Raw genomic sequence first — 41,736 nt, forward strand, 5'->3', positions numbered from 1 at the left:
CTTGCGGGCGAGCATGCGGACGGCCACGGCCACCTGCTCCGCGTAGCCGCCGTGCTCGGCGCTGTCCTTGCGGATGTAGCCGAACACCTCGTCGCCCGGCGCGAACTCGGTGGAGTCGAGGCCGTTGCGCTCGACGACGCCGGCGACGTCCCAGCCGGGGATCAGCGGGAAGTGACTGACCATGATCGGGTCGAGCCCGCCGGCGGCCATCTTCCAGTCGACCGGGTTGACGCCCGCGGCCCTGACCCGCACGAGCACCTCGCCGGGCGCGACCTTGGGCTCGGGCAGCTCCATGAGGGCGAGCCGCTCGGGGCCTCCGTACTCCGGCACGGCCATCGCCTTCACGGCGTCATCCCTCCGTCTCGCGGGCGTGGATGTGCTCGGGCTCCGGTTCGTCGGGCTCGGGCTGCGCGACGGCCTGGGCCCGGCGCCCGACGACGGCCGCGGCGGCCAGCGCCGTCCCGAAGAAGGCGGCGGCGACCACCCAGGGCTGGTCCACCACGTGTCCGGTGGCGTGGTCGAGGGAGTAGCGGCCGGCGCCGGTGACGCCGATGGCGGCGGCGGTGAAGCCGAGGAAGGCCGGGTACTCGTAGCCGCCGCTCATCGCGAAGAAGCCGGCGGGCGCGTGCACGGCGACCGCGCCGGCCATGGCGCCCGCGGCGGCGGCGCCGGCGGCCGGGGTGGCGAGACCGAGGGCGAGCAGCGCGCCGCCGCCCGCCTCGCCGAGCCCGGCGGCGACGGCGCTCGGCCGGCCCGGCGTGAAGCCCATGGCCTCCATCGCCTGGGTGGTGCCCTCGATGCCGCCGCCGCCGAACCAGCCGAACAGCTTCTGGGCACCGTGCGCGGCGAGCACGGCGCCGGTGCCGACGCGCAGGACGAGCAGGCCGAGGTCACGGCGGTTGAGAGCGGTCATGGGCTTCTCCCGGTCGGGACGCGGGCGCGGCGGATGCGCGCGCCCTCCACGTTCCTCTCCACTGTGCGCCGCCCCGCCCGTTCACCTCGTGCGTTACTCGTCCATCCAGGTCATGTTTTGCGGCTTTCGTCCGCTGTTGCTTAAGTGAGAGCGCCGGTGACGGGCGCCGGCCGGAGAGAGCGGGAGAAGTCATGGCTCAGACGCACGCGAGCCCGCAGCACGAGGGGCCGGGGCGGACGGACCTGCCGCCGGGGCCGCTCGGGATGCTGGCGGGCTGGGCCTGGAAGGCCCTGCTGGTGGCCGGGATCGTCGCCATGATCCTGGGCGTCCTCGTACTGGTGTGGCCGGGTCAGTCGCTGCTGGTCGCCGGTGTCCTGTTCGGCCTCTATCTGCTCGTCAGCGGCATCCTCCACCTGGTCGCGGCGTTCGGTACGCACGGGCAGACGGCGCTGCGGGTGATGGCCTTCATCAGCGGCGCCCTGTCGATCCTGCTGGGTCTGTTCTGCTTCAAGGACACCCTGCGGTCGGCCGTGCTGCTCGCGTTGTGGATCGGCATCGGCTGGCTGTTCCACGGCATCACGCAGACCGTGGCCGCGGCCTCCGATCCGCTGATGCCGGCCCGTGGCTGGCAGATCTTCCTGGGCGTCGTCAGCGCGCTCGCCGGCGTCGTGCTCATCGTCTCGCCGCTGGAGTCGGCGGCGGTGCTCACCCTGCTCGGCGGGATCTGGCTGGTGGCCGTCGGCGTGGCCGAGATCGTGACCGCCGTGCAGGTGCGCTCGCGTGCCAAGGACCTTCCGCCGGGCGCCTGAAGCCGCCCTGCGCGAGGCCCCGCGGGGCCGCCCGGCCCCGGCCGCGCGGCCCTGCGCTACATTTTGCCGGTCCTTGACCACGATCGTTCGCGATCACTTCACTCCGGAGCCGGCACCTTCATGAGCGACATCGTCAACGGCCTGGGCCGGACCGCAGCGTACGGCGCCCTCGGCGTCGTCCTGCTGATCCTCGGCATCGTCCTGGTCGACCTCCTGACTCCCGGCAAGCTGGGCCGGCAGATCTGGGAGGACCGCAACCGCAACGCGGCGGTCCTGCTGAGCTCCGCGCTGCTCGGCATAGGCGGCATCGTCTTCACCTCGATCTGGACGACGTACGAGGACTTCGCCAAGGGCCTCGTCTCCACGGCCGCGTTCGGGCTGCTCGGGCTGGCGATGATGGCGGTGGCGTTCTGGGTGGTGGACCTCGTCACGCCGGGCAAGCTGGGCAGGACGCTGGTGGACCCGGAGCCGCACCCGGCGGTGTGGGTGACGGCGTCCTGCAACCTCGCGGTGGCCGCCGTCATGTCCGCGTCGATCGCCTGACGCCGGCTCAGGACGATCACCGCAATATCGGAGAAGCGCGGAGCCCGTCCGGCTTCCTAGCGTGGGACACGTGAACAACGGTCCCACGACGGAAGAGAGCACCATGGACGCCCACCAGGCCCACGACGCGCACGAGGCGGACGCGCCGCACGAGGCGGACAGCACGGCCCTGCGGGTCGCCCTGTGGCGGGCCCTGCACCTGCGGGCCGACGCGCCGCCGCACGTCCTGGAGGACGACACCGGCCTGCGCCTGGCCGCGCCGGACGCCGGCTGGACCGCGCGGCCGGACATGGACCCGCGCGCCACCGGCCGTATGCGGGCGTCCATCGTGGCCCGCGCCCGTTTCGTGGAGGACCTGGTCGAGGAGCGGGCCCGGGAGGGAGTCACGCAGTACGTCGTGCTGGGCGCCGGCCTGGACACCTTCGCCCAGCGCCGGCCGGACGTCGCCGACGGGCTGCGGGTGTTCGAGGTCGACCGGCCCGGGCCGCAGGCCTGGAAGCGCCGCCGGCTGACCGAACTCGGCCTCGACGTCGGCGAGGACCGGCTCCGCTTCGTCCCGGTCGACTTCGAGGCGGGCGACTCCTGGTGGGAGCACCTGGTGAAGGCCGGCTTCGATCCGGCCCGGCCGGCCGTCGTCGCCTCCGCCGGTGTCTCCCTCTACCTCACGCGGGAGGCCAACGCGGCCACCCTGCGCCAGATCGCCGCGCTGGCGCCCGGCTCCACGCTCGCGATGACCTTCATGCGGCCGCTCGACCAGGTGGCCCCGGAGGAGCAGCCCGGGATGCGGGCCACCCTGGACGCGGCGCGGGCCGCCGGGACGCCGTTCGTCTCCTTCTTCTCTCCGGCCGAGTTGGTGTCGCTGGCCGTCGAGGCCGGCTTCCGCGAGGCCCGGCACGTCTCCTCCGACGCTCTCGCCGACCGCTACTTCGCCGGCCGCCCGGACGGCCTACGGCCCTCCACTGCCGAGGAGGTCCTGGTCGCCACGACCTGAGGCGCCGCCACGGCCTGAGGGCCGCCACGACCTGCGGCGGCGAGGACATCTCCGCTCATCCGGTCATCCGGCCGGACCGGCCGGTTCGACCTCCAGGCGGCGACGGCCGCGGGGGCCGCGGTAGAGGAGGGCCTCCCAGCCGAGGCGGGTGAGGGCGGCGGCGCAGGCGGTCAGGGCCGCGTCGGCCTCGTGGGAGGCGCCCGAGCCGGGCGGCCCGAGCCATTCGACGACGGCGGTGCCGGGGCGCTCGCCCGCCGTGACGCGATAGCCGGTGGCGACCCGGTCGCCGGTGGCGGCGTCGACCGCGGACGGCGGCCGCTTGGCGGCCTCCAGGGCCAGGGCCACCGCCCGTACCGGCTGCCGGCGTTCCCATTCGGCGGGCAGGGCGGCCGGATCGCTGCCCTGCCGGTTGGTCATACGCCGGATCTGGAGCAATCCTTCGAAGGCGGCCCGCACCTCCCGCGAGCGCTGTTCGGCCGCGCTCCCGCCGGGCGGCGGCGGCCCGTCGCCGGTGGCCGCGGCGAAGGCCCCGTCGCTCACAGCAGCCTCCGGATGTCGCCGCGGACGCGGTAGAAGCCGCCGGACGCGGCGTGCAGGGAGTCGACGACGTAGCGGGCGCCGGGCTCGCGGATGGCGCGCGGGAACTGCACGTTCCATCCGCGCTCGTAGCCCTCGGTCACCACGTGGACGCGGGTCCTGCCGCCTTCCTGGACGCATTCGACGACGATCGAGCCGGCCGGGGCGGCGCGGACCGCGTCGACGGCGGCGACCGTGGTCGCGGGAGCGTACGCGGGCAGCGCGGCGGCGAGTTTGATGTCCTGGGCGACCGGGACGGTGCCCTGCTGGGCGGCGGTGACGGCCGCCTCGCTCGCGTCGACGCACAGCAGCGAGCCGTCCGTCGTCACCAGATACAGCCGCTCGTCGCGGTACTGCATGGAGAGCGCGGAGCCCGCGCCGGTGCCCAGCTTCCACAGCCGGGTGCCGTCCTCGGCGAAGCAGTAGACCGAGGAGGCGTTGTCGCCGGCGAAGACGAACCGGCCGCCGGGCGAGGTGGCGCAGGAGTACACCACGCCGTCGCAGCGGTAGACCGCCTCCGTCCGGCCGTCCTTCTTGGCGAGGCGCTGCACCTTCCGGCGCCCGGTGCCGGCGTAGACGGCGGTGTCCTCCTGCCAGCCGAAGAGCACGCCGCCCTCGGTGGCGGTGTGCCAGAGCTCGCGGCCGCCGTCCGGGGCATGGGCGGTGACGCCGTGGCTGTCGCCGTAGTAGACGGCGTCGGAGTCGGCGCGGACCATCCAGGCGTGCTCACCGCGGCCGCCGCGGGACCACTGGTGCTCGTCCTCGTGGTCGATGACGGTGAGCCGGCCGGAGCGGTCCGCCACGTTCAGGACGCCCTCGTGGATGTCGAGCCAGAAGATGTCGACGTCGGAGGCGATGTCGTACGCGGCGAACGGCAGCTTCGCGGACAGGTCGTAGACCCGGCCGTCGTCGCAGCCCGCGTAGATCCAGAAGTCGTCCGCGACCAGGCACTTGACGCCGTCGGGCAGGCTGTAGCGGGCCAGGATCTCGCCGGTGTGGGCGAGCGTGAAGACCTCGCCCGCCTGGTTGCCGACCCAGCAGCGCTCGTCGTCGACGTGGATGCCGAAGGCGGCGGAGCCGGTGCGCAGGCGCCACAGGACGGGAGCGGTCGCGCGGGCGGTGGAGGGCGCGGACGCGACGGCCCGACGGCTGACGGCGCGGGGCGCGCGCTGTCCGCGCACGGCCGGCGCGTATCCCTTGCGGACCTTCTCGCCTATCTTCCGGGCCGCCGCCGCCTTGGCCTTCTCGGCCGTCGGGAACGTCGAGGTCTGGGTCTGCCCGGCCGCGCCGATCCGCCCGTAACGGACCGACACCACCGTGCCCTGGACCGTCACTTCGTAGAACTTGTGCGCGCCGCCGCCGTCCTGCGACAGCTCCAGATAGGTCTTCGTCGTCATGTCCGAAACGGTAGGGGCGACCACTGACAACGGCCCGGCGTGGGCGGCGTACGGGTAGCCGCGCGGGGCCGGGGACGGGACCGGGGACGGGGTCAGCCGCCGTACGTGAGCGGGTCGGCCAGGACGTCGCGGAGGACCAGCGCCGCCGCGCCGCGGGCGGCGTCGGCGGTGCTGGAGGCTGCGCGCAGGCGGCCCTTGGCGGGCGCCCAGAGGCCGGAGACGACACGACGGGCCAGTTCGGCGTCGGCCGCCGGGGCGAGCCAGGCCATCAGGCGCGGGTAGATGCCGCCGAGGACGACGGCCTGCGGGTCGAGCAGGTTCACCGCGCCCGCGAGCGCGACGCCGAGCATCCGGCCCGCCTCGTCGAGCGCGGCCAGCGCCCGCGGCTCCCGGTCCCGCGCGCGCCGTACGAGGCCGTCGACGTCGCGGGCCCCGGCGGACCGCAGCAGCGCCGTCTGGCCCGCGTACCGTTCGAGGCAGCCGCTGGACCCGCAGCGACAGCGCGGGCCGTCCGGGACGACGGTGACATGGCCGATCTCGCCGGCGAAGCCGTGGGCGCCGCGCAGGAGTTCGCCGTCGAGGACGATCGCGCCGCCGACGCCGATCTCGCCGGTGACGTGGAGGAAGCTGCGGACACCGCCCTGGTCTCCGAGGTCGCCGAGGTGTCCGAACCACAGCTCGGCGAGGGCGGCGACATTGGCCTCGTTGTCGGAGGCGACGGGCAGCGCGGGAGCGCCGGCCGGGCGGGCGGCGACCAGCGCGCGGGCGAACAGGGCGTCGGCGTCGACCCGGTTCCAGCCGAGGTTGGGTGCCTGGTGCACGGTGCCGCCGGAGACCAGGCCGGGAAGCGCGAGGCGTACGCCGGTGGGCCGCAGGTCCTGCCGCGCCGCCTCCGCGAGGACCTCGGCGGTGACGGCGGCGGCCCGGCGCAGGACCTCGACCGGGGCGAGGGCGCGGTTGTCGAGGGCGAGGGTGCGCCGGACGCGGTCGGCGCCGGTGAGGTCGGCGACGCACACGCTCACGTAGTCGACGTTGAGTTCGACGCCGAGGCCGGCGGGCCCGGTGGGCGCGGGCTTGAGGACGGTGCCGGGGCGTCCGGCCTGGCCGCTGAAGGTCTTGCCCGACTCGACGAGGAGCCCGCGCTCGAGGAGCTGCTCGACCAGCGAGGAGACGGCCGCGCGGGTGAGGCCCACGCGGGCCGCGACCGCCGCGCGGGTCGTCTCGCCGGCCTCGTGCACGGTGCGCAGCACGAGGCTCAGGTTGTGCCGTCGTACGCCCGCCTTGTCGGCCTTGGGCTCCGGGTCCTTGGGGCTGTTCATCGTGCGCAGAGCCTAACCGGCGGGCGGCGGAACGGCGCTCACGCCAACTGATGGTTCAGTCACCGAACTCTTTGGGATAGGGTCTGTGCATGACACTTCCGCGCGACTACGGCGGGCAGACCTGTGCCCTGTCCCGTTCGATGGAGATCGTCGGCGAGCGCTGGACGCTGCTGATCGTGCGGGACGCGTTCTACGGGGTGCGCCGCTTCGGCGAGTTCGCCGCGCACCTCTCGGTGCCCCGCGCCGTCCTGACCGACCGGCTCGCCACGCTCACCGGGGCCGGCGTCCTCGAACGCCGCCCGGACACCGGCCGGCGCGAGGTGTACGTGCTCACCGACAAGGGCCTCGCCCTGTGGCCGGCCGTTCGCGCGCTCAGCGAGTGGGGCGACCTGTTCTATCCCTCCGCGGGCGGTCCGCGGCGCGTCCATCTGCACGCCGCCGACGACGCCCCGGTCGGCGACGACGGCCGCTGCTCCGGCTGCGGCGCCGAGGTGCCCGTCGGCGACCTGGTCGTCGCGCCCGGTCCGGGGCTGGCCCCCGCCGGGCCGGACGCCGATCCGGTGACGGCGGCGCTCGGCCGCCCGCACCGGCTGCTCACCCCGCTCCTTCCCCGTCACTCCCCACGAGAGGTCGTAGAACGATGAGGATCCTGGTCGTCGGCGCCGGTGCCACCGGTGGCTACTTCGGCGCCATGCTCGCCCGCACCGGGCAGGACGTCACCTTCCTCGTACGGCCGGAGCGCGCCGCCGCGCTGCGCCGGCGCGGGCTTCGGGTGGTGGGCCGGGACGAGGTGTGGGAGCTCGACCCGGTGCTGCTCACCGCGGCCGAGCTGGCCGCCGCGCCCGTCCCGTACGACGTCGTGCTGCTCTCGGTGAAGGCGACCGCGCTCGCGCCGGCCATGGCCGACTTCGCCCCGGCGGTCGGCCCGGACACGGCCGTCGTGCCACAGCTCAACGGCCTCGCCCACCTGGAGGTGCTCACCGGGCGCTTCGGGGCGGAGCGGGTGCTCGGCGGGGTGTCGAAGGTGGTGACGACGCTCGACGCGCAGGGCGACATCCTGCGGCTCGCGCCGCTGGCGCAGCTGGCCGTCGGCGAGCTGGACGGCACCGTGTCGGCGCGGGTGGAGGAGATCCGCAAGGTCTTCACCGACGCGGGCATCGACACGCGCGTGCCCGAGGACGTGATCACCGCGATGTGGCACAAGTGGGTCTTCATCACCACCTTCGGCGCGCTCACCGCCCTGATGCGCGGCACGGTCGGCGAGGTCAACGCGGCGCCGGGCGGCACGGAGCTGGCGACGGGCCTGCTCGACGAGGCCTCCGCCGTGGCCGCCGCCGCGGGCCGTCCCGTACCGGAGTCGGAGCGGCGGGCCGCCCTGGACGTGGTGACGGCCACCGGCTCGCCCATGGTGCCCTCGCTCTACCGCGACCTCACGGCCGGCCGTGCCACCGAGGTGGAGCACCTCTTCGGCGACCTGGTCTCCCGCGCCCGCGCCCTGGGCGTGCCGACGCCGCTCCTCGACCTGGCGACCCTGCACCTGCGGGTCCACCAGGCGCGGGTGGAGCAGCCGGCCTAGCCCGGCCTAAGGCGCCACGAAGAGGCGCGGGAAGCGGGGGCCGAGCCAGGGTTTGCGGCCCCAGGCGAGGGCGCGGCCGGTCGCCATGACCGGGGCCGGGTCGATGCGGCCGAGGGCCAGGAGGAGGAAGGCGACCGGTTCGGTCAGGAGGGTGCAGTCGGGGCGGTCCGGCGCGCCGTGGCTGGTCGTGACCGTCCCGTCGGTGACGGTCACGCCGAACTGGGCGCCGCCCCACAGCCGTACGCGGTAGCGCGCGGTGAGTCCGGCGACGGCGGCCGGGTGGGCGACCCGGGGCATCGCGGCGACCATGAACGGCAGGGTCAGCTCGACCCGGGTGCGGTCCAGCATGTGCGGGCGGCCGAGGGCCCGGGCCAGGTCGTAGCCGTGGCCGAGCATGTGGGTGAGCAGGTAGGCGCCGAGGCGGGCCGGGTCGAGCGGGCCCATCGGGGTCTCGACGGTCTCGTCGGGCGCGCGCTCCTCGACGGCGTCGAGGAAGGCCAGGGCCTGGTCGTGGATGAGGTCGGCGAGCGGACCCGCGGCCCGTTCGGGGAAGGCCGCCAGGGCCTCCTCGTTGGCGGCGGCGATGCCCTGTGCGGTGCCGTCGGCGTACGGGCGGTGGTGCCCGGCGGCGAGTTCGGCCATCAGCAGGTTGGCCTGGCCCAGGTGGGCCGCGGTCTCGCCGACGGTCCACGTCAGCCGGGGCACCGGCAGCCCGGTGTCGGGCGCGCGCCGCAGCACGTCGGCGATGTCCCGCGCGGTGCCGCGTATCGCCTCGTCGAGCCCTTCCGGCAGCACACCCATGGCTTCCCCCGCTTCTCGCGCCCCGACGGATCAGGGCGCAAGAGTAGGCGGCGGGCCGGGTCGGTGACCAGGGGTAACCCCCGACGGGTCAGGCGCGGGCCAGCCGCAGCGTCAGCAGCTGGAAGGGGCGCAGCTCGACGATCACCTCGTCGCCCTCCACCCGTGCCTCCTCGTCGCGGGGACGCTCCAGCAGGTCGCACCGCCGCGCCCCGGCGAGGGCGAAGCCGGCGGTGAGGCGGGTGGCGGCCCGGCCGCCGCGGGCCTCGTAGAGCCGGACCACGACGTCGCCGCTCTCGTCGTCGGCCAGCTTCACGGCGCTCACCACCACGGCCGGGTCGGCCACGCTCACCAGCGGCGCCACGTCGGCGCCGCCCGGCACCCGCCGCTCGGGCAGGTTGATCAGATAGCCCTCGCGGACGGCGTCGCCGATCTCCGCGCCCGGCACGAGGGCGTGCCGGAAGCGGTGCAGGCCCTGGTCGGTGTGCGGGTCGGGGAAGCGGGGCGCGCGCAGCAGCGAGGCCCGGACGGTGGTGGTGGTGCCGTGGTCGGCGGGCCGGACCTTACGGGTGACGTCGTGGCCGTACGTCGAGGCGGTGACGAGCGCGACGCCGAAGCCGGGCTCCTCGAGGTGCACGAACCGGTGGTTGCAGGCCTCGAACTTGGCTGCCTCCCAGCTGGTGTTGGTGTGGGTGGGCCGGTGCAGGTGGCCGAACTGGGTCTCGGCGGCGTAGCGGTCGGTGTGCAGGTCGAGCGGGAAGGCGGCCTTGAGGAACTTCTCGGTCTCGTGCCAGTCGACCTCGGTGTCGAGGTCGAGCCGCCGGGCGCCGGCGGTGAGGGTGAGGGTCTGGACGGCCGTGGAGGAGCCGAAGGAGCGGGTGACGCGGACGGTCACGGCGTCGGGCCCGTCGGCGGCGAGGGTGAGGGCGTCGTGGTCGGTGAGGTCGGTGACGGTGTTGCGGTAGAAGCGGTCGACGTCCCAGGCGTCCCACATGTTGGGGAAGTCGGGGTGGATCTGGAGGAGGTTCGCGGCGGCGCCGGGAGCGACGCTCTCGCGTCCGGTGGCGAGGTCGACGAGGGACACGAGCAGTCCGCGGCCGTCGACGGTGGCCCGCAGCAGCCCGTTGTCGAGGACGTAGCCGCCGTCGCCTCGCGCCTCGGCCGTGCAGCGTACGGCCGGGGCGGGCAGGACGTCGGCGCGCCGGGCGCCACCGGCGGGGACACCGGCGCGGGCGTGCGGTGCGCCGTTGAAGACGACCTCCGTGTCACCCTGCCCGGCCAGGGCGCGCTGGGCCCGGTCGACGAGGGCGCCGAGCTCCTCGGCGACGGCGGCGTAGGTGCGCTCGGCCTCCCGGTGCACCCAGGCGATGGAGGAGCCCGGCAGGATGTCGTGGAACTGGTGCAGCAGCACCGTCTTCCAGATCCGGTCCAGTGCCTCGTACGGGTAGGGCAGCCCGGTGCGTACGGCGGCGGTGGCGGACCACAGCTCGGCCTCGCGCAGCAGGTTCTCGCTCGCCCGGTTGCCCTGCTTGGTGCGGGCCTGGCTGGTGAGCGTGGCCCGGTGCAGCTCCAGGTACAACTCGCCCACCCACACGGGCGGATCGGGATACTCGGCCTGCGCCTTGGCGAAGAACTCGGCGGGCCGCTCCCAGCGGACCCGGGCCGAGCCCTCCAGGTCGCGCAGTCGCGCCGCCTTGGCGATCATCTCGCGGGTGGTGCCGCCGCCTCCGTCGCCCCAGCCGGTGGGCGCAAGGGAGTGCGAGGCGCGGCCCTTGTCCTTGAAGTTGCGTACGGCGTGGGCGATCTCCTTGCCCTGCATGGAGCAGTTGTAGGTGTCGACCGGCGGGAAGTGGGTGAAGATCCGGGTGCCGTCGATGCCCTCCCACCAGAAGGTGTGGTGCGGGAAGGAGTTGACCTGGCTCCAGGAGATCTTCTGGGTGAGCAGCCACTTCGAGCCGGCCTCCTTGATGATCTGCGGGAGTCCGCCGGCGAAGCCGAAGGTGTCGGGCAGCCAGGCCTCGTGGTTCTCGACGCCGAACTCGTCCATGAAGAAGCGCTTGCCGTGCACGAACTGACGGGCCATCGCCTCGGAGGAGGGCATGTTGGTGTCGGACTCGACCCACATGCCGCCGGCCGGCACGAACCGGCCCTCGGCGACCGCCTTCTTGACGCGGGCGTAGACCTCGGGCCGGTGCTCCTTGATCCACGCGTACTGCTGGGCCTGCGACATGGTGTAGACGAAGTCCGGCTCGTCCTCCAGGAGCGCGGTCATGTTGGCGGTGGTGCGCGCCACCTTCCGTACGGTCTCGCGCAGCGGCCAGAGCCAGGCCGAGTCGATGTGGGCGTGGCCGACGGCGCTGATGCGGTGGGCGGAGGGCTCGGCGGGCGTGCCGAGGACGCCGGCCAGCTCGGCGCGGGCCGCGGCGGCGGTGCCGTTGACGTCCTGGAGGTCGATGGCGTCGAGGGCGCGTTCGACGGCGCGCAGCAGGTCCCAGCGGCGGGCGCCCTCGACGGGCAGTTCGGCCATGAGCTCGCCGAGGACCTCCAGGTCGGCGACGAGCTCCCACACGGTCTCGTCGAGGACGGCGAGGTCCATGCGGGCGATCCGGTACTGCGGCCGGTCGCCGGCGGTCTCCTTGTCGCCGAGGTCCGTCGGCAGGAAGGGGTGGTAGTCGAGGATGACCGGGTTGGAGGCGGCCTCGACGTGCAGCAGCACCTCCTCGCCGCCGGCGGCCGGGGCGGCGATCCGCACCCACTGGTTGCGTGGGTTGAGGCCCTTCACCGGGCTGCCGTCGGGGCGGTAGACCAGGCCCTCGCACTGGAAACCGGGCATGTTGGCGTCGAAGCCGAGGTCGATCAGGGCCTCGACGGTGCGGCCGGCCCATTCCTTCGGCACGGTGCCGGAGACGGTCAGCCAGCTGGTGCCCCAGGGCGCGCCCCAGGCGTCGCCGACGGCGATCGGGGTGCGGGGCGCGGCAAGGCCCTCGGCGACCGGGACGGGCTCGCCGGGCGCGGTCCAGATGCCGGCCTGGAGCGGCACGGACAGGGGATGGATCGCCGGTCGGATGCGTTCGTCGAGGACCCGCTTGAGGCGGGACTCGACGAGGCTGCGGTCGTCATGCATGCGAAGGGCTCCCTGGGGCGGGTGACACGGCTAGTGGGTGGCGCGTGGGACGCGGTCAGGCGCGCGGTGCGGGGTCGGGCAGGCAGTACGGAGCCGGGCGCGCGGCACGGAGTCGGGCGGCGCGGTACGGCCCCCGGCGCGTAGGGCGCGGTCAGGCGCGCGGGGCGGCGCCGAGGTCGTCGGGGGTGACGAGCTCGGCGATGCCGCGGGCGGCCAGGTGGGCGGAGTCGTGGGCGCGGGAGGCGAGGACCACGGCCGGGCGGCGGCCGTCCCCGGCGAGCCGCATGAACGCCTCGAAGTACGGCCCGCCGGGGCCGCAGTCGGCGCGCCCCGCCGCGTGCTCCGGAAGGTCGACGACGAGGGCGGTGCTCCGGGGCGCCGGGTTCGGGCGCACGCCCCGGGCCTCGGCGACGGCGTCCGCGAGCGCCCGGCCGGCCGGCTTGACCTTCCGGTCGTTGGTCAACAGACCCAGGCTGTACTCGAGTTCGGGAAAGTCGGCGAGCGAGCGGTCGACGTCGTGGGAGCACCACCACGTGATACCCCACAGATCGGGGCAGTCGAGCGCGGCGGCGACGGTCGTCCGGGTGAATTCGGCCGCCTGGTCGGCGGGTACGTGCGGGGCGGGAGCGCCGACCTCCTGGAGCCAGACCGGGCGGCGCGGGTCCTCGGCCCAGGCCTTGGACAGCTCGATCAGGTAGGCGGCGTGCTGGCCGACCGCGACGGAGCCGGCGCCGTGGCGCTGCGCGGTGCCGTTGAAGACCCAGGAGTGGACGGCGGTGGCGGCGCCGAGACGGGCGGCGTGGGCGGGTGTGAAGGGATGGTCGTCCAGGTACCAGGTCGCGTCGTACGGGGCGTGCAGGTGGAGGCGGCCGGGCGCGCCCTCCTCGCAGGCGGCGAGCATCCGGCGCAGCCAGCGTTCGGCCTGCTCGGGTGTGACGCGGTCGGGGTCGGGGTGCGGGTCGCCGGAGAACTGGTTGATCTCGTTGCCGACGGTCATGCCGAGGAAGTTTGGCCGGTCGGCGAGGGCGGTGGCGAGGGCGCGCAGGTAGGTGCTCTGGCCGTCGAGGACCTCGGGGTCGGTGAAGAGGTTGCGGCGGTGCCAGGTCCGGGTCCAGGAGGGCAGGAAGTCGAAGCTGGAGAGGTGGCCCTGGAGGCCGTCGACGGCGACGTCGAGGCCGCGTTCGCCGGCCGCGTCGACGAGCCGGCCGAGCTGGTCGAGGGCCCGGGGCCGGACGAGGGCGCGGTTGGGCTGGAAGAGCGGCCAGAGCGGGAAGACGCGGACGTGGTCGAGGCCGAGGGCGGCGACGGAGTCGAGGTCGGCGCGGACGGCGTCGAGGTCGAAGTCGAGCCAGTGGTGGAACCAGCCCTGGCTGGGTGTGTAGTTGACCCCGAAGCGCGGACCGGTGCGGTGGTGACGGTTCGTCATGCGCGTTGCGGATCCTTCGTGGAGGCGGACGGCGGGGAACGGTCTCGTCGGTCAGCCCTTGATCGCGCCCTCCTCGACCCCTCGGAAGAAGAAGCGCTGGAGCACCGCGAACACGGCGACGACCGGCAGGAAGGCGATCATGGTGCCGGCGGCGATGAGGCGGGGATTGGCGCTGAAGGTGCCGTCGAGGTACTGCAGTCCGACCGTGAGGGTGTAGCGCCCGGGGTCGTTGAGCACGATCAGCGGCCACAGGAAGTCGTCCCAGGCGCCGATGAAGGTGAAGATCACGACGACGCTCAGCATGCCCCGGACGTTGGGCAGGCCCACGTGCCGGAGCCGCTGCCAGGCGTTGGCGCCGTCGACGAGGGCGGCGGCGTCGAGTTCGGGAGGTATGGCGCGGAAGGCGGTGTACATCAGGAGCACGTTGAGCATGGCGACGGCGCCGGGCAGGGCGACGCCGAGGAGGGTGTCGGTCAGGCCGAGGCTGCGGACGGTCACGTACTGGGAGACGATCGTGACCTCGCCGGGCAGCACCAGGGTGGCCATGAACAGGCCGAGGGCGAGCCGGGCGCCGCGGAAGCGCAGCCGGGCGAGCGCGAAACCGGCGAGGGTGGCGCCGACGACGTTCCCGAGGACGGCGATCGCGGCCACGATCACCGAGTTCGCGGCGTAGGTCCACACCGGGACGGTGTCGGCGACGCGGGCGTAGTTGGCCAGGGTCGGGGCGTCGGGCAGGAAGTCGGGCGTGCGGGACCAGACGTCCTCGCCCGGTCCCTTGAGCGAGGTGGACAGCTGCCACAGGAAGGGGCCGATGGTGAGGAGCAGGACGAGGACGAGGAGGAGGTAGCGCACCGCCTTCTCGGCGGCGGACGGGGCGCGGCCCGGTGTCATGCCGTCATGCCGCCTTCCGGTTGAGCCGGGCGAGCAGGAGCATCGGCCCGACAGTGAGGACGAAGAGCAGCACGCTGAGGGCGGAGGCGTAGCCGATGTGCCCGGTGAAGCCGCGGCTGTACATCTGGATGAGCATGACGACGGACATGTCGCGCCCGCCCGGTCCGCCGGTGCCGTTGGACAGCACGTACAGCTCGGAGAAGATCCGCAGCGCGGAGACGGAGATGAGGACGGAGATCAGCAGCATGGCGGGGCGGACGCCGGGCAGCGTGACGTGCCAGAACCTGCGGGCGGCGGAGGCGCCGTCGACGGCCGCGGCCTCGTGGAGTTCGCGGCCGACGTTCCCGAGCGCGGAGAGGTAGATGACCATGTAGTAGCCGAGTCCCTTCCACACCGTGAGTCCGATGGCGCTGAGCAGCAGCAGCCAGCGGTCGGTGAGGAAGGAGACGGGCCGGTCGGTGAGGCCGAGCTGGTGGAGCAGGCCGTTGAGCAGGCCGCGCTCGTCGAGGAGCCAGCCCCAGACGATGCCGACGACGACGGCCGAGGCGACGACCGGGGTGTAGAACGCGGTGCGGAAGAAGGTGATGCCGGGCAGCTTCTTCTCCACGAGGAGCGCGAGCAGCAGCGGCAGCAGGGTGAGCAGGGGCAGACAGACGAGGAGGTAGAGCACGCTGTTGACGAGCGCGTCGGTCAACTGGTCGTCGTTCAGGGCGCGTCGGTAGTTGGCGAGTCCGGTGAAGTTTCCTCCGCCGAGCGGTTTGGCGTTGGTGAAGGACAGGATCACGGTGTTGACCGCGGGCCAGAGGTTGAAGACGGCGAGCCAGACCAGTGCGGGACCGGCGAGCAGCCAGGGCGTGAACCAGCGCCGGTGCGTCATGGGATGCCTTCCGTGCCTTCGATGGAGCCGGTCAGTTCCTCAGGAGCTGGTCAGTCCTTCAGGAGCTGGTCAGTCCTTCAGGAGCCGGTCAGTCCTTGAGGAGCTGGTTGGCGCGGGCGACCGCCGTGTCGAGGGCTTCCTTGGAGCCGCTCTGGCCACTGACGGCGAGCGCGATCTGCTGGTTGATCAGGGTCTTGATCGCCTCGTTGGCCTGGACGGGTTCGAGGACGCGGGCGGAGGCGAGCGAGCGGAAGGCGATGACCTTGGCGTCGCCGGCGTTGCTGCCGTCGCTGCGGCTGAAGAACGGATCGGCGGAGGAGGCGGTGGTGGAGGGGAAGATGCTGGTCTCGTGGGCGAACTTCGCCTGGTTCTCGGCGTTGGTCACCCAGCGGGCGAGGGCGAGCGCGGCGGTGGGGTTCTTGGTGTTCCTCGCCACGGACAGGCCCTGGACGTAGAGCGGCGGGGTGCCCATGGCGGCCGAGGGGACGACCTTGGGAGCGAGGCTCGGGTTGTCGGTGGCGAGGCTGGTGATGTAGTTGGCGCCGGCGGTGGTCCAGGCGGCGGCGGCGGAGCTGAAGAGCTTGGTGTTGCCCGCGTAGGTCTCGGTGAGGACGTCCTTGGGCAGCAGACCCTCCTGGTAGGCCGCGCGGTAGGTGTCGAGGACGGCGGCGGCCTCGGGCGTGTTGAAGGTGAAGGACGTGCCGTCCTCGGAGACGATCGGCACGCCGGCGTTGGCCAGGTCGATGAGGTTGGGCTGGCGGCTCATCAGGTAGGTCTTGCCGCCGGACCTGGCCTTGACGGTACGGGCGGCCTTCACCAGCTCGTCGAGCGAGGCCGGCGGCTTCTTCGGGTCGAGGCCGTAGCGGGTGAGCAGTTCGCCGTTCCAGTAGTTGACGTCGGTGTTGAGGTACCAGGGATAGCCGTAGGTGCCCTGGTGTCCGGCGAAGCGGTACGCGTCGAGGCCGCCCTTGACGTAGTCGGCGGCCAGGGCGGTGTCGGCCTTGCCGACGTCGAGCAGCAGGTTCTGCCTGACCAGCGGCAGCGCGAAGTCCGGCGGCAGGTTGACGACGTCGGGCAGGGTGCCGCCGGCGGACTGGCTGAGCACCTTCTCGGAGTAGCCCTCGCCCGGCTGGTCGAGCCACTCGACCTCGACGCCCGGGTACTTCTTCTCGAAGCCGGCGATCACGCCTTCCATGTAGGCCGTGAACTTGGGCTTGAGGGCCCAGGTCTGGAGCGAGACCTTGCCCTTCACCTCGCCGCCGGTGGCGGCCGGGCCCGGGGAGCCGGAGTCCTCGGCGCCGCCGAGGCCGCAGCCGGCGAGGGTCACGGCCGCCACGGCGGTGGCGGCCCAGCGGGCCCACGGGCTTCTGCGCAGGTGTCGCACGAGGGTGTCTCCTTGCTCGGACGTCGCGGGGATGTGCGCGGACCTTGCTTGACTAAACCGCTCTAGCGATGCGGGACTATCCTCGCGGCTAGACTCCGGTGTCAAGGGACCGTGCGGAACCGGGCCCCGGCGCCGTCCGGAAACGAACGATCAGGAGGGCGCCCGGTGGCCAGACCGACCATCGCCGACATCGCCAGGGAGGCGGGCGTCTCCAAGGGCGCCGTCTCCTTCGCGCTCAACGGCCGCCCCGGCGTCAGCGAGGCGACCCGGGAACGCATCCTGCGGGTCGCCGAGCGGATGAACTGGCGCCCGCACAGCGCCGCCCGCGCGCTCGGCGGTGCCCGCGCCGGGGCCGTCGGCCTGGTCCTGGCCCGGCCGGCCCGGACGATCGGCCTCGAGCCCTTCTTCGGCCAGCTGCTCTCCGGCCTCCAGGCGGCGCTCTCCGCCCACGGCACCGCGCTCCAGCTGCTCGTCGTCGAGGACACCGCGGCCGAGACGGAGGTCTACCGGCGCTGGACCTCCGAGCACCGGGTGGACGGCTTCGTCCTGGTCGACCTCCAGGTGCGCGACCCGCGCATCCCGGTCCTCGAGGAGCTCGGCGTGCCGGCCGTGGTCCTCGGCGGGCCCGGCCGGCACGGCCGGCTGCCCGCCGTCTGGGCCGACGACCGCGAGGCGATGACCTCGATCGTCGAGTACCTGGCGGCGCTCGGCCACCGCCGGATCGCCCACCTCGCCGGGCTTCCGTCCTTCCAGCACACCCGCCGCCGGATCCGGGCGGTCCGCGACGCGGCGCGCCGCCTCGGCCTGGCCGACGCCGTGTCCGTACCGACCGACTTCAGCGACGCGGAGGGCGCCGCCGCCACCCGGACGCTGCTCGCGCGGCCGGTGCGGGAGCGGCCGACCGCGATCGTCTACGACAGCGACGTCATGGCCGTCGCGGGCCTCGGCGTCGCCACCGAGATGGGCGTCGCCGTGCCCGGCGACCTGTCCGTCGTCTCCTTCGACGACTCCGCGCTCGCCCGGATCGTCCACCCGTCCCTGACCGCGCTGTCGCGCGACACCTTCGCGCTCGGCGAGCAGGTCGCCACCGTGCTGCTCGGCCTGGTCGACGACCCGTCCTCGGCCCGCGACGTCCGGAACCCGACCCCGCGGCTGACGGTCCGGGAGAGCACCGCGGCCCCGCACCGCCCTCTTGACCCTGCGAACTAAAGGCGTTTAGCCTCCCGCTCCGGACGACCCGCACCATCGCGCCACCGGCACCACCAGCCCCTTCCCCCCTCCTGCTGGACCGGAGCTTCGATGAGACGACCCTTGCGCCTGCTCCTCGCCGCCGCGCTGTCCGCGGCGGCGCTCGGACTCGGCGCCCTGCCCAGCGCGTCCGCCGCCGCACCGAAGGCCGCCGCGGCCTCGGGCGACCAGCCGTACGCCTCGTACTGGTACCCGAACACGATCCTGAACTGGGACCCGGCCACCGATCCCGACGCGCGCTTCAACCGCTCCCGGGTGCCGCTGCGGCCCCGGGTCTCCGACCCGGCGCTCAAGGCGAACGCCAACGCCCGTGCCGGCGAGGGCAAGGTGGCCTCCCTGGTGTCCTTCGCGCCCACCTCCGCCAATCCCTCCCAGGGCTCGGCCGACCCGCGCTACTACGCCTTCGGGCACTGGCAGTACGTCGACAAGCTGGTCTTCTGGGGCGGTTCGGCCGGCGAGGGCCTGATCCTCGCGCCGAACCCGACCGTGATCGACGCCGCCCACCGCAACGGCGTGAAGGTCTACGGGACGGTGTTCTTCCCGCCCACCGCCTACGGCGGCCAGATCCAGTGGGTCCGCGACTTCGTCCAGAAGTCCGGCACCCGCTATCCCGTCGCCGACAAACTCGCCCAGGTCGCGCGCCACTACGGCTTCGACGGCTGGTTCATCAACCAGGAGACCGCCGGCGGCGACAGCGCGCTCGCGACCGAGATGCGCAGCGCGCTGCGCTACGCCCGCTCGCTCGGTCCGGTCGAGTTCATGTGGTACGACGCCATGACCGAGTCCGGCTCGGTGAGCTGGCAGAACGCGCTCACCAGCGCCAACGACGCCTTCCTGCAGGAGGGCACGCAGCGCACCAGCGACTCGATGTTCGTCAACTTCGGCTGGAGCGCCTCCGGCCTCGACTCCTCGCGCAGCCTCGCGCGCGGTCTCGGCCGCGGCGAGTACGAACTCTTCGCCGGGATCGACACCGAGGCCAACGGCTACAACACCGGCGTCTCGTGGAACGCGCTCTTCCCGGCCGGGCAGCCGCACACCGCCTCGCTCGGCATCTACCGCCCGGAGTGGACCCACACCTCCGCCACCGACCGGGCCGACTCCTACGCCCGCGAGGCCCGCTTCTGGGACGGCGCGAACGGCGATCCCTCCGACACCACGACCACGTCCTCCTGGAAGGGCCTCGCCACCTACGTCGCCGAGTCCTCGCCGGTCACCGCCAAGCCCTTCGTGACCTCCTTCGACGCCGGGCAGGGCGACTTCTACCACTCCGGCGGCGTCCGGGTCTCGTCCGCCGGCTGGAACAACCTCTCGCTCCAGGACGTCCCGCCGACCTACCGCTGGCTGGTGCAGTCCGCGGGCACGAAGCTGAAGCCGTCCTACGACTTCACCGACGCCTACGAAGGCGGCTCCGCGCTGCGGCTCACCGGCACCCTGGACGCCGTCAACACCGTACGGCTGTACCAGGCGCGGCTGCCGGTCGCCGCCGACACCAAGCTGTCCGTCGTCCTCAAGACCCCGGCCGCCGGACCGACCCGGCTGAAGGCCGCGGTGTCCTTCACCGACGCGCCCACCACCTTCACCACCCTCGACCTCGGCTCCACCACGACGGCCGGCTGGGAGCGCAGGACCCTCGACCTCTCCGCGTACGCCGGGCGCACGATCGCGCAGCTCGGCCTCCAGACGACGGGCACGGCCGCCTCGTACGACATCAAGGTCGGCCAGCTCGCCGTGTACGACGGGACGGTGGACGCGCCCGCGGCCCCGACGGCGCCCACCGTGCTCGGCACGACGGACACGGGCACGACGTCCAAGTCGCTGCGGCTCGCCTGGACGGCCTCGGCGGCCGGCGACGTGCACCACTACGAGGTGTACCGCCGCAACCCCGACGGCGGCCGCACCTTCCTCGGTGCCACGCCCAACGACAGCTACTTCGTGCCGCGGCTCGACCGGGCCGGGGGCGAGACGAGCACGACGCTCGACATCGAGGCGGTCTCCACCGAGTTCGGCCGCTCCCCCGCCGTGAGCACCACCGTCGGCTGGTCGGCGACGGCGGACGCCAACCTGGCCCTGAACCGGCCCGCCACGGCCTCCGGCCAGTGCAACTCCTCCGAGACCCCGGCCAAGGCCGTCAACGGCAGCGTCTCCGGCGGCAACGCCGACAAGTGGTGCACGCTGACCGGCACCAAGTGGCTGGAGGTCGACCTCGGTGCGTCCCGAGCCCTGACCCGCTTCGTGGTGAAGCACGCGGCGGCGGGCGGCGAGAGCGCGAGCTGGAACACCCGCGACTTCACCATCGAGGTGCGCGACAGCGCGAGCGCGCCGTGGACGACGGCCGCGACCGTCACCGGCAACACGGCGGGCACCACGACCCACCCGGTCTCGGTCACGGCCCGCTACGTCCGCCTGTCGATCACCAAGCCGACCCAGACGACGGATCCGGCGGCCCGCGTCTACGAGTTCGAGGCCTGGGGCTCCTAGACCGGGTCCGGAAAGTCCCGCCTGGCCCCGAAGGCTCTCAGGCCTGGGCCGTGGCGACCTTCAGGCCGAAGCCGATCAGCACGACACCGGTGATCCGCTCCATGCCCCGGCGCACGGAGGAGCGGGTGAAGAAGGCCCGGGCGCGCGAGAGCAGCAGGACGTAGCCGCCGAGCCAGCAGACGGTGAGCGCCGCGTGGACCAGCACGAGCAGGGCCATCCCGGTGTGCGGGGAGAGTCCGTGCGGCGCGAGCGTCGGCAGCAGACTCGTGTAGAAGACGGCGATCTTCGGGTTCAGGACGTTGCCGACGAGCCCGGTGCGCCACGGGTCGCCGGCGGGCGGCGGCGTCCTCACGGGCGTCGCCGCCTCGTCGTGCCCGCCGCGGCGGGCGGCGCGCAGCGCCTGGACGCCGAGCACCAGCAGATAGGCGGCGCCGGCCAGTTTCACCACGGTGTACGCGGTGGCGGACGCGGCCAGGACGGCGGCGAGTCCGGCGACGGAGAGCACGCCCCAGACGAGCAGCCCGGTGGTGATGCCGGCCACCGTGCGCAGTCCGTCGCCGCGGCCGGCCGCCACCGCCCGCCGGGTGACGACCGCCATGTCCGGTCCCGGCACCATCGTGAGGAGGGCGAGCACACCCGTGGCCGCGAGAAGTTCGTACACCATGACGAGAGTCTCCCACCGGAGGCCCCGGCCGTGATCGACTGGGACGCATGACACAGCTGAGCCGCATATACGTGGACGAGTGCCTGAACGGGAACGAGGGGCTGCGCGACGCGGTCGCGCGCGCCGCGCTGCCGCCGGTCTTCGGCGGGGCCTGGCGGGGCCATCTGCTGGCCCGGCCCTGGTTCGTGGAGGCGGAGGAGATGGCCGCGTTCGCGCGGGACCTGGAGGACCTGTTCGAACTGCTCGTGTCGCTGCCGGAGCGGCTCTTCGACGGTGACCCGGCGCGCTACGCGGCGGAGCTCGGGCTCGCGCCGCGGCACGCCGCCCTGCTGCGGCGCTCGGCCGACGGGCGCCCGGCGAGGCTGGGCCGCGCCGACGCGTACCACGACGGACGCGGCTACCGGCTCCTGGAGTTCAACCTCGGCAGCGAGGTCGGCGGCATGGACATGGCCGTGTGCAACGCGGGGCTGCTCGGCGTCGATGCGTTCGCCTCCTTCGCGGCCGGGCACGGTCTGGAGTACGTGGACACGGCGGCGCGGCTCGCGGAGGACCTGCGCGAGCGGGCCAGGCCGGCGCTCTCGGGCGGCGGTGCGGAGCCGGTGATCGGTCTCGTCGAGGGGAACGGCGGCGTCGCTGCGTACGGCCCGCTGATGCGGTCGGTGCGGGAGGCGATGGCCGCGCAGGGCCTCGACCTGCGGATCGGCGACGTCAGCGACGTGCGCACCCGGCCCGACGGGAAGCTGACCCTGGACGGCGCGCCGCTCGACCTGGTGCTGCGCAACTTCGGCGCGAGCCAGCTGCTCGACGACCCGGCGGGTCCCGAGGTCGCGGAGCATCTCTTCCGGGCCCACGAGGCGGGCCGGACGGTGCTGTTCACCTCGATGGAGAGCGGTCTGTACGCCCACAAGAACGCGCTCGCACTGCTGTCCGACCCGCGCTGGACGGACGCCTTCGACGACAAGGAGCGGGCGCTGGTGGACCGGGTGCTGCCGTGGAGCCGCACGCTGGGCGCCGCGGCCCCGGCGGCGCTGCTGGAGGAGTGCCGGGAGCGGCGGGAGCGGCTGATCCTCAAGCCCGGCGCGGGGCACGGCGGCCTGGACACCTTCGCGGGCTGGGAGTGCACCGACGCCGAGTGGCGCGAGGCGCTGGCCACGGCGGCCGAGCGCGGTTATCTGGTCCAGGAGCGGGTCACGGCCCGTCCCGAGCCGGTCATCGATCCGGCCACGGGCGTCGCCGAGGACTGGATCGCGGCCCTGGGCGTCTTCCTCACCTCGCGCGGTTACGCGGGCGCGCACGCCCGTGCCAACCGGGCGGACGGCGGCGCGATCGTCGGGCTGAGCAGCAACCCGGGGACCCGGATGGCGTGCGTCTTCTCGCACCGGTGACGGCGACGGGCCGCGCGGGCGGTGGGCCCGCGCGGCCCGTCAGAAGCTCCGCGGCCCGGCCGGGGCGACGCGCTCCGTCAGCGGCGGCGCGCTCCGGCCGGGACCGGGTCAGAGCAGCTCGGCGCGGGCGGTGGTGTCCGGCCGGGCGGGCGCGCCGAGGCCGGACGACGGGTCGGCGGGGCCCGGAGCCGGGGCGGTGTCGTCGAGGAAGCCGCCCGACTGGTGCTGCCACAGCTTGGCGTACGGGCCGTTCGCGGCCAGCAGTTCGTGGTGGGAGCCCTGCTCGATGACGCGGCCGCGGTCGAGGACCACCAGCCGGTCCATGCCGGCGACGGTGCTCAGCCGGTGGGCGACGACGAGCGCCGTCCGGCCCTGCATGAGCCGCCACAGCGCGTCCTGGACGAGGAGTTCGCTCTCCGAGTCCAGGGCGCTGGTCGCCTCGTCGAGCAGCAGGATCGGCGCGTCGCGCAGGATCGCCCGGGCGAGGGCCACCCGCTGGCGCTGGCCGCCGGACAGCTTGACGCCGCGCTCGCCGACCATGGTGTCGAAACCGTCGGGCAGGGCGTCGGCGAACTCGGTGACGTGCGCCGCCTCGGCGGCCCGCCGGATCTCGGCCTCGGTGGCGTCGGGCCGGGCGAAGGCGATGTTGTCCCGCAGGGTGCGGTGGAACATGGCCGGCTCCTGCGGCACGTACGCGATGAGGCCGCGCAGGTCGGCCTGGCTCATCCGGCTGATGTCCTGCCCGCCGACGAGGATCCGTCCGGCGTCGACGTCCGTCATCCGCAGCAGCAGCCGGGTCAGGGTGGTCTTGCCGCCGCCGGACCGGCCGACGAGGCCGATCTTGGTGCCGTCGGGCACGTCCAGGTCGAGGTCCTCGAAGAGCGGCTTCCCGCCTCCGTGGGCGAAGCACACCCGCTCGAAGCGGACGTGGCCCGACCGGGAGCGCAGCGGCTCGGGCTCCTCCGGGTCGACCACGCTCGGCGGCGTGAGCAGCAGTTCGGTGAACTGCGCCGCCTCCGTCATCGAGCTCTCCATCCGGCGGTAGATCTGGTTGAACTCGAACATGATCCGGGTGGCACTGGCGTAGTACGTGAAGGCGACGACGACCGCCTCGACGCCGTGATCTCCGGCGCCCAGGCTGAGCGCCAGCACCAGGCCGATGGCGTTGGTCAGGACGGACATGGGCGCGACGAGCGTGTCGATGCGGAGGTTGCCGTAGTCCCAGGAACGCAGGGTGAGGCGCCGCGACTCCTCGACGCGGGAGCGGTGCTCGGCGGCCTCGCGGCGCTCGGCGGCGAACGCCCGTACGGTGTCCATGTTCATCAGGCTGTCGGCGACGTGGCCGGAGACCCGGGCGATGGCCTCCTCGCGCCGGGCGACGAGGCGTTGGCGGCGGCGGATCAGCGGGACGACGCAGACGGCGGTGAACGCGATCATCGCCAGGAGGCCGACGACGAGCAGCGGCTCGTACTGCCACAGGACCACCGAGGCGAACACCAGCGGCACGAAGCTGCCCATGACGGAGAAGGTGAGGGTGTCGACGAACTCCTCGAAGCGGGAGGCGAAGCTCAGCACCCGTTTGGTGAGCGAGCCCGCGAAGTTGTCGTGGAAGAAGGCGGCGTCCTTGGCGAAGAGTTCGTCCATCCCGATCACGTAGAGCCGCTCGATGCCGAGCGCGTCGACGCGGTTCAGGCAGTGCAGTCCGACGCGCCAGAGCGCCTCGGAGAGCAGCAGGACGCCGGCGAAGCCGAGGACGTAGGGCAGCATCGCGTCGAGTCCGGTGCCGGAGCCGCCCGCGATGCGGCCGACGAGCTTCGCGACGACCAGCGGCGCGATGTAGTTGATGCCGATGTTGCCCAGTGCCGGGAGGAGCATGGCGGGAACCGTCAGCAGGCGCAGCCGGGCCAGCTCCCGTCCGTAGTAGCGAAGTGCGAGGAGGACCGGGCCCCGGCCCGGCGAACTCGTGTGTGATTCAGGCGAATCCATTCCAACCCTGCTTTGTCGGACCCCCAGGGACAAGGTTCGCAGTGTCCCGTGGCGGTCCCCGCGCCGTCCAAGGCTTTTTCGCCGGTCAGGGCGCCGACGGGCGCTGTCGAGTCGCTATTCGGCCGGAGTGAGCGAGGGCGGGCCGTCCGGCCCGTGCGCGGCGACGTGGTTCGGCTTCAGCATCCCGGAATCCCGGGCCCGGAACGGACGGAGCTCCCCGTCGGCCACGGCGACGAGGAGCTTTCCGTCTGCGGGGCGGGGCGGGGAGCCGGACCGGTGTCCGGCGCCTCCGTCCACGCCCGGTCGTGCGCGCTCAGGCGCAGCCGCTGCCGTCGGCGCGACAGACGACGCCGTCGAGCGCGGCCGTCTCGGTGAGCCGGGCCTGCTCGTCGAGCACGGCCTTGCGCAGCTGAGCCGCGCTCGGCACGCCCTCCAGGCGGGTGTCGCCGACGAGGATCGTCGGGACGGCCTGGACGCGGTTCGCCTCGGCCTCGCGCAGGGCCTCCTGGTGGCGCTCGTAGTACGTGCCGTCCTCGAGGGCCTTGCGGTACGCCGGGCCGTCGAGGCCGATCTCCTCGGCGAGGCCGACCAGCACGTCGAGCCGGCCGAGGTCCAGGTCCTCCTGGAAGAAGGCCCGGAACATGCGGTGGTTGTAGGCGTCGCCGAGGCCGTGCTCGACGGCGAACTGCCAGCCCTCGAAGGCGAGCCGGGTGTACGGCTGCGGGGAGACGGTGGGCAGGGTGATGTCCACGCCCAGGCGGCGGGCCATCGGGTAGACGGCGCGCTTCCAGATCTCCGGCAGGTACGGGTCCTCCGGGCGGAGGGTCGGCTTGGGCTCGGCCCGCAGCTCGAACGGCTTCCACTCGATCTCGACGTCGAGGCCCTCGACGGCCTGCTCCAGCGGGCCCTCGGCCAGCATGCAGAACGGGCAGACGTAGTCGGACCAGATCTGGATCCTCACCTTGTCGGTGATCTCGGTGAGCTCGGTGCTCTCGGTGAGCTCGGTGCTCTCGGTGCTCTCGCTGGTCTCGATGCTCTCGGTGCTCACTTCAGTGCGCTCCCTCGGTGGGTCAGGAACTCCTGGAACGGCACCTCGTGGCCCTCGACCGGCAGGTGGGTGGTCCTGACGCCCCACTCGGTCGGGTCGGTGCGGTAGATGCCGTACGAGCTGGAGTAGTCGAAGCCGTACCGGGCCGCGGTCCTGCGGTCGGCGGCGTAGACGATGTGCTCGACGCCGAAGTAGAGGGCGACCTGATAGCACATGGCGCACGGCTCGCCGGAGGCGATCAGGGTGGCGCCGTGCACGGCGAACGCGCCGTGCTTCTTGGTGGCGTTGCGCAGGGCGACCACCTCCGCGTGGGCGGAGGCGTCGCGGTCCTCGCGGACCCGGTTGAAACCGGTCCCCAGGATCCGGCCGTCGTGGCGGACCACGACGCCGGAGAAGGGGATGCCGCCGGCCGCCACGTGTTCGCGGCTGATGCGGACTGCTTCTTCCACCTGCTTGGTGAGGTGGTCCTTCGCTGCGGTGGTCATGGTGCGAACCTCAGACGGACGTCACGCGCAGGATGATCGCGCCGCCGATGATGGACGCGAAGGACAGCAGACGGGCGAGGGTGATCTTCTCCTTGAAGATGATCGCGCCGAAGACGACCGTGCCGACGCCGCCGATACCGGTCCAGATGGTGTAACCGACCGAGACGTCCAGGTCGAGCAGGGCGCGGGACAGGGTGTAGATGCCGCCGGCGGCGGCGAGCAGCGTCAGCACGCTGGGCCACAGCTTGGTGAAGCCCTTGGTGGCGTTGGTGCCGAGCGCGAAGAGGATCTCGAAGACGATGGCGATACCGAGGAAGACCCAGGTCATGGGAACGGCTCTCTCTACTGGAAGGGCGGGAAGGACGCGCGGGATCGGGGAGATCCGGTCGGGGAGGTGCGTCGGGACGGTGCGGCGCGGAGGGGAAGGAGCGCTGTGACGCGGGAGGTGGTGCGAAGGTGGTGCGGAGGCGGGCGGGAGGGCCCGGGCGGAGGTCAGACGCCCGCGGTCGCGCGCTCCTCGGTGACGTTCGTCTGCTCGGCGGCCGCCTTCTTGTCGGCGGCGATCTTGTCGGTGATGCGCAGGGTGGTGCCGCCGCCGATGATCAGGACGAAGGCGAGGACCTTCCAGATCGTCATGGGCTCGTCGTAGATCAGGGTGCCGAAGACGACCGTGCCGACGCCGCCGATGCCGGCCCAGACCGTGTAGCCGACGCCGACGTCGATGTACTTGAGGGCCTGCGAGAGCGTGAAGATGCCGCAGGCCGCGGCCGCGGCGGTCAGCAGCGAGGGGCCGAGGCGGGTGAAGGCGTGGGTGGCCTCGGTGGAGAGGGCGAAGGTGATCTCGAAGAGCGAGGAGAACAGCAGCCACGCCCATCCGATGTTGTGGTTCTTCTGTGCCTGGTCGGCGGACACATGAGCCTCCATGGTTGTTTGTGCGTGCAAGTTCCTTGAGACCGCATGGGAGCCAAGTGCGGTTCGGAGATAGCTCGGATCTTGCATGGTCATATAACCTGTTGTCAAACCCCCGTCAGAGGAGAGGTACATGAACAACGCGCCCACATCTCTCGCCGCCACTTCGGACCCGGCCGTCTGGGACCGCGTGCTGGCTCTGCACGCGCGGGTGGAACGAGAGCTCGCGAACGCCCTCCAGCGCCGGCACGGCATCGGCCTTTCGGAGTACCGGGCCCTGGAAAACCTCGCCGCCTCGCCCGACAGCGAGCTGCGGATGCAGGAGCTGGCCGACAAGATCGGCCTGGGCCAGTCCTCGGTCACCCGGCTGGTGGAGCGCCTCAAAGGCGCTGGTTACGCCTTCAAGGACCTCTGTCCCTCCGACAAGCGCGGGGTCTACGCGGTGATCACGGACGAGGGCCGCAGCCGTTACGCGGCCGCCCGCGCGACCTACGCGGAGGTGCTGTCGGGAGCCCTGAACTCGCACGGCAGCGACCCGGCGCTGGCCGCCACGGTGGCCGCCCTGCGCAGTGCGCGCCCGGCATAATCCACCCACTTCGGGCGCACCCTCGTCCCCTCTCGCCCCACCCTTCCCCACCGCACCACCTACGGCCGTCGCCTCCCGTCCCTCTCCCTCAGGGGACGGAAGGGCGCGGCCTTTTCGCGTTCACGCCGTCGCGGTGCGTGATTCACGGGCGCGCTTCTGCTTGGATACTTGTATGTACAAGTAGTGAGATAGCTCACAGGCGAATCGGGAAGATACATGCTTGCACTTGCATGGATCTTCGGTAATGTCTGGTTCGGCGCAGATCGATCGAACACGAATCGAACGGTGCTTGGCCCAGTCTTTTCCACACATTTCGGGGGAAACGTGCCATCGCCCAGTCTTGCCCGAACCATCGCCGCGCACGCTCGGCGGCAGCCCTCCGCACCGGCCCTCCTGCTCCCTCAGGAGCGGGTGACCTACGGAGAGCTCGCCGACCGGGTGGCGCGCCTGTCCCGGCAGCTCCGCGCCGCGGAGCTGCCGGCCGACCGGCCGGTGTGCATACCGGCCCACAAGGACCCGGCGACCATCGCCCTGATGCTCGCCGCCTTCGCGGAACCCCTGGTCGTCCTGGCTCCCTCCGCCGAACTCGGCGCAGACGCCCTCGACCGGATCTGCCGTCAGGCCCGGGTCTCGGCGAAGCTGTCGGTCACCGCCGACGACGGCCTCGCCGTCGAGCTCCTCCCCGCGGACGAGAGCGCCGCGGAGGGCTTCGCCCGGCCCCGTACCGACACGACCCGGCTGTTGCTCACCACCTCCGGGTCGACCGGAACGCCGAAGCTGGTGCCGATCGGCACCGACGCCTTCGGCGCCTTCGCCGCCTGGGCGACGGACGCGTTCCGGATCACCGCCGAGGACGCCTCGCTGTCCTACGCGCCGCTCAACTTCGACCTGGCCCTGCTCGACGTCTGGACCTTCCTGGGCGCCGGCGCCCGGGTGGTGCTCGTCGACCGGGAGAAGGCCACCGACGGGCCCCATCTGCAAGGCCTCGTCTCCGAGGCCGGCGTCACCTTCGTCCAGGGCGTGCCGCTGCTCCACCGTCTCCTCACCGAGGGGAACGGGCCGGCGGGAGGCACGGCGGACGCGGGCAGGAGTTCCGGCGTCTTCGCGTCGGTGCGCGAGGTGGTGTTCACCGGTGACGCGATGCCCCAGGACCTTCTGAAACGGGTCGCAGAATCGTTTCCTCATGCACGTTTCCACAACGTCTACGGGTGCACGGAGACCAACGACAGCTTCCTGCACCCGGTCGACCCGCGCACGGCCGAGGGAAGGATCCCGATCGGCCGGCCCCTTGCCGGAGTCGAGGCCGACGTCCTCGGCGACGACGGGGAGCCGCTGACCGGCCCGGGAACCGGCGAACTCCTCGTCCGCACGCCCTTCCAGACCGAGGGCTATCTCCAGCAGTCCCTCAATCCGGCCGTCTTCGTCGACCGCGACGGCCGCACCTTCTACCGCACCGGCGACATCGTCACCCGTGACGCCGAAGGAAGCTACGTCCTCGAGGGCCGCTCCGACTGGCAGGTCAAGGTGCGCGGAGTGCGCACCAACCTCCAGGAGGTCGAGTCCGTCCTCGCCCAGCACCCCGACGTCGAGGAGGCGGCCGTCGTCGCCGTGCCCGACGCCGAGGCGGGAGTACGGCTGCACGCCCGCGTCACCCGGCGGGCCGGCGCCGGCCTCAACTCCCTGAAGATCCGCTCGTACGCGGGAGCGAACCTGCCCCGCCACGCGATCCCGTCCAGCGTCCGCGTCAGCGACATCCCGCTGCCCCGCACGTCGACCGGCAAACCCGACCGCAACAAGATCAAGGAGGAGATCAGCGCATGAGCGCTCCCACCCGTGACATCGCCGGAGAGATCCGCGCCCACCTGCTCGACACCTATCTCAAGGGCGAGGACGTCACCGCCGAAGACCTCACCGGAGACTACGAGTTGATCGAATCCGGCGTGGTCGACTCGCTGGGCCTGGTGAAGCTCATCCAGTACATCGCCAACACCTACGGCGTGCCGGTCGACGACATCGAGATCGGGCCGGACAACTTCCGCACGATCGACGCGATCACCCGGACCATCCGCGACAACACCTCGCTCTGAACATCCCCTTCCCACAAAGGAGTACCGCCATGTTCACTCGTACGCTCGAGGACGTCACCCCGGTCGAGTGGGGCAACGGCACCAGCCACCGGCTGCTGACCGAGGCCGACAAGATGGGCTTCACGGTCTGCAAGACCCTGGTCCGCAAGGGCACCAACTCCGCGCTCCAGTACCGCAACCACCTGGAGGCCTGCTACTGCATCGGCGGTTCGGGCGCGGTCGTGCACAAGGACGGCACGGTCTTCAAGATCACCGAGGGCACGATCTACGTCCTCGACAACCACGACCCGCACTACCTCATAGCCTCCGAGCACGAGGACCTGCACCTCATCTCGGTCTTCAACCCGCCGCTGACGGGCCAGGAGAAGCACAGACTGTCCGAGGACGGCTTCTCCCAGTACTGATCCGCACCCACGGACCCGGCCGGGCCGCACCCCTCCCCCCACGCACGGCCCGGCCGGGCCCGCCCGCCTGCCCGCACCAGGCGCCTGCCCGTACCAGGAAGGAAGACCGTGACCGCCGACGTAATGCCGCCCGTGGCCGAGACAACGGACCGGCTCATCGACCTCGTCGCCCCCTACGCCGACATCCTCAACGCCGACCTCGCCCAGCTGGACGCCGAGGCCGTCTTCTCCCGCACCAAGTGGCAGGCGATCAGGGACAGCGGCGTACTGCGCACCCCGTTCAAGCCGGAGAACGGCGGCGCGGGACGCAGCTTCACCGAGACCATGCGGGTCCTGGAGGGGCTCGGCTACCACTGCCGTGACGCCGGCATCGCCTTCTCCACCTCGACCCAGATCGTCTCCCTCGCCACTCCGCTGGAGAAGTTCGGCTCCGCCGAGCTCAAGGCCCGCCACCTGCCGCGCATCCTGTCCGGCGAGGCGATCACCGCGCACGCCATCACCGAGGAGTCCGGCGGCTCCGACGCCATGAACATCACCACCGTCGCCGTCCGCGAGGACGACCACTACGTGATCGACGGCGGCAAGATGTTCATCACCAACGCCCCGGTCGCCGACCTGTTCCTGCTCTACGTACGCACCGGCAAGCCCGGCCCGTTCGGCCTGACCTGCCTGCTCGTCGAGCGCGGCACGCCCGGTCTGGAGATCGGCGAGCCCATGGACAAGCTGGGCCTGCGCACCTCCCCGATCGGCCGGCTCACCTTCGAGAAGCTGCGCGTCCCGGTGAGCAACCGGGTCGGCGCGGAGGGCGGCGGCTTCCTCGTCCTCGACTACGTGATGAAGCGCGAGATCCTCTACGCCTTCTCCCTCACCCTCGGCGAGATGCGCCACCGGCTCGACACCGTCACCCGCTTCGCCACCGAGCGCAGCCAGTTCGGGCGGCCCATCGCGAGCTACCAGGCGATCAGCCACAAGATCGTGGAGATGCGGATCGCGGTCGAGACCGCGGCGAAGTGGCTCGCCGACACCGGCGCCAAGGCCGAGCGCGGCGAGGACATCTCGCTCGACCTGGCCTCCACGAAGATCGTCGTCTCCGAGGCCAACGTGCAGACCGCGCTGGCGGCCGTCCAGATCCACGGCGGCCGCGGCGTCCTCACCGAGTACGGCATCGAGCGCGACCTGCGCAACTCCGTCGCCGGGACCATCTACTCGGGCAGCAGCGAGATCCAGCGCAACCGCATGGCCGCCCTCCTCGGGCTCTGAACCCCGGGCCCCGGCCTCGGACTCCGATCGCGGACCTCTGAACCAGGAGCACTTCCGACATGAGCATCGCCCTCGACGAACTGCACGCACTGACCCGGTCCACCGACTTCCTCGACCACGAGTCCGACGAGGTCCAGAACTTCGTCGACTCGGTCGTCAAGGACCGCGCCGCCGACCGCCGCGAGAACGCCGTCAAGCTCTACTACGCCGTGCGCGACGGCCTCGACTACGAGGTGTACGACACCGACCTCAGCCCCGAGGGACTGCGCGCCTCCTCCGTCATCACCGCCGGCCAGGGCTTCTGCCTGCACAAGTCGGTCGTCTACGCCGCCGCCGTACGCGCCCTCGGCATCCCGTCCAAGCTGGTCTACGGCGACGTCCGCAACCACCTCGCCAGCCCGCGGCTGATCGCCCACATCGGCGGCGACGTCTTCTTCCACGGCCTCACCCAGGTCTATCTGGACGGCCGCTGGGTCAAGGCCACGCCCGTCTTCAACAAGCTGCTGTGCCGGCTCTACGGCATGGAGGCGCTGGAGTTCGACGGCACCGCCGACTCGCTCTACCACCCGTACTCGGGCCAGGACGGCAAGGGCGCGATGGAGTTCCTGAAGGACCACGGCGCCTACGACGACGTGCCGTACGACTTCGTCATCTCCACCATGCGCGCCAAGCACCCCAACTTCCTGAGCGGGGAGGGCAACGGGACCGTCAAGGGCGGCTCCCTGGCCGCCGAGGCCGAACCCGCCGCCCACTGACGACATGTGAGGAGACATCAGCATGAGCACCACCGCTTCGCCCGCCGACGGCTGGGACGCCACCACCCGGATCGGCGTCGTCGTCCCCTCGGCCGACGTCGGCCCCGAGGCCGAGCTCCAGGCCATGTCGCCGGCCTCGGTGACGGTCCACGCCTCCCGCATCGACTTCGGCGGGATGCTGCCGGGCGGTCACATGGTCGCGGAGAAGATCCCGCAGGACCCCATCACGGCGTTCGTCGAGCCCCCGGCCGTCGACAACGCCGTGGCGCTCCTGGCCGACTCGCCGCTGCACGCACTCGTGCTCGGCTTCACCAGCTCGTCGTACGTCCTTGGGGCCGAGGGTGAGCGCGCGCTCTACGAGCGGCTCGCGCCGGTCACCCGGGACATCCCGATCACCGGCACCGCCCGGGCCGCCGTCGCCGGCTTCCGCGCCCTCGGCGCCGAGCGGATCGCGATCGTCAACCCGCCGTGGTTCGACGAGAAGCTGTCCACGCAGGGCCAGGAGTACTTCGAGTCCCAGGGCTTCACCGTCGTCCACCACGGGCCGGTCGGGCTGCCGTCCGAGCAGACCGCCATCACTCCGCAGAACCTGTCGGAGTGGATCCGCACCACCGTGGCCGACGCCCGCCCCGAGGCGATCCTCGTCGCCGGCAACGGCATCCGCGCCGTCGGCACGGTCAAGGGCCTGGAGAGCGAGCTCGGCTTCTCCGTCCTGACCGCCAACCAGGTCGTCCTGTGGCACGCCCTGCACCTCGCGGGCGCCGCCGACGCCGCGCGCTCGGTCACCGACTACGGCCGCCTCTTCCAGGCCGCGCCGGCCCCGGCCACGTCGGTCCAGGCCACGTCGGTCCAGGCCACGTCGAAGGAAGCGTGACCGCATGCTGCCTGCCGACGGCTACGTCGCCGTGTACACCACCCCCGAGGGCGACGTCTACCGCACCCCCCTGGTGTGCTGGCGCGAGGACGGCCCGCACGTCTACGGAGTGACCCTCCACAAGGGCGGGCTGCGCCGCGCCGAGGAACTTCCCGGCTTCACGCGCTACGCCGCCAAGCCTGACTGCTCCTGCGCCGACAGCATCGCGCCGGCGCTCAGCAGGCAGCTCGCAAGCCGGTAGGTACGGGGCCGGCCCGTGCCGTACCCACGGGACCGGCGCAAAGGCCCGTGCCTGCCTTCCCCGCGGCCCGCCCGCTCCCCCACCACGCCCCAGGGGAGCGGGCGGGCCGCCCCGCGTGACCGGCCGCCGTCACGACGGGGCGGCCGGCCACGCGGGCGGCTCAGCCCTCGTGGACGAGCGCGCCGCCCACGTAGGTGCGTTCGACCCGCGCCTCGGCGATCTCCTCCGGCGGCGCGGCGAGGATGTCGCGGTCCAGGACCACCAGGTCGGCCAGATGGCCCGGCAGCAGACTGCCGGCGTCGTCGTGGCCGTTCACATGGGCCGAACCGGCGGTGTAGGCGGCGAGGGCGCTGAGCAGGTCGATGCGCTGCTCGGGCAGGAACACGCGCGCGTCGGTGGCGTCCGGTTCGCGGCGGTTCACGGCGACGTGCAGGCCGGCGAGCGGGTCGGGACTGGACACGGGCCAGTCGCTGCCCGCGACGAGGGTCGCGCCCGCCCGCAGCAGACCGGCGAAGGGATACTGCCAGGCGGCGCGTTCCGGCCCCAGGAACGGGATCGTCAGCTCGTCCATCTGCGGCTCGTGCGCCGCCCACAGCGGCTGGATGTTCGCGAGGGCGCCGAGCGCCGCGAAGCGCGGCAGGTCGTCGGGGTGGACGACCTGGAGATGGGCCAGGTGGTGGCGGTTGCCGCGCCGCCCGTTGGCGGCCACGGCGGCCTCGACCGCGTCGAGCGCCTCGCGGACGGCACGGTCGCCCAGGGCGTGGAAGTGGACCTGGAAGCCGAGGGCGTCCAGCGCGGTCACATGGCCGCGCAGGGCCTGCGGGTCGACGAAGCTGAGGCCGCTGTTGGCCGTGGCGCAGCCGCAGCCGTCGAGGTACGGGGCGGTCATCGCGGCCGTGAAGTTCTCCGCGATCCCGTCCTGCATGATCTTCACCGATCCGGCGCGGAACCGTCCGTACGTCAACTCCTCGCGCCGCGCGACCAGTTCCGGGATCTGCTCGGCGCCGCGCTCGCGGTCCCACCACAGCGCGCCGGTGACGCGGGCGGTCAGCGAGCCGTCCCGCGCGGCGGTGCGGTAGGCGTCGGACGGGTCGGGCATCCCGTTGAAGGCGCCGAGCAGGGCGTCCTGCCAGCCGGTGACGCCGAGGGAGTGCAGCAGCCGCTGCGCGCGCAGCAGACCGGCGAGCCGCTCCTCCGGTGTGCTCGGCGGTACGAGACGGGCGACCAGGTCGGTGGCGCCCTCCTGGAGCATGCCGCTCGGGAAGCCGTCCGCCTCGCGCTCGATCCGCCCGTCGGCCGGGTCCGGCGTGTCGGCGGTGATCCCTGCGAGTTCCAGGGCGCGGGTGTTGGCCCAGGCGCCGTGGTGGTCCCGGTTGGAGAGCAGCACGGGCCGGTCGGGCACCACGGAGTCGAGCAGCTGCCGGGTCGGCAGCCCGCCGGCGAAGCTCTCCATCGACCAGCCGCTGCCGGTGATCCACTCCCGGTCGGGGTGGGCCTCGGCGTAGGCGCGGATCCGCTCCAGGCAGCCGTCGGCGTCGACGACGCCGGTCAGGTCGCACGCGGCGAGTTCGAGGCCGCCGCCGACCGCGTGGACGTGGGCGTCCTGGAAGCCGGGGATCAGCAGCCTGCCCGCCAGGTCCACGACCTCCGTGCGGGGCCCGATCAGCTCCCGCACCTCGTCGTGGCCGACGGCCGTGATCCGGTCGCCGCTGACGGCGAGCGAGGTGGCCCGGGTGCGGGCGGGATCCATGGTGAGGACGGGGCCTCCGGTGAAGACCAGATGGGCCTGTGGCATGACGTGCTCCAGAGCGTGCGGTGCGGAGAGGACGGCGGGATGACGGCAAGACGGCGGGACGGCAGGACGGCGGGACGGCGGGACGGCAAGACGGCAAGACGGCAGGACGAAGGTGACGGGCGAGGTGGCGAGGACGCCGGACGCCGGACGCCGGACGCCATGCAATCCGGCCGGCGTTTACACGTCAATGGTGTTGTCATAAGGTCCGGGCCATGGCCGAACGCGTGGTACCCGAGGAGCGCCGGCGGCGCCGCCGACCGACCAAGCGGGGCGCGGTGCTCTCCGAACGCCTCATCTTGGAGACGGCGTTGCGCCTGGTCGCGCAGCACGGCGCCGACGCCCTCTCCGTACGCAGGCTGGGCGCGGCCCTCGGCGCCGACCCGAGCGCGCTCTACCGCTACTTCCGCAACACCGACGCGCTGCTCCTCGCCCTCGCCGACGAACTCGTCGGCCGCGCCCAGGAGGGCTGGGCGGCCACCGGCGACTGGCGCGAGGACCTGCGCTCGATGGGTCTGCGCATCCACGCCTCGTATCTCGCCAACCCGCAGGCGGCGGTGCTCGCCGCCCACCGGACCACGGGACGCCGCCACGAGACGCGGGCGGTCGAGCGGATCCTCGGCATCCTGCGCACCGCCGGCTTCCCCGACGCCCTCGCGGTGCGCGTCTACCACGCCTTCGTCGACCAGGCCCTCGCCTTCGCCGCCCAGGACGCCGCCGCGGCGGCCCTTCCTCCGGCCGCCGCCGAGGCCGACGCCGGGGTCTGGCGCTCGGTCTACGGCCGGCTCCCGGCCGACACCCACCCGCACATCGCCGCGACGTATCCGCTCCTCGCCGCCGACATGCGCGACAGCGGCTATCCCTTCGCCCTGGAACTGATGCTCACGGCCGTCGCCGCCCTGCACCCGGACGCGCGGGCCACGCCCTCCGGATGAGCCGAACGAGCGCCGCCCGCTGGCGGGGCGGGCGGAGCGGCGCTGCGATGAGGGCATGGACAAGCGCGGTCCCGCCGGGCGGGGCGTCTCCTGGGCGGCCCTGTCGCCGGCGACGGGTGCGGCGGTCATGGCGACCGGCATCCTCTCGGTCGGTCTCCACCTGACCGGCTTCGAGGTGCTGTCCCTCCTGGCGCTGTGCCCGGCCACGGCGCTGTGGCTGCTGCTCGCGGCCGACTTCGCGCTGCTGCTCGCCGGCGACCGGCCCCGCTGGGCGGCGAGCGCGGTGACACCATCGGCGCTGACGGCGGTGGCGGCCACGACGGTCCTCGGCGTGCGCTACGAGCTCCTCGGCGCGACAGCGGTGGCGGTGGCGCTGCTCGTGCTCGCCGTGCTGCTGTGGCCGGTGCTGCTCACGGCGGTGGTGCGGCACCTGGAGCGGCCGGCGCCGGGCGCCGCGTTCCTGATCTGCGTGGCCACGCAGGGCATCGCGGTCCTCACGGCCGTCCTCGCGCCGCGGGCCGGCGAGTGGGCGGCGTGGACGGCGCTCGGGTTCTTCCTGCTGGGACTCGTGCTGTACGGCGACGCGCTCACCCGGTTCGACTTCCGGCAGGTCGTCCGCGGGGCGGGCGACCACTGGATCGCGGGCGGGGCCATGGCGATCTCGGCGCTCACCGGCTCCAAGCTGCTCGCCTCGGGCGTGTGGGCGGGTGCGGCGGAGCAGGCGTTGCGGACGACCACGTTCGCGCTGCTCGCGCTCGACCTGGTGTGGTGCGCGGTGCTGCTGTGCGGCGAGTGCGCGCGCCCGCGCCTCGCGCACGACGTCCGGCGCTGGGCGACCGTCTTCCCGCTCGGCATGAGCGCGGTGGCCGCGCTGTCGGTCTCGGCGGCGACCGGCGTCGGCTGGCCGGGCGTCCTCGGCCGGGTCCTGCTGTGGATCGCCGTCGCCGCCTGCCTGGCCACCACCTACGGCTTCCTGCGCACGCTCAGCCGGCGACGCCCGCGGCCCGCTCGCCGTACGCCGCCCTCTCCTCGTACGGCGCAGTCTCCCCGTACGCCGCCGCCTTCTCGTACGCCGCCCGGTCGTCGTACGCGGCGCGCGCGGCGGCGATCTCGTCCTGGTGGTCCTCGGTCCAGGTGACGAGGGCCTGGATGGTCCGGTGCAGCGTCCCGCCCAGCGGGGTGAGCCGGTAGTCGACGCGCGGCGGGACGACCGGGTGGACGGTGCGGCGCACCAGGCCGTCGCGCTCCAGCTGGCGCAGGGTCACGGTGAGCATGCGCTGGCTGATGCCGTCGATCTCGCGCCGCAGTTCCGTGAAGCGCAGGGTACGGCGGTCGAGCAGGGCGATGACGAGCAGCGACCACTTGTCGGCGACGCGGTCGAGGATCTGGCGGACCTCGCAGCCCTCCCGCGTGTCCCACTGGCGTGCCCGGTCGTCCTCGGTTCCCGTGCAGTGACTCGGTGACTTCGAAGTGCCTTCTTCCATGGTCGTTCAGGGTGCACCAGGATCGAGGCGGTAACAAGAGGGAACCGACGGGCAGTTGGGTAACCGCCCGCGCATCGCCGTTCCCGCCTTCCCTCCCCTCCCTCCCCTTCCTTCTCTCGTCGAGGAGCCGTCCTGTGTCCAAGCCGTCCCCTTCGCGCACCTGGGGAGTACTCCTGGTGCTGTGCGGAGCGATCTTCCTCGAAGGCATCGACGTGGCCATGCTCAACGTGGCCCTGCCGTCGATCCGCGCCGATCTGAAGCTGTCCACCGGTGAACTGCAGTGGGTGATGAGCGCGTACGTCGTCGGTTACGGCGGGTTCATGCTGCTGGGCGGAAGAGCGGCGGACCTCTTCGGCCGGCGGCGGATGTTCCTGTCCTGGCTCACCGTGTTCCTGCTCTTCTCCGGCCTCGGCGGCTTCGCCGACGACGGGCCGACACTGATCGTCGCCCGCTTCGTCACGGGTGTCGCCGCCGCCTTCATGACTCCCGCCGGGCTGTCCGTGATCACGACCCACTTCGAGGAGGGGCCACGGCGCGACAAGGCCCTGCTGGTCTACTCCGGCACCGCCGCCGGCGGGTTCTCCGTCGGCCTGGTCGTCGGCGGGCTGCTGACGTCCGTCGACTGGCGCTGGGTCTTCTTCGCGCCGGTGGTCCTGTCCTTCCTGATCCTGGTCGCCGGCTTCGCGCTCGTGCCCAGGGCCGAGCGGCCCGACCGGGCCGGACGACGCGTCGATCTGCTCGGGGCGCTCTCCGTGACGGGCGCGATCGTGCTCCTCGTCCTCGCGGTCGAACGCGCCGCGCACACCACGGCCGCCTGGACGCTCGGCACGCTCCTCGCCGGCCTCGCGCTCCTCGCCGTCTTCGTCCTGACCGAGCGCCGCGCGCCCGCCCCGCTCGTACGCCTGGGCATCTTCCGCAGCCGCTCCCTGGTGCGGGCCAACCTCGTCGCGCTGCTCTTCGCCGGCGGCTTCTTCGGCTTCCAGTTCGTCGCCGTGCTGTACCTGCGGGAGCTGCGGGGCTGGTCCACCGTCCAGACCAGCCTGGCGCTCCTGGTGATCGGCATCGACGCGGTGCTCTCGCCCACGCTCACCCCGAGGCTCGTCGACCGCTTCGGCCACGCCAAGGTCATCCTGGGCGGCCTGCTGCTGGCCACACTGGCGTACGCGCTGTTCCTGCCGGTCGGCGCCGACTGGACGTACGCGGCGATGTTCCCCGCCTTCGTCACGCTCGGCCTGGCGTTCTCCCTCGCGTACGGTCCGCTCACCATCGTCGCCACCGACGGCGTCGACGAGGAGGAGCAGGGGCTGGCCGGCGGCCTGCTCTACACCTCGTTCCAGTTCGGCGCCGCCCTCGGCCTGTCCTCCGTCACCGCCGTCCTCGTCGCGGCCACCGCCGACACCGGGTCCCCGCGGGCCCTGCTCGACGGCTACCGTGCCGCCCTGGTCGTGCCGCTCGCCGCGGCCGCCCTGGCCGCGGTGATCGGCGCCCTCGGCCTGCGCCGGCGCCCGCGTACGGGGGCCGAGGAGGTCCGTCCCGACGCGCCGGCCCGCGGGCACGCGGAGGCGGCGGACCTGACCGGGCCACGGCGGCAGTAGACTCATCAGCCATGGCGGACACCCAGTACGAAGACCTGTTGAGGCTGGTGCTCACGTCGGGCACGGCGAAGGCCGACCGGACGGGCACCGGCACCCGAAGTGTCTTCGGACACCAGCTCCGCTACGACCTCTCGCAGGGATTCCCGCTGGTCACCACCAAGAAGGTGCACCTGAAGTCGATCGTCCACGAGCTGCTGTGGTTCCTGCGCGGCGACTCGAACATCGGCTGGCTGCACGAGCACGGCGTGACCATCTGGGACGAGTGGGCCGACGAGAAGGGTGAGCTCGGGCCGGTCTACGGCGTGCAGTGGCGCTCCTGGCCGACGCCCGACGGCCGGCACATCGATCAGATCAGCCAGGTCCTGGACACGCTGCGCCGCGATCCCGACTCGCGCCGCATGATCGTCTCCGCCTGGAACGTGGCCGAACTGGACCGCATGGCGCTCGCCCCGTGCCACGCCTTCTTCCAGTTCTACGTGGCCGACGGCAAGCTCTCCTGCCAGCTGTACCAGCGCAGCGCGGACCTCTTCCTCGGTGTCCCGTTCAACATCGCGAGCTACGCGCTGCTCACCCACATGGTCGCCCAGCAGACCGGCCTCGAGCCCGGCGACTTCATCTGGACGGGCGGTGACTGCCACATCTACGACAACCACGTGGAGCAGGTCACCGAGCAGCTCTCCCGCACCCCGTACGACTTCCCGGCACTGCGCCTGCGCAAGGCCGACTCGCTGTTCGACTACGCGTACGCCGACGTTGAGGTGCTGGACTACCGGCACCATCCCGCGATCAAGGCGCCGGTCGCGGTATGAGCGACGACACGAGCGGTGGTACGGCTGACGGCACGGGTGACGGTGTGAGCATCGGGCTGATCTGGGCCCAGACCCTCGACGGCGTGATCGGTGCCGGCAACGCGATCCCGTGGCGCCTTCCCGAGGACATGGCGCACTTCAAGGCGACGACGCTCGGCCGGCCCGTGATCATGGGGCGCAGGACCTGGGACTCGCTGCCGGCGCGGTTCCGGCCGCTGCCGGGCCGGCGCAACATCGTGGTCACGCGCGATCCACGCTGGACGGCGGAGGGCGTGGAGCGCGCCGGTTCCGTCGAGGCGGCGCTCGCCCTCGCGACCGGCCCGGCGGACCTGGCGGAGCCGACGGACCCGGCGGAGCCGACCGGCTCGGCCGACGCGTGGGTGATCGGCGGCGGCGAGATCTACCGGGCCGCGCTGCCCCACGCCACGACGCTCTCGGTGACGGAGGTGGACTCCCCCGTCGCCGGCGACACCTACGCGCCGTCGCTCGACCCGTCCTGGAAGACCGCCGAGGACACCGGCTGGCTCCGCTCCACGACCGGCCTGCACTACCGCATCCGCCGCTACACCCGCCCGTAACCGGCCCCCCGCGTCGACGACACGCGGCCGTCCTCGGTGCCCGCCGTCTGCCGGGCGCGCGGCGCCGCGGCGAACGGGCGGCCGAGCGGGCCGAGCAGCCCCGCCGCCGCCCCGGCCTTGGGTGGCTTCGGCGGAGACGACGGCTCTGGCTTCGGTGGAGGCTTCTGAGCTCCAGCCGGTGCGAAGGTGGGCCGGCGCGGGTGGCGCCGGCCCACCGGGCTGCTACTGCCCGAGGTGGTCCCGGGTCAGGCGGAAGCGGGCCACGGCCTCGGTCTCCTCGGCCGCGCCGGCGTCGTCGCGTGCGAAGCCGGCCTTCTCCAGGACGCGGAGGGAGGCCGGGTTCGGCAGCTCCACGCCGGCGGCCACGGTGTGGACGCCGGGCGCGGCGAGCGCGAAGCCGGCGAGCGCCCTGGTGGCCTCGGTGGCGTAGCCACGGCCGCGTCGGGAGGCGACGACGCCGTAGCCGAGTTCGAGGACGCCCTCGGCGGGCGGCCAGAACAGGCCGATCGATCCCACGACGAGACCGCCGTCCCGCTCGATGATCAGCCGGTGGCCGTACGGGCCGAGCCAGTCCGGGTGGTCGCCGAGGAGGGTCGCGATGACGGTGTCGCCTTCGGAGGGAAAGTCTCCGGCCCAGCCGGCCGGCCGCTCGCCGGTCTCGCCGTCGAGGACGGCGAGCACCTCGGCCGCGGTCCACGTACGCAGGACGAGCCGCTCGGTGGCGAGCTCGGTGTGGTCCTGGGAGGAAGAGGAATGCACAGGTGACTCCTGGTCGTCGGTACGACCCGGACCGCGCGCCATGGCGTGTCGCCACGCGTCGTATCGCGTCGCGTCAGCGCGCGGACCGGAAAAGGGCATGCTGAGGAAGGCCGTTGACGGCCATATTCATCAACCTCCCTGGTCCGAATCCCTGTTCACGCACGTACGGCGCTGCGCCGACCCTAACAGAACGGGCCTGCCGGACGACCGGGCCGACGGCGAGGCCGGGTCAGCGGGTGTCGAAGCGTTCCTGGGCGGCCAGGACGGTGTCCGCGTAGCGGGCGGCCCAGCTGCCCATCGCGCGGATGGGGACCAGGAGTGCCGTGCCGGCCTCGGTGAGGGCGTAGTCGACGCGCGGCGGCGCCTCGGCGTAACGGCGGCGCCGCACGAGGCCGTTGTACTCCAGTCTCCGCAGCGCGTCGTTGAGCACCTTGGGACTGATCCCGCCGATCCGGTCCAGGAGGGCCCGCGGGCGCATCGGGCCGTCCTCGCCGAGGACGAAGACCACCACGCTGTCCCACCGGTTCGCCAGGACCTCGAAGGCGACCCGCGCCCGGCAGTCCGCCGCGAACCCGTCCCCCGCCAGCTCCTCGCGCTCTCCCATGCGCCCATCCTGCCGGGGGGGGGGGCCCCCCCCGGGGGGGGGGGGGCCCCCCCCCCCCCCCCCCCGCAACAACAACGCGGCCGCCCCGCCGAGGGGGCCCACCCAGACCCGACGCCGAAGAGGGGCCCGCGGGGGGGGCCCCCGCC

41 protein-coding genes and 1 pseudogene (1 of these 42 only partly in view) are annotated in these 41,736 nt (G+C 72.9%); 21 read left to right on the forward strand and 21 right to left on the reverse strand.

All coding sequences use genetic code 11. The features are described 5' to 3' along the window. Positions 1–345, reverse strand: the 5' portion of a protein-coding gene (locus ACIGO8_RS06935) for an NADP-dependent oxidoreductase (protein WP_399725052.1). The gene continues 582 nt to the left of window position 1, outside the view; the window shows 345 of its 927 coding nt (coding positions 1–345); its start codon is at positions 343–345; the stop codon falls past the left edge of the window. Positions 346–349: 4 nt separating this feature from the next. After that, complete coding sequence (locus ACIGO8_RS06940) at positions 350–913, reverse strand: DoxX family protein (protein ID WP_399725055.1); 564 nt, start codon at positions 911–913, stop codon at positions 350–352. Between the two features lie 191 nt (positions 914–1,104). On the opposite strand from ACIGO8_RS06940, the gene ACIGO8_RS06945 reads away from it, so the two are divergent. From ACIGO8_RS06945 to ACIGO8_RS06955, 3 genes are all read left to right on the forward strand, one after another. After that, the gene (locus tag ACIGO8_RS06945; RefSeq protein ID WP_399725058.1) at positions 1,105–1,722 is read left to right on the forward strand and encodes an HdeD family acid-resistance protein; all 618 of its coding nucleotides are present in this window, start codon (positions 1,105–1,107) and stop codon (positions 1,720–1,722) included. 120 nt (positions 1,723–1,842) lie between these two features. Continuing rightward, the gene (locus ACIGO8_RS06950; RefSeq protein ID WP_399725061.1) at positions 1,843–2,265 is read left to right on the forward strand and encodes a DUF350 domain-containing protein; all 423 of its coding nucleotides are present in this window, start codon (positions 1,843–1,845) and stop codon (positions 2,263–2,265) included. A 103-nt stretch (positions 2,266–2,368) separates the two neighbouring features. Further along, a complete protein-coding gene (locus tag ACIGO8_RS06955) occupies positions 2,369–3,256 on the forward strand; it encodes a class I SAM-dependent methyltransferase (protein ID WP_399726763.1) in 888 nt (295 codons plus the stop codon). Positions 3,257–3,319: 63 nt separating this feature from the next. Here the strand turns inward: ACIGO8_RS06955 and ACIGO8_RS06960 are convergent, their stop codons facing one another. The 3 genes from ACIGO8_RS06960 to ACIGO8_RS06970 all read right to left on the reverse strand — a co-directional run bounded on the left by ACIGO8_RS06960 (position 3,320) and on the right by ACIGO8_RS06970 (position 6,548). Next, positions 3,320–3,796 (reverse strand): hypothetical protein, encoded by a 477-nt coding sequence (locus tag ACIGO8_RS06960; RefSeq protein ID WP_399725064.1) that lies wholly within the window; start codon positions 3,794–3,796, stop codon positions 3,320–3,322. Continuing rightward, positions 3,793–5,229, reverse strand: coding sequence for a WGR domain-containing protein (locus ACIGO8_RS06965; RefSeq protein WP_399725067.1), 1,437 nt, complete (start codon positions 5,227–5,229; stop codon positions 3,793–3,795). The genes ACIGO8_RS06960 and ACIGO8_RS06965 overlap by 4 nt, the downstream gene beginning before the upstream one ends. 92 nt (positions 5,230–5,321) lie before the next feature. After that, positions 5,322–6,548 carry an ROK family protein gene (locus tag ACIGO8_RS06970; RefSeq protein WP_399725070.1) on the reverse strand — a complete coding sequence of 409 codons (1,227 nt, stop codon included), beginning with the start codon at positions 6,546–6,548 and terminating at the stop codon, positions 5,322–5,324. A gap of 89 nt (positions 6,549–6,637) precedes the next feature. Between ACIGO8_RS06970 and ACIGO8_RS06975 the strand changes: the two genes are divergently transcribed. Further along, the gene (locus tag ACIGO8_RS06975) at positions 6,638–7,192 is read left to right on the forward strand and encodes a winged helix-turn-helix transcriptional regulator (protein WP_399725073.1); all 555 of its coding nucleotides are present in this window, start codon (positions 6,638–6,640) and stop codon (positions 7,190–7,192) included. Then, the gene (locus tag ACIGO8_RS06980; RefSeq protein WP_399725076.1) at positions 7,189–8,124 is read left to right on the forward strand and encodes a ketopantoate reductase family protein; all 936 of its coding nucleotides are present in this window, start codon (positions 7,189–7,191) and stop codon (positions 8,122–8,124) included. The genes ACIGO8_RS06975 and ACIGO8_RS06980 overlap by 4 nt, the downstream gene beginning before the upstream one ends. Positions 8,125–8,130: 6 nt before the next feature. Here ACIGO8_RS06980 and ACIGO8_RS06985 read toward each other — a convergent pair whose 3' ends face one another. The 6 genes from ACIGO8_RS06985 to ACIGO8_RS07010 form a co-directional block, all read right to left on the reverse strand. Next, positions 8,131–8,925 (reverse strand): maleylpyruvate isomerase family mycothiol-dependent enzyme, encoded by a 795-nt coding sequence (locus ACIGO8_RS06985; RefSeq protein ID WP_399725079.1) that lies wholly within the window; start codon positions 8,923–8,925, stop codon positions 8,131–8,133. An 88-nt stretch (positions 8,926–9,013) separates the two neighbouring features. Further along, positions 9,014–12,046, reverse strand: a complete 3,033-nt coding sequence (locus tag ACIGO8_RS06990) for an alpha-mannosidase (RefSeq protein ID WP_399725082.1) — start codon at positions 12,044–12,046, stop codon at positions 9,014–9,016. Between the two features lie 151 nt (positions 12,047–12,197). After that, on the reverse strand, positions 12,198–13,472 hold the full coding sequence (locus ACIGO8_RS06995; RefSeq protein ID WP_399725085.1) for a glycosyl hydrolase: 1,275 nt from the start codon (positions 13,470–13,472) through the stop codon (positions 12,198–12,200). A 51-nt stretch (positions 13,473–13,523) separates the two neighbouring features. Continuing rightward, positions 13,524–14,363 carry a carbohydrate ABC transporter permease gene (locus ACIGO8_RS07000; protein ID WP_399725087.1) on the reverse strand — a complete coding sequence of 280 codons (840 nt, stop codon included), beginning with the start codon at positions 14,361–14,363 and terminating at the stop codon, positions 13,524–13,526. Between the two features lie 4 nt (positions 14,364–14,367). Beyond that, positions 14,368–15,240 (reverse strand): carbohydrate ABC transporter permease, encoded by an 873-nt coding sequence (locus tag ACIGO8_RS07005; RefSeq protein ID WP_399725090.1) that lies wholly within the window; start codon positions 15,238–15,240, stop codon positions 14,368–14,370. A gap of 88 nt (positions 15,241–15,328) precedes the next feature. After that, positions 15,329–16,624: an ABC transporter substrate-binding protein gene (locus ACIGO8_RS07010; RefSeq protein ID WP_399725093.1), complete on the reverse strand. Its 1,296-nt coding sequence runs from the start codon at positions 16,622–16,624 to the stop codon at positions 15,329–15,331. Positions 16,625–16,789: 165 nt separating this feature from the next. Between ACIGO8_RS07010 and ACIGO8_RS07015 the strand changes: the two genes are divergently transcribed. Then, entirely contained in the window at positions 16,790–17,833 is a 1,044-nt protein-coding gene (locus tag ACIGO8_RS07015) for a LacI family DNA-binding transcriptional regulator (RefSeq protein WP_399725096.1), read from the forward strand. A 90-nt stretch (positions 17,834–17,923) separates the two neighbouring features. Then, on the forward strand, positions 17,924–20,350 hold the full coding sequence (locus tag ACIGO8_RS07020) for a discoidin domain-containing protein (protein ID WP_399725099.1): 2,427 nt from the start codon (positions 17,924–17,926) through the stop codon (positions 20,348–20,350). Between the two features lie 37 nt (positions 20,351–20,387). On the opposite strand, the gene ACIGO8_RS07025 is transcribed toward ACIGO8_RS07020, so the two are convergent. Further along, the gene (locus tag ACIGO8_RS07025; RefSeq protein WP_399725102.1) at positions 20,388–21,014 is read right to left on the reverse strand and encodes a LysE family translocator; all 627 of its coding nucleotides are present in this window, start codon (positions 21,012–21,014) and stop codon (positions 20,388–20,390) included. Between the two features lie 47 nt (positions 21,015–21,061). Here ACIGO8_RS07025 and ACIGO8_RS07030 point away from each other — a divergent pair, with 47 nt between their 5' ends. After that, complete coding sequence (locus ACIGO8_RS07030) at positions 21,062–22,399, forward strand: hypothetical protein (protein ID WP_399725104.1); 1,338 nt, start codon at positions 21,062–21,064, stop codon at positions 22,397–22,399. 108 nt (positions 22,400–22,507) lie between these two features. Here the strand turns inward: ACIGO8_RS07030 and ACIGO8_RS07035 are convergent, their stop codons facing one another. The 5 genes from ACIGO8_RS07035 to ACIGO8_RS07055 form a co-directional block, all read right to left on the reverse strand. Then, positions 22,508–24,385 (reverse strand): ABC transporter ATP-binding protein, encoded by a 1,878-nt coding sequence (locus tag ACIGO8_RS07035; protein ID WP_399725107.1) that lies wholly within the window; start codon positions 24,383–24,385, stop codon positions 22,508–22,510. A 313-nt stretch (positions 24,386–24,698) separates the two neighbouring features. Beyond that, the gene (locus tag ACIGO8_RS07040) at positions 24,699–25,433 is read right to left on the reverse strand and encodes a DsbA family protein (RefSeq protein WP_399725110.1); all 735 of its coding nucleotides are present in this window, start codon (positions 25,431–25,433) and stop codon (positions 24,699–24,701) included. Next, complete coding sequence (locus ACIGO8_RS07045; RefSeq protein WP_399725113.1) at positions 25,430–25,918, reverse strand: nucleoside deaminase; 489 nt, start codon at positions 25,916–25,918, stop codon at positions 25,430–25,432. Before ACIGO8_RS07045 ends, ACIGO8_RS07040 begins: the two co-directional genes overlap by 4 nt. A gap of 10 nt (positions 25,919–25,928) precedes the next feature. Then, entirely contained in the window at positions 25,929–26,246 is a 318-nt protein-coding gene (locus tag ACIGO8_RS07050) for a DMT family transporter (RefSeq protein WP_399725116.1), read from the reverse strand. Between the two features lie 164 nt (positions 26,247–26,410). Further along, a complete protein-coding gene (locus tag ACIGO8_RS07055) occupies positions 26,411–26,830 on the reverse strand; it encodes a DMT family transporter (RefSeq protein ID WP_399725119.1) in 420 nt (139 codons plus the stop codon). Positions 26,831–26,960: 130 nt separating this feature from the next. On the opposite strand from ACIGO8_RS07055, the gene ACIGO8_RS07060 reads away from it, so the two are divergent. The 8 genes from ACIGO8_RS07060 to ACIGO8_RS07095 all read left to right on the forward strand — a co-directional run bounded on the left by ACIGO8_RS07060 (position 26,961) and on the right by ACIGO8_RS07095 (position 33,034). Beyond that, entirely contained in the window at positions 26,961–27,413 is a 453-nt protein-coding gene (locus ACIGO8_RS07060; RefSeq protein WP_399725122.1) for a MarR family winged helix-turn-helix transcriptional regulator, read from the forward strand. A gap of 324 nt (positions 27,414–27,737) precedes the next feature. Next, entirely contained in the window at positions 27,738–29,234 is a 1,497-nt protein-coding gene (locus ACIGO8_RS07065) for an AMP-binding protein (RefSeq protein ID WP_399725125.1), read from the forward strand. After that, entirely contained in the window at positions 29,231–29,500 is a 270-nt protein-coding gene (locus tag ACIGO8_RS07070) for a phosphopantetheine-binding protein (RefSeq protein WP_399725128.1), read from the forward strand. Before ACIGO8_RS07065 ends, ACIGO8_RS07070 begins: the two co-directional genes overlap by 4 nt. Before the next feature lie 29 nt (positions 29,501–29,529). After that, positions 29,530–29,904: an ectoine synthase gene (locus ACIGO8_RS07075; RefSeq protein WP_399725132.1), complete on the forward strand. Its 375-nt coding sequence runs from the start codon at positions 29,530–29,532 to the stop codon at positions 29,902–29,904. Between the two features lie 108 nt (positions 29,905–30,012). Continuing rightward, a complete protein-coding gene (locus tag ACIGO8_RS07080; RefSeq protein ID WP_399725135.1) occupies positions 30,013–31,164 on the forward strand; it encodes an acyl-CoA dehydrogenase family protein in 1,152 nt (383 codons plus the stop codon). Positions 31,165–31,223: 59 nt separating this feature from the next. Continuing rightward, positions 31,224–31,919, forward strand: a complete 696-nt coding sequence (locus ACIGO8_RS07085) for a transglutaminase family protein (protein ID WP_399725138.1) — start codon at positions 31,224–31,226, stop codon at positions 31,917–31,919. Between the two features lie 22 nt (positions 31,920–31,941). Further along, positions 31,942–32,793, forward strand: coding sequence for a maleate cis-trans isomerase (locus tag ACIGO8_RS07090; RefSeq protein WP_399725140.1), 852 nt, complete (start codon positions 31,942–31,944; stop codon positions 32,791–32,793). A gap of 4 nt (positions 32,794–32,797) precedes the next feature. Then, positions 32,798–33,034, forward strand: a complete 237-nt coding sequence (locus ACIGO8_RS07095; RefSeq protein WP_399725143.1) for a DUF6253 family protein — start codon at positions 32,798–32,800, stop codon at positions 33,032–33,034. Positions 33,035–33,194: 160 nt separating this feature from the next. Here the strand turns inward: ACIGO8_RS07095 and ACIGO8_RS07100 are convergent, their stop codons facing one another. Then, positions 33,195–34,829 (reverse strand): amidohydrolase, encoded by a 1,635-nt coding sequence (locus tag ACIGO8_RS07100; protein ID WP_399725146.1) that lies wholly within the window; start codon positions 34,827–34,829, stop codon positions 33,195–33,197. 212 nt (positions 34,830–35,041) lie between these two features. On the opposite strand from ACIGO8_RS07100, the gene ACIGO8_RS07105 reads away from it, so the two are divergent. Together ACIGO8_RS07105 and ACIGO8_RS07110 are read left to right on the forward strand one after the other, a co-directional pair. Next, positions 35,042–35,761, forward strand: coding sequence for a TetR/AcrR family transcriptional regulator (locus ACIGO8_RS07105; protein WP_399725149.1), 720 nt, complete (start codon positions 35,042–35,044; stop codon positions 35,759–35,761). Positions 35,762–35,816: 55 nt separating this feature from the next. Next, positions 35,817–36,719: pseudogene (locus ACIGO8_RS07110) on the forward strand (tellurite resistance/C4-dicarboxylate transporter family protein); the annotation flags it as partial. A 25-nt stretch (positions 36,720–36,744) separates the two neighbouring features. Here the strand turns inward: ACIGO8_RS07110 and ACIGO8_RS07115 are convergent. Further along, on the reverse strand, positions 36,745–37,245 hold the full coding sequence (locus tag ACIGO8_RS07115; protein WP_399725152.1) for a winged helix-turn-helix transcriptional regulator: 501 nt from the start codon (positions 37,243–37,245) through the stop codon (positions 36,745–36,747). 134 nt (positions 37,246–37,379) lie between these two features. On the opposite strand from ACIGO8_RS07115, the gene ACIGO8_RS07120 reads away from it, so the two are divergent. From ACIGO8_RS07120 to ACIGO8_RS07130, 3 genes are read left to right on the forward strand one after another with little or no spacing between them, the layout of a single operon-like run. After that, positions 37,380–38,840, forward strand: coding sequence for an MFS transporter (locus ACIGO8_RS07120; protein WP_399725155.1), 1,461 nt, complete (start codon positions 37,380–37,382; stop codon positions 38,838–38,840). A gap of 11 nt (positions 38,841–38,851) precedes the next feature. Then, entirely contained in the window at positions 38,852–39,649 is a 798-nt protein-coding gene (locus ACIGO8_RS07125; RefSeq protein ID WP_399725157.1) for a thymidylate synthase, read from the forward strand. Positions 39,650–39,693: 44 nt separating this feature from the next. Further along, the gene (locus ACIGO8_RS07130) at positions 39,694–40,227 is read left to right on the forward strand and encodes a dihydrofolate reductase (RefSeq protein WP_399726765.1); all 534 of its coding nucleotides are present in this window, start codon (positions 39,694–39,696) and stop codon (positions 40,225–40,227) included. A gap of 222 nt (positions 40,228–40,449) precedes the next feature. Here the strand turns inward: ACIGO8_RS07130 and ACIGO8_RS07135 are convergent, their stop codons facing one another. Next, positions 40,450–40,986 (reverse strand): GNAT family N-acetyltransferase, encoded by a 537-nt coding sequence (locus tag ACIGO8_RS07135; protein ID WP_399725160.1) that lies wholly within the window; start codon positions 40,984–40,986, stop codon positions 40,450–40,452. Positions 40,987–41,215: 229 nt separating this feature from the next. Further along, a complete protein-coding gene (locus ACIGO8_RS07140; protein WP_399725163.1) occupies positions 41,216–41,590 on the reverse strand; it encodes a winged helix-turn-helix transcriptional regulator in 375 nt (124 codons plus the stop codon). Positions 41,591–41,736: the final 146 nt, after the last annotated feature.

The sequence above is a fragment of the Streptomyces sp. NPDC053493 genome (genome assembly GCF_044544825.1).
Taxonomy (GTDB): domain Bacteria; phylum Actinomycetota; class Actinomycetes; order Streptomycetales; family Streptomycetaceae; genus Streptomyces.

Coding starts and splice junctions, on each gene's coding strand:
- ACIGO8_RS06940 (WP_399725055.1), bottom strand. CDS start 913: ATGACCGCTCTCAACCGCCGTGACCTCGGCCTGCTCGTCCTGCGCGTC.
- ACIGO8_RS06945 (WP_399725058.1), top strand. CDS start 1,105: ATGGCTCAGACGCACGCGAGCCCGCAGCACGAGGGGCCGGGGCGGACG.
- ACIGO8_RS06950 (WP_399725061.1), top strand. CDS start 1,843: ATGAGCGACATCGTCAACGGCCTGGGCCGGACCGCAGCGTACGGCGCC.
- ACIGO8_RS06955 (WP_399726763.1), top strand. CDS start 2,369: ATGGACGCCCACCAGGCCCACGACGCGCACGAGGCGGACGCGCCGCAC.
- ACIGO8_RS06965 (WP_399725067.1), bottom strand. CDS start 5,229: ATGACGACGAAGACCTATCTGGAGCTGTCGCAGGACGGCGGCGGCGCG.
- ACIGO8_RS06970 (WP_399725070.1), bottom strand. CDS start 6,548: ATGAACAGCCCCAAGGACCCGGAGCCCAAGGCCGACAAGGCGGGCGTA.
- ACIGO8_RS06975 (WP_399725073.1), top strand. CDS start 6,638: ATGACACTTCCGCGCGACTACGGCGGGCAGACCTGTGCCCTGTCCCGT.
- ACIGO8_RS06980 (WP_399725076.1), top strand. CDS start 7,189: ATGAGGATCCTGGTCGTCGGCGCCGGTGCCACCGGTGGCTACTTCGGC.
- ACIGO8_RS06985 (WP_399725079.1), bottom strand. CDS start 8,925: ATGGGTGTGCTGCCGGAAGGGCTCGACGAGGCGATACGCGGCACCGCG.
- ACIGO8_RS06990 (WP_399725082.1), bottom strand. CDS start 12,046: ATGCATGACGACCGCAGCCTCGTCGAGTCCCGCCTCAAGCGGGTCCTC.
- ACIGO8_RS06995 (WP_399725085.1), bottom strand. CDS start 13,472: ATGACGAACCGTCACCACCGCACCGGTCCGCGCTTCGGGGTCAACTAC.
- ACIGO8_RS07000 (WP_399725087.1), bottom strand. CDS start 14,363: ATGACACCGGGCCGCGCCCCGTCCGCCGCCGAGAAGGCGGTGCGCTAC.
- ACIGO8_RS07005 (WP_399725090.1), bottom strand. CDS start 15,240: ATGACGCACCGGCGCTGGTTCACGCCCTGGCTGCTCGCCGGTCCCGCA.
- ACIGO8_RS07020 (WP_399725099.1), top strand. CDS start 17,924: ATGAGACGACCCTTGCGCCTGCTCCTCGCCGCCGCGCTGTCCGCGGCG.
- ACIGO8_RS07025 (WP_399725102.1), bottom strand. CDS start 21,014: ATGGTGTACGAACTTCTCGCGGCCACGGGTGTGCTCGCCCTCCTCACG.
- ACIGO8_RS07030 (WP_399725104.1), top strand. CDS start 21,062: ATGACACAGCTGAGCCGCATATACGTGGACGAGTGCCTGAACGGGAAC.
- ACIGO8_RS07035 (WP_399725107.1), bottom strand. CDS start 24,385: ATGGATTCGCCTGAATCACACACGAGTTCGCCGGGCCGGGGCCCGGTC.
- ACIGO8_RS07045 (WP_399725113.1), bottom strand. CDS start 25,918: ATGACCACCGCAGCGAAGGACCACCTCACCAAGCAGGTGGAAGAAGCA.
- ACIGO8_RS07050 (WP_399725116.1), bottom strand. CDS start 26,246: ATGACCTGGGTCTTCCTCGGTATCGCCATCGTCTTCGAGATCCTCTTC.
- ACIGO8_RS07060 (WP_399725122.1), top strand. CDS start 26,961: ATGAACAACGCGCCCACATCTCTCGCCGCCACTTCGGACCCGGCCGTC.
- ACIGO8_RS07070 (WP_399725128.1), top strand. CDS start 29,231: ATGAGCGCTCCCACCCGTGACATCGCCGGAGAGATCCGCGCCCACCTG.
- ACIGO8_RS07075 (WP_399725132.1), top strand. CDS start 29,530: ATGTTCACTCGTACGCTCGAGGACGTCACCCCGGTCGAGTGGGGCAAC.
- ACIGO8_RS07085 (WP_399725138.1), top strand. CDS start 31,224: ATGAGCATCGCCCTCGACGAACTGCACGCACTGACCCGGTCCACCGAC.
- ACIGO8_RS07090 (WP_399725140.1), top strand. CDS start 31,942: ATGAGCACCACCGCTTCGCCCGCCGACGGCTGGGACGCCACCACCCGG.
- ACIGO8_RS07095 (WP_399725143.1), top strand. CDS start 32,798: ATGCTGCCTGCCGACGGCTACGTCGCCGTGTACACCACCCCCGAGGGC.
- ACIGO8_RS07100 (WP_399725146.1), bottom strand. CDS start 34,829: ATGCCACAGGCCCATCTGGTCTTCACCGGAGGCCCCGTCCTCACCATG.
- ACIGO8_RS07105 (WP_399725149.1), top strand. CDS start 35,042: ATGGCCGAACGCGTGGTACCCGAGGAGCGCCGGCGGCGCCGCCGACCG.
- ACIGO8_RS07115 (WP_399725152.1), bottom strand. CDS start 37,245: ATGGAAGAAGGCACTTCGAAGTCACCGAGTCACTGCACGGGAACCGAG.
- ACIGO8_RS07125 (WP_399725157.1), top strand. CDS start 38,852: ATGGCGGACACCCAGTACGAAGACCTGTTGAGGCTGGTGCTCACGTCG.
- ACIGO8_RS07140 (WP_399725163.1), bottom strand. CDS start 41,590: ATGGGAGAGCGCGAGGAGCTGGCGGGGGACGGGTTCGCGGCGGACTGC.